The 57,671-nt window shown below is 51.8% G+C and carries 52 protein-coding genes (2 of these 52 only partly in view); 28 read left to right on the top strand and 24 right to left on the bottom strand.

Annotation, left to right across the window (positions count from 1 at the left end; genetic code table 11):
• The 4 genes from JI741_RS13800 to JI741_RS13785 form a co-directional block, all read right to left on the bottom strand.
• A protein-coding gene (locus JI741_RS13800; protein ID WP_202010393.1) for a tetratricopeptide repeat protein crosses the window boundary here: on the bottom strand, positions 1-738 show its start. 2,739 nt of this gene lie to the left of the window's left edge; only the first 738 of its 3,477 coding nucleotides appear in the window; its start codon is at positions 736-738; the stop codon falls past the left edge of the window.
• A gap of 348 nt (positions 739-1,086) precedes the next feature.
• Positions 1,087-1,896, bottom strand: coding sequence for an anti-sigma factor (locus JI741_RS13795; RefSeq protein ID WP_202010391.1), 810 nt, complete (start codon positions 1,894-1,896; stop codon positions 1,087-1,089).
• The gene (locus tag JI741_RS13790; protein WP_236676059.1) at positions 1,893-2,399 is read right to left on the bottom strand and encodes an RNA polymerase sigma factor; all 507 of its coding nucleotides are present in this window, start codon (positions 2,397-2,399) and stop codon (positions 1,893-1,895) included. The genes JI741_RS13795 and JI741_RS13790 overlap by 4 nt, the downstream gene beginning before the upstream one ends.
• A 127-nt stretch (positions 2,400-2,526) precedes the next feature.
• Complete coding sequence (locus tag JI741_RS13785; protein WP_202010389.1) at positions 2,527-3,303, bottom strand: class I SAM-dependent methyltransferase; 777 nt, start codon at positions 3,301-3,303, stop codon at positions 2,527-2,529.
• Positions 3,304-3,474: 171 nt separating this feature from the next.
• On the opposite strand from JI741_RS13785, the gene JI741_RS13780 reads away from it, so the two are divergent.
• The 7 genes from JI741_RS13780 to JI741_RS13750 all read left to right on the top strand — a co-directional run bounded on the left by JI741_RS13780 (position 3,475) and on the right by JI741_RS13750 (position 13,289).
• A complete protein-coding gene (locus JI741_RS13780) occupies positions 3,475-4,644 on the top strand; it encodes a GWxTD domain-containing protein (RefSeq protein WP_202010387.1) in 1,170 nt (389 codons plus the stop codon).
• Between the two features lie 8 nt (positions 4,645-4,652).
• The gene (gene rsmI / locus JI741_RS13775) at positions 4,653-5,336 is read left to right on the top strand and encodes a 16S rRNA (cytidine(1402)-2'-O)-methyltransferase (protein WP_202010385.1); all 684 of its coding nucleotides are present in this window, start codon (positions 4,653-4,655) and stop codon (positions 5,334-5,336) included.
• A 143-nt stretch (positions 5,337-5,479) separates the two neighbouring features.
• A complete protein-coding gene (locus JI741_RS13770; RefSeq protein WP_202010383.1) occupies positions 5,480-6,283 on the top strand; it encodes an inositol monophosphatase family protein in 804 nt (267 codons plus the stop codon).
• A 154-nt stretch (positions 6,284-6,437) separates the two neighbouring features.
• Complete coding sequence (locus tag JI741_RS13765; protein WP_202010381.1) at positions 6,438-9,281, top strand: M16 family metallopeptidase; 2,844 nt, start codon at positions 6,438-6,440, stop codon at positions 9,279-9,281.
• Between the two features lie 341 nt (positions 9,282-9,622).
• Positions 9,623-11,578, top strand: a complete 1,956-nt coding sequence (locus tag JI741_RS13760) for a sensor histidine kinase (protein ID WP_202010379.1) — start codon at positions 9,623-9,625, stop codon at positions 11,576-11,578.
• A complete protein-coding gene (locus JI741_RS13755; protein ID WP_202010377.1) occupies positions 11,562-12,203 on the top strand; it encodes a response regulator in 642 nt (213 codons plus the stop codon). Before JI741_RS13760 ends, JI741_RS13755 begins: the two co-directional genes overlap by 17 nt.
• 108 nt (positions 12,204-12,311) lie before the next feature.
• A complete protein-coding gene (locus JI741_RS13750; protein ID WP_202010375.1) occupies positions 12,312-13,289 on the top strand; it encodes a c-type cytochrome in 978 nt (325 codons plus the stop codon).
• 11 nt (positions 13,290-13,300) lie between these two features.
• Here JI741_RS13750 and JI741_RS13745 read toward each other — a convergent pair whose 3' ends face one another.
• Both JI741_RS13745 and JI741_RS32520 read right to left on the bottom strand, forming a co-directional pair.
• The gene (locus JI741_RS13745; protein WP_202010373.1) at positions 13,301-13,756 is read right to left on the bottom strand and encodes a hypothetical protein; all 456 of its coding nucleotides are present in this window, start codon (positions 13,754-13,756) and stop codon (positions 13,301-13,303) included.
• Positions 13,708-13,944 carry a hypothetical protein gene (locus tag JI741_RS32520; RefSeq protein WP_236676058.1) on the bottom strand — a complete coding sequence of 79 codons (237 nt, stop codon included), beginning with the start codon at positions 13,942-13,944 and terminating at the stop codon, positions 13,708-13,710. The genes JI741_RS13745 and JI741_RS32520 overlap by 49 nt, the downstream gene beginning before the upstream one ends.
• 529 nt (positions 13,945-14,473) lie before the next feature.
• Here JI741_RS32520 and JI741_RS13740 point away from each other — a divergent pair.
• Complete coding sequence (locus JI741_RS13740; RefSeq protein ID WP_202010371.1) at positions 14,474-15,271, top strand: hypothetical protein; 798 nt, start codon at positions 14,474-14,476, stop codon at positions 15,269-15,271.
• Between the two features lie 193 nt (positions 15,272-15,464).
• The gene (locus JI741_RS13735; protein WP_202010369.1) at positions 15,465-16,787 is read left to right on the top strand and encodes an aspartate kinase; all 1,323 of its coding nucleotides are present in this window, start codon (positions 15,465-15,467) and stop codon (positions 16,785-16,787) included.
• A 79-nt stretch (positions 16,788-16,866) separates the two neighbouring features.
• On the opposite strand, the gene JI741_RS13730 is transcribed toward JI741_RS13735, so the two are convergent.
• On the bottom strand, positions 16,867-17,943 hold the full coding sequence (locus tag JI741_RS13730; protein WP_202010367.1) for an anhydro-N-acetylmuramic acid kinase: 1,077 nt from the start codon (positions 17,941-17,943) through the stop codon (positions 16,867-16,869).
• Positions 17,944-17,977: 34 nt separating this feature from the next.
• Between JI741_RS13730 and JI741_RS13725 the strand changes: the two genes are divergently transcribed.
• The 9 genes from JI741_RS13725 to rlmB all read left to right on the top strand — a co-directional run bounded on the left by JI741_RS13725 (position 17,978) and on the right by rlmB (position 25,739).
• On the top strand, positions 17,978-18,718 hold the full coding sequence (locus JI741_RS13725) for a type III pantothenate kinase (protein ID WP_202010365.1): 741 nt from the start codon (positions 17,978-17,980) through the stop codon (positions 18,716-18,718).
• Positions 18,705-19,979, top strand: coding sequence for a BamG family beta-barrel-assembly machinery protein (gene bamG, locus JI741_RS13720; protein WP_202010363.1), 1,275 nt, complete (start codon positions 18,705-18,707; stop codon positions 19,977-19,979). Before JI741_RS13725 ends, bamG begins: the two co-directional genes overlap by 14 nt.
• Before the next feature lie 40 nt (positions 19,980-20,019).
• Entirely contained in the window at positions 20,020-20,538 is a 519-nt protein-coding gene (lptC, locus tag JI741_RS13715; protein WP_202010361.1) for an LPS export ABC transporter periplasmic protein LptC, read from the top strand.
• Between the two features lie 79 nt (positions 20,539-20,617).
• A complete protein-coding gene (locus tag JI741_RS13710) occupies positions 20,618-20,779 on the top strand; it encodes a hypothetical protein (protein ID WP_202010359.1) in 162 nt (53 codons plus the stop codon).
• Positions 20,776-22,050: a hemolysin family protein gene (locus JI741_RS13705; protein ID WP_202010357.1), complete on the top strand. Its 1,275-nt coding sequence runs from the start codon at positions 20,776-20,778 to the stop codon at positions 22,048-22,050. Before JI741_RS13710 ends, JI741_RS13705 begins: the two co-directional genes overlap by 4 nt.
• A 141-nt stretch (positions 22,051-22,191) precedes the next feature.
• Positions 22,192-24,300, top strand: a complete 2,109-nt coding sequence (locus tag JI741_RS13700) for a peptidylprolyl isomerase (protein WP_202010355.1) — start codon at positions 22,192-22,194, stop codon at positions 24,298-24,300.
• A 60-nt stretch (positions 24,301-24,360) separates the two neighbouring features.
• Complete coding sequence (locus JI741_RS13695) at positions 24,361-24,624, top strand: DUF493 family protein (protein WP_202010353.1); 264 nt, start codon at positions 24,361-24,363, stop codon at positions 24,622-24,624.
• Between the two features lie 122 nt (positions 24,625-24,746).
• Positions 24,747-24,989: a 4a-hydroxytetrahydrobiopterin dehydratase gene (locus JI741_RS13690; RefSeq protein WP_202010351.1), complete on the top strand. Its 243-nt coding sequence runs from the start codon at positions 24,747-24,749 to the stop codon at positions 24,987-24,989.
• A gap of 12 nt (positions 24,990-25,001) precedes the next feature.
• Positions 25,002-25,739 (top strand): 23S rRNA (guanosine(2251)-2'-O)-methyltransferase RlmB, encoded by a 738-nt coding sequence (gene rlmB / locus JI741_RS13685; protein ID WP_202010349.1) that lies wholly within the window; start codon positions 25,002-25,004, stop codon positions 25,737-25,739.
• On the opposite strand, the gene JI741_RS13680 is transcribed toward rlmB, so the two are convergent.
• From JI741_RS13680 to JI741_RS13665, 4 genes are all read right to left on the bottom strand, one after another.
• The gene (locus tag JI741_RS13680; RefSeq protein WP_202010347.1) at positions 25,740-27,632 is read right to left on the bottom strand and encodes a DUF4139 domain-containing protein; all 1,893 of its coding nucleotides are present in this window, start codon (positions 27,630-27,632) and stop codon (positions 25,740-25,742) included.
• Between the two features lie 192 nt (positions 27,633-27,824).
• The gene (locus JI741_RS13675; protein ID WP_202010345.1) at positions 27,825-29,888 is read right to left on the bottom strand and encodes an OmpA family protein; all 2,064 of its coding nucleotides are present in this window, start codon (positions 29,886-29,888) and stop codon (positions 27,825-27,827) included.
• Positions 29,889-29,893: 5 nt separating this feature from the next.
• On the bottom strand, positions 29,894-31,297 hold the full coding sequence (locus JI741_RS13670) for a DUF5723 family protein (RefSeq protein ID WP_202010343.1): 1,404 nt from the start codon (positions 31,295-31,297) through the stop codon (positions 29,894-29,896).
• Complete coding sequence (locus tag JI741_RS13665) at positions 31,294-32,874, bottom strand: hypothetical protein (protein ID WP_202010341.1); 1,581 nt, start codon at positions 32,872-32,874, stop codon at positions 31,294-31,296. The genes JI741_RS13670 and JI741_RS13665 overlap by 4 nt, the downstream gene beginning before the upstream one ends.
• 389 nt (positions 32,875-33,263) lie before the next feature.
• On the opposite strand from JI741_RS13665, the gene JI741_RS13660 reads away from it, so the two are divergent.
• Positions 33,264-34,259: a 2-hydroxyacid dehydrogenase gene (locus JI741_RS13660; RefSeq protein WP_202010339.1), complete on the top strand. Its 996-nt coding sequence runs from the start codon at positions 33,264-33,266 to the stop codon at positions 34,257-34,259.
• Between the two features lie 3 nt (positions 34,260-34,262).
• On the opposite strand, the gene acs is transcribed toward JI741_RS13660, so the two are convergent.
• Entirely contained in the window at positions 34,263-36,158 is a 1,896-nt protein-coding gene (gene acs / locus JI741_RS13655; RefSeq protein ID WP_202010337.1) for an acetate--CoA ligase, read from the bottom strand.
• A 263-nt stretch (positions 36,159-36,421) separates the two neighbouring features.
• Here acs and JI741_RS13650 point away from each other — a divergent pair, with 263 nt between their 5' ends.
• The 4 genes from JI741_RS13650 to JI741_RS13635 are packed head-to-tail and all read left to right on the top strand — an operon-like array spanning position 36,422 to position 41,104.
• Positions 36,422-37,375: a hypothetical protein gene (locus JI741_RS13650; protein WP_202010335.1), complete on the top strand. Its 954-nt coding sequence runs from the start codon at positions 36,422-36,424 to the stop codon at positions 37,373-37,375.
• Positions 37,375-38,847, top strand: a complete 1,473-nt coding sequence (locus JI741_RS13645; RefSeq protein ID WP_202010333.1) for a B12-binding domain-containing radical SAM protein — start codon at positions 37,375-37,377, stop codon at positions 38,845-38,847. The genes JI741_RS13650 and JI741_RS13645 overlap by 1 nt, the downstream gene beginning before the upstream one ends.
• Positions 38,848-38,868: 21 nt before the next feature.
• The gene (locus JI741_RS13640) at positions 38,869-39,666 is read left to right on the top strand and encodes a class I SAM-dependent DNA methyltransferase (RefSeq protein WP_202010332.1); all 798 of its coding nucleotides are present in this window, start codon (positions 38,869-38,871) and stop codon (positions 39,664-39,666) included.
• A gap of 22 nt (positions 39,667-39,688) precedes the next feature.
• The gene (locus JI741_RS13635) at positions 39,689-41,104 is read left to right on the top strand and encodes a B12-binding domain-containing radical SAM protein (RefSeq protein WP_202010330.1); all 1,416 of its coding nucleotides are present in this window, start codon (positions 39,689-39,691) and stop codon (positions 41,102-41,104) included.
• Here the strand turns inward: JI741_RS13635 and JI741_RS13630 are convergent.
• From JI741_RS13630 to JI741_RS13600, 7 genes are read right to left on the bottom strand one after another with little or no spacing between them, the layout of a single operon-like run.
• Positions 41,099-42,124: a glycosyltransferase family 2 protein gene (locus tag JI741_RS13630; protein WP_202010328.1), complete on the bottom strand. Its 1,026-nt coding sequence runs from the start codon at positions 42,122-42,124 to the stop codon at positions 41,099-41,101. The two genes, JI741_RS13635 and JI741_RS13630, sit on opposite strands and share 6 nt — an antisense overlap.
• Positions 42,121-43,245 carry a glycosyltransferase family 4 protein gene (locus JI741_RS13625; RefSeq protein WP_202010326.1) on the bottom strand — a complete coding sequence of 375 codons (1,125 nt, stop codon included), beginning with the start codon at positions 43,243-43,245 and terminating at the stop codon, positions 42,121-42,123. The genes JI741_RS13630 and JI741_RS13625 overlap by 4 nt, the downstream gene beginning before the upstream one ends.
• Positions 43,242-44,342 carry a glycosyltransferase family 4 protein gene (locus JI741_RS13620; protein WP_202010324.1) on the bottom strand — a complete coding sequence of 367 codons (1,101 nt, stop codon included), beginning with the start codon at positions 44,340-44,342 and terminating at the stop codon, positions 43,242-43,244. The genes JI741_RS13625 and JI741_RS13620 overlap by 4 nt, the downstream gene beginning before the upstream one ends.
• A gap of 20 nt (positions 44,343-44,362) precedes the next feature.
• A complete protein-coding gene (locus tag JI741_RS13615) occupies positions 44,363-45,286 on the bottom strand; it encodes an FkbM family methyltransferase (RefSeq protein WP_202010322.1) in 924 nt (307 codons plus the stop codon).
• Positions 45,273-46,319 (bottom strand): glycosyltransferase family 9 protein, encoded by a 1,047-nt coding sequence (locus JI741_RS13610; protein WP_202010320.1) that lies wholly within the window; start codon positions 46,317-46,319, stop codon positions 45,273-45,275. The genes JI741_RS13615 and JI741_RS13610 overlap by 14 nt, the downstream gene beginning before the upstream one ends.
• A 25-nt stretch (positions 46,320-46,344) precedes the next feature.
• Positions 46,345-47,109 carry a ZIP family metal transporter gene (locus JI741_RS13605; protein ID WP_202010318.1) on the bottom strand — a complete coding sequence of 255 codons (765 nt, stop codon included), beginning with the start codon at positions 47,107-47,109 and terminating at the stop codon, positions 46,345-46,347.
• A 9-nt stretch (positions 47,110-47,118) separates the two neighbouring features.
• Positions 47,119-48,141 carry an FAD:protein FMN transferase gene (locus JI741_RS13600; RefSeq protein WP_202010315.1) on the bottom strand — a complete coding sequence of 341 codons (1,023 nt, stop codon included), beginning with the start codon at positions 48,139-48,141 and terminating at the stop codon, positions 47,119-47,121.
• Positions 48,142-48,293: 152 nt separating this feature from the next.
• Between JI741_RS13600 and ruvB the strand changes: the two genes are divergently transcribed.
• Positions 48,294-49,325, top strand: coding sequence for a Holliday junction branch migration DNA helicase RuvB (gene ruvB, locus JI741_RS13595; protein ID WP_202010313.1), 1,032 nt, complete (start codon positions 48,294-48,296; stop codon positions 49,323-49,325).
• A gap of 73 nt (positions 49,326-49,398) precedes the next feature.
• Here the strand turns inward: ruvB and JI741_RS13590 are convergent, their stop codons facing one another.
• Positions 49,399-51,393, bottom strand: coding sequence for a sensor histidine kinase (locus tag JI741_RS13590; protein WP_236676057.1), 1,995 nt, complete (start codon positions 51,391-51,393; stop codon positions 49,399-49,401).
• Position 51,394: 1 nt separating this feature from the next.
• Entirely contained in the window at positions 51,395-52,384 is a 990-nt protein-coding gene (gene hemB / locus JI741_RS13585) for a porphobilinogen synthase (protein ID WP_202010309.1), read from the bottom strand.
• Positions 52,385-52,486: 102 nt separating this feature from the next.
• On the opposite strand from hemB, the gene JI741_RS13580 reads away from it, so the two are divergent.
• Complete coding sequence (locus JI741_RS13580) at positions 52,487-53,599, top strand: serine hydrolase domain-containing protein (protein ID WP_202010307.1); 1,113 nt, start codon at positions 52,487-52,489, stop codon at positions 53,597-53,599.
• Positions 53,600-53,667: 68 nt separating this feature from the next.
• On the opposite strand, the gene JI741_RS13575 is transcribed toward JI741_RS13580, so the two are convergent.
• Complete coding sequence (locus tag JI741_RS13575) at positions 53,668-54,456, bottom strand: Rossmann-like and DUF2520 domain-containing protein (protein WP_202010305.1); 789 nt, start codon at positions 54,454-54,456, stop codon at positions 53,668-53,670.
• A gap of 13 nt (positions 54,457-54,469) precedes the next feature.
• Positions 54,470-55,330 (bottom strand): peptide chain release factor N(5)-glutamine methyltransferase, encoded by an 861-nt coding sequence (prmC, locus tag JI741_RS13570; RefSeq protein ID WP_202010303.1) that lies wholly within the window; start codon positions 55,328-55,330, stop codon positions 54,470-54,472.
• A gap of 29 nt (positions 55,331-55,359) precedes the next feature.
• Between prmC and ribD the strand changes: the two genes are divergently transcribed.
• The gene (ribD, locus tag JI741_RS13565; RefSeq protein ID WP_202010301.1) at positions 55,360-56,427 is read left to right on the top strand and encodes a bifunctional diaminohydroxyphosphoribosylaminopyrimidine deaminase/5-amino-6-(5-phosphoribosylamino)uracil reductase RibD; all 1,068 of its coding nucleotides are present in this window, start codon (positions 55,360-55,362) and stop codon (positions 56,425-56,427) included.
• On the opposite strand, the gene JI741_RS13560 is transcribed toward ribD, so the two are convergent.
• Positions 56,395-57,090, bottom strand: coding sequence for a glutamine amidotransferase-related protein (locus JI741_RS13560; protein ID WP_202010299.1), 696 nt, complete (start codon positions 57,088-57,090; stop codon positions 56,395-56,397). The genes ribD and JI741_RS13560 overlap by 33 nt on opposite strands.
• A gap of 41 nt (positions 57,091-57,131) precedes the next feature.
• Here JI741_RS13560 and JI741_RS13555 point away from each other — a divergent pair, with 41 nt between their 5' ends.
• Both JI741_RS13555 and JI741_RS13550 read left to right on the top strand, forming a co-directional pair.
• The gene (locus JI741_RS13555) at positions 57,132-57,491 is read left to right on the top strand and encodes a cupin domain-containing protein (protein ID WP_202010297.1); all 360 of its coding nucleotides are present in this window, start codon (positions 57,132-57,134) and stop codon (positions 57,489-57,491) included.
• Positions 57,492-57,505: 14 nt separating this feature from the next.
• On the top strand, positions 57,506-57,671 hold the beginning of the coding sequence (locus tag JI741_RS13550; RefSeq protein ID WP_202010295.1) for a free L-methionine (R)-S-oxide reductase MsrC. Its footprint extends 317 nt past the window's final position; 166 of the gene's 483 nt are visible here — the first part of the coding sequence; its start codon is at positions 57,506-57,508; its stop codon lies beyond the right edge, outside the window.

The raw sequence follows: 57,671 nt of genomic DNA, 5'->3' as shown, positions 1-57,671 counted from the left end.
CTCGTCCTTCAGCATATACTTGGCCGTGCCCACTTTCTGATAGAACTCTACGTCCGAGCGACCGCTGGCCATCAGCTTTTCGAAGTCGGCCACACTGCCTTTCCAGTCCTGAAGTTTGTAGCGGGCTTCTCCCCTGTTTTCGATGGCCTTGTCGTTGCCGGGTTTCAGTTCGAGGGCTTTATCAAAATCAGGAAGCGATCCTTTGAAATCGTTGAGGTTGAATTTGGCTTTGCCGCGGTTGTTGTAGAGAACGGCGTCGGCCTTTCCGGTGGCAATGGCTTTGTCGTAGAAGGTGATGGCCTCGCGGTAATTGTCCATCCTGAACTTGGCGTTGCCGAGGTTGGCAAACGTGTCAAAACTGTTGGCGCCCATGGTCACCGCTTTGTCCAGGTCGGTGGCGGCACCCTGGTAGTCGTCGAGCAGGTATTTGGTGTTGCCGCGATATTCGAAAAGCTCGGCCGTGTTGATGCGGGCCTTCAGGGCTTCGTCGAGGTCGGCTTTGGCTTTGTCATATTCTTTCAGGTGGTAGTAGGCTACACCGCGTTTCACATAGACTTGTTTGTCGGCAAAACCGGAGTTGATGAGTTGGGTGAGTTGCAACGACGCATCGTTGTAGCTGCCGGCTTTCAATTTTTTCTGGGCGGCGTCCCACTGCACCTGCATGAGGGAGTCGGTTTTTTGTGCCCACGCGGTTGATATCAGGAATAGAAAGCCAACGACTAAAAGTTTTTCTCTCATGGTATTTTCAGAATGACGCAAAGCAAAGTTATTAAATCTGCCGGTCATTTAAGCCATGCCAAAAACACGGTGGAGCGTAAGGTATTGTCGCCAAAAACAGAAAAATCCTGTCCCTGTGGGGAGGATTTTTGCCGGATTAGGATGCTCGCGAACCCTCAGCCCATAAAAAATGAAATCGCACTACTCATGATGATCAGCAACATGAGGATGAAGGCCCGTTCGCAGTAGGAATGCAGGGGTAGCAAGGTTTTCATAGACACAGGTTGGTTAAGATAAAACCCATGTACGAAGGGCTAGCCACGCCCGGATTTCAGGTATGGAATTTTTTGAGGATTTTTTAGCGATGGGCTACCCCTTCACCACGTTGCCAACCACCTGCATGGTTTCGAGTGTGGGACTTGCTTTGCCACCGCGGGGTTCGACGGTGACGGCAAAGGCGGCGGCGCCCGAACCGATGTCTTTCATTTTCAGCAGACCGGCGAAGTCACCATCAAACACACCGGCATCCACCGGCTTGCCATCGATGATGGCCCACAGCTGATACTGATTTTCTTTCGAGAGCTGCTTCAGGCTTTGCAGGCTGAGGTATACTTCCTTCGACGACTCTTTCCAATACACCGACGCCATGGCCTGAGGTGCGTTGGGTGTGCCGTTCAGGATGACGCGCTTGAACGACGGATCGTCTGTGATTTTCAAGTCGTCTTCCAACTTGTCAAGGCGTTGGTTCACGCGGTTATAGTCCTGGGCCACCTGCTGGTTCTGGGCAATCAATTCGGCCAGGTTGTTTTCGGTGCGTTTCCACTTGCTCCAATAGTCATAGGCTAGGTATGAAGATATGAGCGCGAGGGTGATGGAGGCCGCAGCGGCAAATTTCCAGACGCTGGCGGCGGGCTGGGTTGGGGTGAGGGGTACGACCTTCGCTTCGGCTTTTGGGGCGGCTTCGATTTTTGCGAAGAGGGCTGCTTTCACAGACGCCTTCGGGGCAATCGATGCTTCCATCAAAAGTCTTTCCTGTGTTTCTTCCAGGAGGGCGAGTTCCTCTCTCAGCTCGGGATACTGTGCAAGGTTTTTTTCAACCTCAGCACGCTCCTGCTCAGAAAGTTCTCCCAGCATGTAGGCTTCCAGGATTCCGGACGATATGTATTCGTGTATGTTCACGTTACTCCCAATGTTGTTCTCAGTTGTTGCATGGCCAGGCGCAGGCGTGTCTTCACGGTGCCCAACGGAATGTTGTGTTCTTCCGCCAATTCTGATTGCGTATAGCCTTTGAAATAAAGATGCTCCACCACGAACCGTTGCTCTTCCGGCAGGTTCTTCAATATATCTTTCACGCCGATGTCTTCTATGCCCTGCTCGCTGAATCCCGAGCGGTCGATTCTACTTACGACATTATCGATGGCCGTGGTTTTCTTTTCTTTACTTATTTCTCGCGAACGCGTTTTGTCGATGGCCTGGTTGCGTGCCACGTTCAGAATCCACGTGAAAAGCTTTCCCTTTGTGGCGTCGTAGCTGGCGATCTTATCCCAGATCTTCAAAAACACGTCCTGCAAAACTTCGTCGGCTATTTCCTCTTTCTTCACAATACGAAAGATGGCACCGTAGAGCGCGCCTGAATAATGGTCGTAGAGATATTCCAGCGCAAGACTGTCCTTGCCCTTCAAACGGGCAATCAGTTCGGATTCTTCAATATGGGGACGCGCTGGGCTTATGACGTGAAGGTATTTTCAGAAAGTAAACCAATAACAATCGAATTGAAAAGACCCGCCCGAAGAAATTTCGATTGGCTGGCTACTTCCGCACGATCAATAAAAGATCTAACGCGTTGGTTGCTTCGTCTACAACGATATAGTCTTCGTGGTGAATGTTTGTTACCAGCGTGTTGTCAGTGGCCTGAAGTTTATTCCGGTTCCAGCGGTTCAGAATTTCGTAGGGGATGCGCAGGATGGCAGCCGGAAGTTTGTACTGCAGGTTGAAGATGTCGAAGCGGGTTACACGCTCAACCGACTTCTTGTTTTCGGCATAGTAGGTCATCACTTTTTCGTTGCCGGTGATGCCTTTCATTTCGGCCGAAGAAAATATTTTGGCAGCGAGGGTCTTCAGTTCGTTTGGCAGGTATTCGCGGATGTGCCAGGGGTTGCGCGACAGCGACATCTTCCGGTTTGGGGTGGTCAGCACGGCGATGCCACCGGGTTTGAGCACACGGTGAATTTCCTTCAGGAACAATGCGTCGTCTTGTATATGTTCGATTACCTGGAAGCTAAAGATCCGGTCATAGGCATTGTCGGCCAGCCCGTTGAGGGGCGGGATGTTCATGCTGATGAATTTGCCGGAAGGATGTTTTTGCTGAAGGTCGTCGATGAGTGGCTTAATTTTGTCAACGGCGGTGAACGTGGCGGCGTCTTTGATGAGCACGCCCACACCGCGACCTTCGCCACAACCCACTTCCAGCACGTCGCCGGTCACATACTGCTCAGCCACAACATATGCCTTGAACAACCGTTGATGGATTGGGTTATCGGAAGCGATCGCATCGCTTGTGATTTCCGTTGTATATACTTTAGCCATATTGCCGCAAAAATAAGGATTTGAGTTGTTGGATCGCCGGTTTGGCAGAATTTTAAAGCATGACCTTTATATATGTCCCTGATTTTATCGTTTAAGGCTCAAAAAGTCTTCCATCATCCCCTTCACTTCTTGTACTTTTACAAAAAAGCTTCCTTAAATTTTCTCGTGACTATGCGATACCTATTGTGGCTTCTTTTATTCCTGAATTTCTCCGCCGGGGCCCAGGCCCTGCGCGACCTGAATCATTTCTATCTCTATAATCCCGCCGAGCCGTTCACCTACACCATGAAGGTAACCCGCACGCCTGCCGGGTGGACAGCCTTCTACACACTGACCGTGCGCGACACCTCACAGCAAGCAAATCAGTTTGTGGTGCAATGGGACACGCGCACGACGCTGGGCGAAAAAGAAGGCACGGCGGTGACCTCCGACCATTTCACCCGGAAGATTGAAAAGTTTTCCATCGCGGGCGAAATCAGAATTCCTTCGTCGGCCACACCGGTGATCCTGGCCACCAAGGTGCTGAACAACAACCTGAAACATGCTTGGCTATACTTCAGCATACTCGAATCAAACTACCCGGTGAATGGCTATCTGACCACCGGCGGCAATCCCTTGGTGCAGCCGTATGTAAAGATCAATACACCCCTCACGTTGCAAGGCGATGAAGGCACCAAGGTTGTGTCCTTCTATCGCGATGATTTTCCGGCAGCCGTACCGGCATTTTCAGAAGGCATGGCCAAAGTGTCGCGCGGCCTCAGCGTTGACAGCACATTGTCGATTGCAACGGGACAGGAATTTTCATTTTCCGAAAAAGGACTATACCTCATTCAGAAAGACACCAACAGCACGGAAGGTGTTGCCTTTCGGGTGGTCGACGACTATCCACGCCTGGCGAAAGTTCAAAGCCTCGCCGACCCTTTGATTTATGTGTGCACGCGCCAGGAGTTTGACCGTGTGAAAGCGGCACGCGGCGACAAGAAAGCATTCGACCGTGTCATCCTGGGTATCACCGGCGATGCAGACCGGGCCAAACATTTTATGCGCGCCTATTTTCGAAGGGTTGAGCTGGCCAATCAATATTTCACGTCCTACAAAGAAGGCTGGAAAACCGATCGCGGCATGATCTACATCATTTTCGGATTGCCCGAGGTGGTCTATAGATTCAGCGACCGCGAAGTGTGGAAGTATAAAAATGCAAGCTATAACAACGTTGAATTCACCTTTGTGAAATCCAGCACGTTGTTCGATCCCGACAATTTTGTGTTGATCCGCGACAAAAAATACCAGGACACGTGGTATGACGTGATCGACCTTTGGCGCAATGCGCGCATAAACTAACGGAGCGCATGGAGCAAAAAACTTCGCTATTCATTGTGCCCACACCCATCGGCAACCTCGCCGACATCACCTTGCGCGCGCTCGACATTCTGAAATCGTCGGATCTGATTCTGGCGGAAGACACGCGCACATCAGGGTTTTTACTGAAGCACTACAGCATCAGCAAGCCGCTGCAAAGCTTTCACAACTTCAACGAGCACAAGGTGGTGAATCACTACATCGAGCGCATGGAGAAAGGAGAAGTGATGGCCCTGGTGTCGGACGCGGGCACGCCGGGCATTTCTGATCCGGGCTTTCTCATTATTCGTGCCTGCCTGCAAGCGGGTCTTAAAGTGGAATGTCTCCCCGGTCCCACGGCCTTTGTGCCCGCCCTGGTGAAATCGGGATTGCCGTGCGACCGGTTTGTGTTCGAAGGATTTTTGCCTGTGAAAAAAGGAAGACAAACATTGCTCACGGCGCTGGCGCAAGAAGAGCGTACCATGATTTTTTATGAGTCGCCCTATCGTCTGGTGAAAACACTGGAGCAATTCAAAACCTATTTTGGCGCGGAGCGAAAAGCATCGGTGTCTCGCGAGCTCACCAAGATGTTTGAAGAAACGTTTACCGGCACCCTCGAAGAAGTGCTGACTCATTTTCAGGCCAAAGAAGTGAAGGGCGAAATTGTGATGGTGGTGGCAGGCCGCGAAGATTGACACATCACCTTTTTTGATTTCAAGATTCCCGAAGAATTAATATACCAGCGGCACGTGAGTTTGCGTCACGTTCGCTATCTTCACTTGTTCAAAAGCCGGGAGCACGGCGCAAAACACGAAGAATTTTTAAAAGCTTAACTGACATGACCGTAAATCTGAAGGACCTTCAAAAAAACGTTAACGCCTTGTGTGCCGAAGTAGGCGAATTTATCTATACAGAAGGTTCCAATTTTGACCGCGCCCGCATTGAACAAAAAACAGGCTTCAACAACCTGGTGTCGTATGTTGACAAAGAAGCAGAAAAGCGAATTGTGAAGGTGCTTCACAACATTTTGCCACAAGCCGGCTTCATCACCGAAGAAGGCACGGTAGAACAATCGAAGCATAACGAATACAACTGGATCATCGATCCGCTCGACGGCACCACCAATTTTCTTCATGGTTTGCCCATCTATGCCATCAGCATCGGACTTTCGCGCGCCGACAAGGTGGTGCTGGGCGCCGTCTACCATGTGGTGCGCAAAGAATGTTTTCATGCCATTGAAGGCGACGATGCCTATTGCAACGACTCGATCATTCGCGTGTCGGCCGTTCCCACACTGAACGAGAGCCTGCTGGCAACGGGGTTCCCATACTACCATTTCGACAAGGGCGAAGTATACCTCGACATCATCAAACAATTCCTGGAACACACGCACGGCATCCGCCGTTTGGGCAGCGCCGCCATCGACCTGGCCTATGTGGCCTGTGGACGACTGGAGGGTTTCTTCGAATATAGCCTCAACCCCTGGGACGTGGCCGCCGGCACCCTCATTGTTCAACAAGCAGGCGGAAAAGTGTCCGACTTCAAGGGCGGCGACAATTTTGTTTTTGGTGGCGAGCTATGCGCTGCCAACGGCACCATGCACGGCGAAATGCTGCAGGTGATCAAAAGCAATTGGTACTGATCTGATCACATCACGCCAGACGGGGTAAAAGACGCGGCGTCATTTTTAACGCGTTCCGGAAAACCATTGTCCCCTCCTGCCGTTTCTAAAAAATCAAGCAACTTTCATTACTTTCACTTTCCCAAAAAACAAAAAACAACTAACCTTTCGTTGTATGAGGATGACATTCAATAAACACACGATAAGCGCATGGAAATGGGTCGGGACACTGTTCACGTTTCTCATTCTGCTAACACAGGCGCAAGCGCAACCCAAGCTCACCGACAAACTTCCCGTGGACCCGCGTCTGAAGGTGGGCAAACTGAGCAACGGCCTCACCTACTACATTCAAAAAAACGTGCGTCCCGAAAAGAAAGTGGAGCTTCGACTGGTGGTGAATGCCGGCTCCATTCTGGAAGACGACGACCAGCAAGGTCTGGCGCACTTCACAGAACACATGGCCTTTAACGGCTCCAAAAATTTCAAGAAGAACGATCTCGTGTCGTTCCTGCAATCGATCGGTGTAGAATTCGGTGCCGACCTGAACGCCTACACGGGCTTCGACGAAACAGTCTATATACTTCCCATTCCCACCGAGAAAAAAGAAAACATCGAAAAAGGTTTTCAGATACTCGAAGACTGGGCCAGCACGGTAGCCTTCGAAAATGCTGAAGTAGACAAAGAGCGCGGCGTGGTGCTGGAAGAATCGCGTTTGGGAAAAGGCGCAGAGGATCGCATGTTCAGAGTGGTCTATCCAAAAATGTTTGACGGCTCGAAGTATGCACAGCGCTTGCCAATCGGCAAAGACGACATTCTTAAAAATTTCAAGTACGATGCCATCAAACGTTTCTATAAAGACTGGTATCGCCCCGACCTGATGGCAGTGATTGTGGTGGGCGACATTGAACCCGTCGAAGCAGAACGCCTGGTGAAACTTCATTTCGAAAAACTGAAAGCACCCGCCACTTCAAAACCACGCGCCTATGCCGATGTGCCTGCGCGCAAATCTTCGGAAGGCATTGTGGTGACCGATCCGGAAGCTACAAACCCCGTGATCGAAATTTTTTATTCTTATAAGAAAACAAAAGAAGAAACTACGGTGGGCGACTACCGCGAATTCCTGATCCGGAATTTGTTCACCGCCATGCTGAGCCAGCGCCTGCAAGAACTCACACAAAAGCCCGAGCCTCCCTTTATTTTTGGTGCCAGCAACATTGGCGGCTTTGCACGCGGCTATGAAACATACCAGATGTTTGCCTATGTTGGCAAGAGTGGCGTGGACGTTGCTGTGAATGCGTTGATCCAGGAAAACGAACGCGCACGCAAGTTTGGCTTCACCGCTGCCGAAGTGGACCGCCTCAAGAAAATTCTCATGAAGGGCATTGAGCGCAGCTATAACGAACGCGACAAAACCGAATCGTCGAACCTGGTATCGGAATATGTGCGCAACTTCCTGGAGCAGGAGCCCATTCCTGGTATCGAAAATGAATACACCTATTTCAAAACCTATCTCGACGGCATCACACTGGAAGAAGTGAATGCCTATGCCGCCAAGACCATCCCAACCCCTACCGACAACAAGCTGGTGGTGTTGACCAGCCCGGAGAAAGTGGATTTCAAAATTCCGACCAACGCAGAACTTCTTGCCATTGCCGACAATGCCGCCAAAACAGAGCTTGGTGCATACGAAGAGAAAGCAGTAGCCGCCTCGTTGCTGGAGAAAGCCCCTGTGGCCGGCAAGATCACCGCCGAAAAAGAAATCAAAGAAATTGGCGTGACCGAACTCACGTTGAGCAACGGCGTGAAGGTGATCCTGAAGCCAACAGAATTCAAGAACGACCAGATTGTGATGAACGCCTCACGCTTCGGCGGACAATATCTGTATGACCCCGCGAAGGACCGCTTCAACGCCGAGTTTGCGTCAACGGTGGTGGCCCAGATGGGCGTTGCCCAGTTTTCGCCGGTTGACTTGCGAAAGGTACTGGCCGGAAAAACAGCCAGCGTAGCACCGCGCATATCGGCGCTATCGGAAACACTGAACGGACAATGTTCGGCGGTGGATGTGGAAACCATGCTGCAGCTCACGTATCTGTACTTCACACAACCGCGCAAAGACGACGACCTGTTCAAGTCGTTCGTTTCGAAGCAGCAGGCGTTATATCAGAATGCGGCATCCGATCCACAGTTCACATTTCAGGACTCTACCATTTCTATACTTTACAAAAATCATCCCTGGGCACCGAAGTTGCCAAAGCCTGAAAATTTCTCGCTCATCAACGAACAACGCGCGCTCGACATTTATAAAGAGCGTTTCGGCAACGCCAATGGATTCACGTTTGTGCTGGTTGGCAAGTTCGACCTGGCCAAGTTGAAACCACTGTTGGCGACCTACCTGGGAAGTCTTCCTTCGACGGCCCAAAAATCCACATTCAAAGACGTTGGTCTTCGCCCTGTGAAAGGCGTTGTGAAGAAAGAAATTCACAAAGGCACAGAGCAAAAAAGTTTCATCCGTCTGTTCTGGAATGGCGAAGCTCCCTACTCTGACTCCGAGCAGTTGAAAATCCAGGCACTCACCGAAGCCCTCAACATCAAGATCATCGAAACCCTTCGCGAAGAGTTGAGCGGCATCTATGGTGGTGGCATGAACGGCAACCTCAACAAGTATCCTTACAACAACTATTCAATCGGCATCTCTTTCCCCTGCGGTCCCGAAAATGTGGACAAGCTTATCAAGGCGGCACTGGCCGAAATTGAAAAAGTGAAAGCAAACGGCCCCAGCGTCGACGACCTCAACAAGGTGAAAGAAACGTGGCGTCAGCAATATGAAGTAAACATAAAGGAGAACACCTTTTGGGCGCGTCAACTGTTGCAAAGTGCCGAAACAGGTTCGAATGCCGGCGAGGTGTTGAGCTACGAAAAACGCATCGCGGCCCTCACGCCAAAAGATCTGAAAGACGCCGCCAACAAATATCTCGACATGAAAAACTACGTTCAGATTGTATTGTATCCTGAAAAGTAGTCGAGCGTTAATTTTTACAACAGGGAGCCTTCCACAAAAATGGAAGGCTCTTTTGTTTTATGCCGGTGATACATATTCAAAATTCAAGCAGCAAAAGTCGCAGCCACTTCGTTTCGCCGCGCACATTTTGTTACAGAATTGCTAGGCCGGTATGGTGAAATCAAAAACGATTGAAGCGTAACTGTCTTTCTGTTTTCGGTAGTTGTTTAAACTCCTTAACAACGGCAACCATCACGTGCTTTGTGATTAATGGATAGAAATTGTAGCAGTTACCGCAATACTTTGATATCTTAGTAAAAGCAGGCCGGCCCGGGCTCGCAGCTCCAAACAAAATAAAGACTATGAACCCTCTCTTTTGTAGTTTCTTATTGTTGCTGGCGTGTAATCTGTATGGTCAATCGAACACGATCCATATCGATGACGCCTTCACCAAAACATCCATCAAGCCATACACCACGTACTGTGTGGAGCCGCTCGCCGGAAAAGCTTTTTTTGAAAAAGGTGCGTGGAATCTCAAACACGTACTGCCCGGCCAAGACCAACCGGTGTTCGATCAATTTGATGGCGAGCGAAAGTCGTGGTACTTCAGCAACATGGTGGCCGTGTATTGGCTGAAGTTCACGGTGACGAACGACACCGACAAACCACAGGAGCTGTTGCTTCAGCTTTCGCACACTACCATCATTCGCAGTCAGCTCTACACCGTGGGCGCATCGGGCATCGACTCCACCATGGAAGCGGGAAACATCTATCCGTTTTCGCATCGTCCCGTGATGCGCGCCGACTTCGATTTCCCGTTGATTCTGAAACCTGGCGAAAGCCGTGTTTGCTACTTCCCTTTCATCAACTGCCTTTATACCCACTTCGACGGTTTGCTTTATCTGTGGAAACGCAATGCCTATGAAGTGGCAGCCACGCGCTACGACCACATGGTGGGTTTCGGGGTGGGCATGATTGCGCTCTATGCCATCGTTACGCTGGTTGTGACATTGCTGATCCCGTCGCGTATTCATCTGTTGTTTTTGCTTTACATCGCGAACCTGCTGGTGTATTTCGCCACTGTGCACCATTTGTCGTTCGTCTACCTCTGGCCCAACAATCCGTTCATGAATGTGATCGTCATCATTCTGTCGTTTGTGTTGAACATCGTGCTCATCACACTGATGATGAAAACGTTTTTGAAAACAAAAATCCATTTCCCCGTCATCGACAAAATTCTTAGCGTTCTCATTGTTGTGATGTGCTGTTGCTGTATGCTTCCCTGGACGGAGCTTCTGATAAACATGCCCATCCACTTTCTGGCCGAACGCATCATCAACGTGATGTTTATTCCCCTGGTGCTGATGCTTTGCTACATCAGCATCCGGTCGGTGAAACGCACACGCGCCGAGAGTCTTTTCTTTATGGCCTTTCTGCTCATCACACTATCAGTTTTCTTGTTGCCACAGCTCAACTTCTATGGCATCACCAACGTGCCGCCGGAATGGATCACGCTCATGGCGTTGCCCATGTTTTGTTTGGAGGCGGTGGTGTTCATGTGTTTCTTCTCGTACCGGCTGTATACGATCTATAAAGAGAACCATCACATCAAAGTCACCATTCAGCAACAGGAAGCACACGCCCGGTTGCGCGAGCGCGAAGTAGAAGTAAAAACCATGATCAGCACGCAGGAGGCGGAACGAAGACGAATATCGCGCGACCTGCACGACGACATCGGCACGCGGCTCACGGCCCTGAAAATGAACCTGGCGTCGCTGGAAGAACGCCTCACCCTCCACACAACGCCCGACCCGCTCCTGCTCGACTCCATGAACATTATCGACGACACGCTACTGGATGTGCGGAAGATGATTGTGAACCTGAGCCCCACTGTGCTGGAAGAATGCGGCCTTGTGGCGGCCGTGAAAGGCCTGGTGACACGCCTCAACATGTCGGGCAAAATGGACGTGGACTTTGTGACGTTTGGTCTCCCGGATTTTTTCCCCGACGAGCTAGCCACCACACTCTACCGCATCATCCAGGAACTACTGAGCAACGCGCTGAAACATTCGCGCGCCACCAAGGTGACCGTGCAACTCGGCTGCCGCGACAACACGTTGTTTGTGATGGTGGAAGACGATGGTCACGGCTTTCTTCAGGAACAAACATCAAAAGGCTATGGTCTTAGCAACCTGCGGTCGCGGGTAAACATTTTGCATGGACACTGGCAAATGGAGTCGCAGCCCGGCCACGGCACAAGCGTGTTGATTGAAATTCCGTATGCCGTAAAAACAGAAACACATGCTGTGGAAGCCTGACAACATCAACATCATTCTATGCGACGATCATCAGCTGATTGTGGATGGACTGAAACGCATTCTCCAGGAAGCCGCTCCAGACTCCATACTTCGCGAAGCCAACGACGGCGCCACATTGCTGAACCTGGTGCGCGACCAGACACCCCACTGCATCGTGATGGATGTTGACATGCCGGTGATGAACGGATTGGAAGCGGCACGACAGCTGAGTAAAAATTATCCCGATGTCCGCATCGTCATCATCAGCATGCATTCCGAACCCGAGCTCAGCGGCCAGGCGTTGCGCGCAGGGGCACATGCCTTCATCATCAAGAATGCCGGGAAAGACGAACTATTGAAGGCCATTCAAAAAGTGATGCAGGGCGAGCGCTACATCAGCGAAAGCATTGCCGCCGATTTCCTGCAACATCACCACGCCGGCCCGGTGGATGAACCCCGGCTCACGGTGCGCGAAAAAGAAATTGTGAATTCAATCTCGCGCGGCCTCACCAACAACGAAATTGCCGAAGCCCTGTTCATCAGCCCGGCCACCGTGGAAACTCATCGCAAAAATATTCTCAGCAAACTCAAGGTGAAGAACACGGCTGCACTGGTGCGCTATGCCTTCGAGCACAAGATCATCTAAGGGCGGCATACACCTTTCGGTGTATATAAAAATACCATTTGAACGGGATTGATTCGCGGCTACGCAAGCACAATCTTTATCGCCTGATGTAACCCTCTGCTTGTGTATATGAAAACTGTTGCAAAAAAAATCCTCCGCATCCTCGCCTGGACATTCGGCATCTTGGTGGTGGTGGTGCTGGCCGTTGGTGGCTATGTGAAAATATTTCTGCCTTCTGTTGGTCCCGCGCCCGACCTGAAAGTGGAAGCAACGCCAGCCCGCATTGAGCGCGGCCGCTACCTTGCCACCAACGTGATGGGATGTGTGGGATGCCATACGCTGAACGATCCTTCCAAAAAATATGCAAGGCAAACCGGCGCCGGTGGCGAACGTTGGGAGTTGCCCATGGGTGTTTTCTATTCGGCAAACATCACGCCCACCGGTGTCGGCGACTATACCGACGGTGAACTTTACCGCGCGCTCACCTGCGGCGTCACCAAAGACGGCCGGGCGTTGTTTCCGATCATGCCCTATGACCTGATCGGGCAGTGCGATCCAGAAGATGTGAAGTCGCTCATTGCCTATATGCGCACCCTGGCGCCCGCCGGCGAAAAGTGGCCCGAACCGGATCTGAAGTTTCCGTTCAACCTCGTCGTAAACACCATTCCGGCACGCGCCCAACCAAAACCAAAGCCATCGCCAGAACAAGAGATTGCCTATGGCGAATACCTGGTCAACGCCGGGGTGTGCACACATTGTCACACGCCGCGCGAAACCGACCTGCCCCACGATTCGGTTTTTCTTGCGGGTGGAAATGACTTTGACCTCCACAACGGAAAGATTGTCCGCTCGGCCAACATCACACCCCACCCCACATCGGGCATCGGCAAATGGACAAAGGAATATTTCATAAGCCGCTTCAAGGCCTGCGACTCGCTGTCGTACGAACAGATAAAAGCGATGAACACCGTAATGCCCTGGAGCATTTTCAGCGGAATGACCGACCAGGACCTCGGCGCCATCTATGCCTATCTGCGCACGTTGCCCCCGGTGAACAAGCCCATTCAGAAATATCCGGAGGTGAACGCGATTGCGGGAGGGAATTGAGATATAGAAAACTAGGGCTCGGGATTTTGTTTTTTCTTGTAGAGGCTTTTCACCTCTTCAATAGATTTATTCGTGATATCCTCCTGCACTTGCTTTGCTCCAATGACAGACTGAGCCCATGCTTGACAAGGATTTGCTTGATATCGAATAACCCCCTTCCGCAGTTCAGCTTCAAGATTCAGTCCGCCTTTACTTGTATCCAGTAGCATGAGTACATCAGGGAAATCCTTATAGTGTTTCAGCAAAGCCAATCCTGTAGTGTACCGCTGTCTGATGATATCCGAATTAACATTATGCCCACCTTGCAACACCCGAAGTCTTACACGATCAATACAAAGTGTAACATCGTCTAATGCCAGAAAGTATACAAATATGCTATATCCAAGAGCTTGCAATCCCTGAAATGATTTGTAGGTATCTACATCATAAAGATTGGTTTCGATAGCAAATGACTCCCGACGTGCCACTTTTTCGTAGAAGATTTAGCTGCCTCTTGATTCGCGATATCTTGAGTATTCAGACCGCCTGCCTTTTCCCGAATAGTTTTAGCAATCATGTCTGCATTAACATACTCTAAACCTTGGGGAACGATCGTCGCGAAAGCGGTTGTTTTTCCAACACCATTTGGTCCAGCGACAACATGCAGTTCAGGCATCAGATTGATGGCGTCTAGGTGTTCGGAATTGTTTTTACAACATCCTTGCTTATTACCGGAAGGGCTCCAACCTCGGCGGCCCGCTCTGTTACGTGCTTAAAAATCTTCAAGCTGATCTCTCGCCTTTCCTCTTCGTTCAGTTCAAAAAATGGCCGGGGAGCTTCTCCCTTTGGAAGCACAATGTGATATTTCTTAGTGGTCTCCATATTGAGATGCTAATTTACGCTATTTAGCCGCCTATTTCAACTTAGGTTCCGAGCCAGTACACCTTGGTTATCATCTCAGGGAAAAACTAATCTACCTAACTGTGCAACCTCAGTCTCCATCATTACGTTGCTAGAATCCTGCCGGAGTTTCCGATATCTCTTCAAAAAAGATTTTCTTTGCGGCATTCCAACGCCCGGCGATGTTCAGGTGTCTTAAGAAAAACCAAAAGCCTGCGCATGCGACCTCTCGCATGACTATGAGAATTGATTGTCCTGCCCGACATCTTTGAACACACTTAACTTTTAAAAAAAAATCCTCTGTTATGAAATTCCATTTCTTTAGTGCCCTGTTGGTATCTGTGGCCATGATTGGCTGCGACAATGAAAACGACTCCCCGAGTACTCCCGATGTTATTCCCGGCCCCAAGCTCCGGTCGGTATCAACATTCTTTCAAAACGCCAGCGGCTTTCGTCCCGCCGAGAAAACCATTTTTACGTATGATGCATTTGGCCGCGTGAGCGCAAAAGAATACCTGACGTATGACCTGATGGACAAAGGTTTCCACCATTTCTCCACTACGCAATTCAACTATGACGGGAACCTGCTCTCCACCACCGACGAATTGAATGTAGTTAACCATCGCACCATTACACGCTACCAATATTTCAACAACCGGGTATCGAAGATGCTGCGCGACGATGTGGATGTCGACACCGAAGTTTCGGTATCCTATCTGGCCGGCGACACCGTGAAGGCATTCTATAAGCAGAGCAGCGGCCGCTCGTTCACCTATATGGTGCACGCACCGCTGGGCAACGTGACGTTTGAAAAAACCATCAACGACGGCAACGAGCTTTCCAGTATTGTGACCAATGAGTTCGACGGTCACACCAACCCCTACAGCCTGCTCCACTTCACCGACCTGTTTTTCTCCAATCTTTCGAAGAGCAACAAAACAAAAACCGAGAGTGCCTACTTCACTCACCAACCCAACTCGGTGCCCGTGAGCTATAGCTATACCTACAACAGCGACGGCCTTCCCACAGAACAAATGATCACCTACAAGTCATGGCCCAACGGCGAGGTGACCAGCCTGTTGAAAGTGGTCTTTGAGTACTGACCCGAATATCTTTTTGCGACTTTGAGTTTGCCCGTTAGTAGGATGAAGGCCTTTGCCTGCTTTCATCCTTGCTAACACACTTTAGTTTGCATTTGACTGATCTGACAGAACAATTCATAAAAGCTTACGCAGAAATGTTTATTTATTTTTTGCGATACTTATATTTGCCCGTTTTAAAAAAATATAAGAAGCTATGGTCGTACTAAAATTTGGAGGAACATCAGTCGGCAAACCGGAACGTATGAAGAAGATTGCCGAACTCGTGTTAGGCACTCCCGGAAAAAAGATTGTGGTTCTGTCGGCGTTGTCGGGCACTACCAACACGCTGGTGGCTATTGGAGATCATCTGTTGCTGGGCCAGAAGGCGAAGGCAGAAGAAGAAATTGCCAACCTTGAAAAACACTACCAGGCTTTCACAAAGGAACTCTACGCAAGCGATTCCTTCCAGGCCATTGGCCAGGAGCTGGTGAGCCGCTTCTTTATCTTTATCCGCCTGCTGGCCGCCGGCCAGTTCGACAACAAGAGCTACCGCGAACTGTTGGCCCAGGGCGAACTCATATCGACCGAGCTTTTCTATCAGCATTTGCAGGAGCGCAAGATCAGCGCCCGGCTGCTACCCGCGCTCTATTTTATGTCCATTGACGAGAACGACGAGCCCGAGCTGGAAAAAATTTCCGAACGCCTCAAGCCGCTGGTGAACTCGCTCAACAACATCGACATCATCATCACGCAAGGCTACATTTGCCGCAACAACCGGAACGAGATCGACAACCTGAAGCGTGGCGGAAGCGACTACACCGCCTCGCTGGTGGGCGCCGCCATTCGCGCCGAAGAAATCCAAATCTGGACCGACATCGACGGGATGCACAACAACGATCCGCGCATCGTGAAAAAGACTGTGCCTATCTCGGAACTCACGTTCGATGAAGCCTCGGAGCTGGCCTACTTTGGCGCAAAAATTCTCCACCCTTCCACCATCGTTCCCGCACAGAAATACAACGTGCCCGTGCGTCTGAAAAATACGATGGACGAAAAAGCGGCAGGCACCATCATCACCAGCAAAGGCACCGAAGGTTCGTTCAAAGCCGTGGCCGCCAAAGATGGCATCACCGTCATCAACATCCGCTCGTCGCGCATGCTCATGGCCTATGGCTTTCTCCGTCGTGTATTCGAAGTATTCGAAAACCACAAGACTTCCATCGACATGATCACCACGTCGGAAGTGGCTGTGTCGCTCACCATCGACAACAACACACAGCTCGCCTCGATTGAAAATGAGCTGAGAAAATTCGGCACCATTGAAGTAGACAAGGATCAAACCATCATCTGCATTGTGGGCCAGAAGATCACCGAACAAAAGGGTGTGCTCAATAAAATATTCGAAGCCCTCGCCGATGTGCCCGTGCGCATGGTGTCGTGTGGTGGAAGCACCAACAACGTGACGGTGCTCATGGACAAACAATACAAAAACAAAGCGCTGAACGATTTGAACGAAGGTCTCTTCGGACTGAAATAATCACACGCAGGTTTTAGAATAAAAAAGACCCCGACATTATCGGGGTCTTTTTTTATGTGCATCTATTATTATAGACTGATCAGAATCCGATTTTCACTCCCGAAGAAGAATCGCGCGTTGCGTGCGTAACACTTTTCAGGCAGTTGACCTCGTTGGTTGCGCGCAGCACGCCGAGAAACGCGAACACAAGGGCTTCCTTAAACTTGATGATGTCGTCGTCTGGAAGAACGAGCATGGCCTGGTCGGCGCAGGCGTCGAGAAGTTGGGAGATGAAGAATGCGTTGAATGCGCCGCCACCGGTGCATAGCACGCGGGGTGTGTTGGGTGCCATGCGGAGTGCTTCGGCTATTTCCATGGCGGCCGACAAACTGAACGTGTGCAGTTTGTCTTTTAGCGGAATACCTTTTTGATCCAGGATGGGCAGTATGCGCTGCTCGAACCGCTCGCGTCCCAACGACGGACGTTTTGTTTTGAGTGGGGCATATACTTTTGCCAACGCCTTCAGCAGGGTGGTGTTTACTTTGCCGTCGGATGCCATGGCACCTTCCTTATCGAACGACTGGCCGGCTTTTGACGCCAGGTAGTTCAATCCCATATTGGTAAAGCATACATCAAAGGCGATGCGCTCGTTTTTCAATTCCATCGACAGGTTGGCGATGCCGCCCAGGTTGAGGCAAACGTCGTAGGCCTGAAAAAGAAATTTGTCGCCGGCGGGCACCAGTGGAGCCCCTTCGCCCCCCAACATCACATCGAGGCTGCGGAAGTCGCAGATAACGGGAACGCCACACGCCGCATGCAGGGCGTTGCCGTTGCCCAGCTGGAAGGTGAAGCCCTTGCCCGGTTGATGAAAAATGGTGTGCCCGTGCGACGCGATAAAGTCAACGCGCAGCCGGTTTTTCTTTATAAAATCAGCGCAAGCTTTGCCCAGAAACTGTCCATAGGCCGCGTCGAGTGCCAGCAGATCTTCGCCCGACAGGGTTTGGGCGGTCGATAATTTCTGGATCCAGGCCGACGAATACTTTACGGTGGTCGCTTTTTTGATGGAATATGACCAGCCCTTCTCACTTTTCGAAAAGTGGCAGCAGGCGATGTCAAGTCCATCCAGGGAAGTGCCCGACATGAGGCCAAGTACTTTAAAGTTGTTTGGTGAATCCATACTTTTGGTCAATAAGCAATAAGAACAAAGGGCGATGAGCAATGAACAGCGGAATGTCAATGTCGTGGTCGACTACGGAAACTCCGCGGCCAAGGTAGGTATTTTTAATGGTCATGCGCTGGTGGAGCGAAAGGTGTTTGCCCACGACGAAGAATTGAAATTGTTTCTTCAAAACTATTCGGCAGCGCACTTCATCATCAGTTCGGTGAACCGCGACGCCGCGGCCGTGGCTGCATGGGCACAGCACATTGGACAGAAATTTATTTTAAGTCCGGCGTTGCCCTTGCCCATACGCAACGGCTACGCCACACCGGCCACGCTTGGGGTTGACCGCATTGCAGGCGTTTGTGGAGCATGGCAAATGCATCCGAACACACCCAGTCTGGTGATCGACGCCGGCACGTGCATCACCTACGACTTCCTCGACCGCGAGGGAGTGTATCGTGGGGGTGGCATATCGCCGGGGTTGAAGATGCGCTTTCAGGCGGTTCATACGTTCACGGCGAAATTGCCGTTAATCCAGCCGGTGGCCGATCCGCCGCTGGTGGGCGACAGCACGGAGACGTGCATTCAAAGCGGGGTGGTGAATGGTGTGGTGGCGGAACTCGAAGGAATTATTGGCCAGTACAGGGCCAAATTTGAAGGTTTGAGGGTGATTTTGTGTGGGGGCGACAGCCTATTTTTTGAAAACCAGTTGAAAGGGTCCATATTTGCGGTCCCTGAATTGGTACTCAGCGGATTAAACAGCATTTTGATTTATAATGTCAGTGGTTAAAAAGTGTTTTTTGGTGTTTGCTGTTGTGCTTTCCGCAGCAAAAGCGTGGGGTCAGGCGGCTCCTTCGCCGTTCACAACCTATGGAATCGGCGATCCCTATGGCAACCAGCTCATCCAAAATCAGGGTGCCGGCGGTATTGGCGTGAGCCAGCCACAGTTCTGGAATCTTAATAATCAAAACCCGGCACTGCTGGTCTATAACACCTTCACGGTGTTTCAAGTGGGCATTATCGGCGAGTCGCGCACCATCAAGGGCGACACCTCCAGCGAGAAAAGCACAGGCGGAAACCTGAACTATCTCGTGATGGCTTTCCCTGTGAAAATCAACAAGTGGACAACCTCTGCCGGGCTGATGCCCTACACCAATGTGAATTATAATTTCCAGTACCTGGCCGACATTCACGATCAGAACGGCGGCGTGGTAGGCAAATATCAGGCATACGAAACCGGCACCGGTGGTCTCACCCAACTCTACTGGTCGAACGGCGTGCGCATCAACAAACAAATGGCGTTGGGCCTCAAGGCAACCTATTTGTTTGGTCCCATCTCGAATGTGAGCTCCAACCTTGATCCCAACCAGGGATCGTATGTGGTGAACTTGGAAGAAAAAACCAATGTGAACGGGTTCAACTTTTCACTGGGCTATTCTTTTTCCCAGGACTCGCTGGGTCCCAAACACGATCATCGTTTCAGTGCGGGCGCTGTGGTGGATCTTCCGGCAAACCTGGGAGCCAAAATTCAAACCTCCATATATAGAACAACCCTGGCCAACGATACCATTGAACGTTATCCCATCACCGACGCGAGTGGCAAAGTTCGCACACCGCCGTCTTACACGATCGGGGTTTCGTATGGCCGCGACCTGCATTGGTATGTGGGCACCGAGTTCGCCTTTCAGAACTGGTCGTCATTCCGCAGTGTGAACCCCGACGACGAAGGGTTGAAGAACTCCTGGCGTGCATCGTTGGGTGGCGAATTCACACCTGACCCCATGGCATTGGAAAGCTATCTGAAGCGCATCACCTTCCGCGCGGGGGTGAGTTATGAACAATATCCGTATGTGGCCGTGAATAGCCAGGTGAAAGACATTGGCATCAATTTTGGCTTCTCGTTGCCGGCCGGACGATCGAGCATTGACCTCGGTGGCAAGATCGGTAAGCGGGGGAACAAGGCCGACAATGTTTTGGAGGAAAACTACTTCAAGATATACTTCGGCATCACCTTCAACGACCAGTGGTTCATCAAGAGGAAGTTCGATTGATAAGGCACTCTGCTGCGGCCCTTAACTTTTTAGTGAACGAATGCGATACCTGTGCTTCATAGCGTTTGCCTTTTTTATCTGCGGTTGCAACCGAACGGAAGTGAAGCCGCCGGTAGAATACAAGGGGCCAATCAGCGAAGCCGAAAAGGTGGAGTTGTTCTACACCGAGAACGACAAGGTTAAAATCAAAATGCTGGCCGACATGCTCTATGAGTTTCAGAACGGCGACCGCGAATTTCCCAAGGGCATTTATATGGAGTTCTATAAAGAGGACGGCAGCCTGGAGTCGACGCTGAAAGCCAACCACGCCTATTTTTTCAAACAGGAAAACCAATGGCGCGGACGTGGCAACGTGGAAGTGAAAAACCTGCAGAAAACCGAGCAGCTCAACACCGAGGAGCTTTTCTGGAAACCGGCCGATAAAAAAATCTTTACCGAGAAATTTGTCACCATCCGCCAGCAAGGCGACGTGCTTTACGGGGAAGGGCTCGACGCCAAACAGGACCTTTCCGACTATGTGATCCGCAAGCCTACGGGCGAAATTGAAGTGAAAGAGTGAGCGCGAACAGCGTTTAGTGTCCAGCCCAATCCGGGCATCCCTCAGCATACACGTAAATAATCGCTATTTTTACGCCGACATGAAATTGTTCGACGCAATTGTTCTTTCGCTGGCCGTAGGGTTTCTCATCATCGGCATTCATCAAATCATGACGTTGGGCCTGGCCAGTGGCTATTGGGCGGTCATGCTTTCCCTCATTTTATATTTTGTATATAAATTGAAGAAGAGGAAAACGTCATGAATTCGCTTTTGCTTCCGGGCAGCATCGTAGCACTATCATTCTCATTCTTTTTCACCGGCATGGAAACGGCCTATCGCCATGTGCATGCCGCGCCGTCGGCCGGGGGCAAATATCCGGACATCGCGCACAAAATCGTGTCGTTTTTCACACAGCGCCCCATGTGGTTCGTAGGCACCACACGGGTGGGCAACACGCTGGCGCTGGCGTCTTTCAGTTTTTGCCTGGCCTTGTGGATGGCGCCATTTTTTGGTGCACAGTTTGGCCCCCAATACATGGCCCTGCAGGTGGTGCTGCAAACCATCATCACCACAGCCTTGCTGGCTTTCACGGCCGATATTCTTTCGCATCGCATTTTCAGACTCAGTCCCGAGCGCATTCTGTATGCACTCGCGCCGTTGTTCGGCATATGCTTTTTGTTGCTGAGCTGGCTAACGTTCCCGCTGGTGGCCTTGTCGCGCTGGGTCACCACGCGTGTGCTACGCCTTCCGTTCGACGACCTGAACCCGGTGTTTGGCTCTACCGACCTGCACCAATACGTGAAAAACATCTACCACGTGAACCCCGAGGCGGAGGCCATTCGTGTGGACCGCAAAATATTCTACAACGCGCTTGAATTTAAAAGCGTGAAGATTCGCGAGTGCATGATACCGCGCACGGAAATCACCGCCACCGAAATCAACGAAAGCATCGAAACCCTTCGCGAGGCCTTTGTGGAAAGCGGCCATTCCAAAGTGATCATCTACAACCAGCGCATCGACGATGTGGTGGGCTATTGCCATTCGTCGTCGCTTTTCAAAAAGCCAAAAAACATCCGCGACATTCTCACGCCCATCATCATTGTGGCCGAGACCTCGCTGGCCAACGAGCTGATGATACGTTTCATCAACGAGCGCAAAAGCCTGGCCGTGGTGGTAGACGAGTTTGGCGGCACGTCGGGCATTGTGAGCATGGAAGATGTGATTGAAGAAATTTTTGGCGACATCGAAGACGAACACGACGAAGACACGCTGGTGGAACAACAGCTCGACGACCACACCTTTCTGGTGAGCGCGCGCCTCGAGATCGACTACCTGAATGAAACCTACGGCTGGAAACTGCCCGTGGGTGAATATGAAACGCTGGGCGGCTTCATTCTGGCGCTCACGGAAGACTTCCCGCAAAGCGGCCAGACCATAGCCCACCCCCCCTACACCTTCACCATTCAGTCGACCCTGAACAACCGCATCGGCACGGTGAAGGTAGCCCTCGAAAAAGACGACGAAAACGACTGAGCAGACCCCGGCCAATGACTTAAATTATTGCTGTTCAGGCCGATTCTGGAACTTTTTAACCCTTCACGTCTGTCTTTTTTCGGCCTTAATTTTTCTCTTAAAGATTACGGGTTAAATTTGCGGCTCTTTAAAATTTACATTATGGCATTGATTGGAACGTTGCGCAACAAGATGGGCACCTGGGTGGTCATTTTCGTCTTTGTTGCGATAGCTGCATTTATCCTGAACGACATTTTTAGCGGAAAATCCTCTATCATGAACTGGGGCCGGAACTCGGTAGGCGAGATCGGCGGAAAAGAAATTACCTACGAAGACTATCAGTCTGTGATCCGCGAACGCGAGGCGAACTACTACCTCAACTTCGGCCGCGAACCTGGCGAGCGCGAGATGCCCAGCATCCGTCAGCAAGCCTGGGACCTGCTGATTGCCCGCAACGCCATTGAAGCACAATACGCCAAAGTGGGCGTGGAAGTGACACAGGATGAAGTATGGGATATGGTGCAAGGCAAAAACGTGGACCAAAACGTGAAGATGGCTTTCACGGATCCTGCCACCGGCCAGTTCGATCCCAACAAGGTAGTGAGCTACCTGAACCAACTCAAATCGATGCCCGAAGGCTCTGAGCCGCGCGTGCGCTGGGAATTGTTTCAACGCGACCTGAAGCCCGGACGTGAGCGTATCAAATATGAAAACCTGCTCATCAAAAGCGCATACGTGACTTCGGCCGAAGCCGAACGCGAATACCATCAGCAAAACGATGTGGCCGAAGTGAAATACCTGTATGTTCCCTTCTTCGCCGTGAGCGACTCGGCTGTGACCGTGACCGACGATGCCCTAAAAGCTTACTACAACAAGAATGTTGAAAAATTCAAAACGGAAGAAAGCCGCGACATGAAATACGTGTCGATCCCGGTGGTGGCTTCCGGCAGCGACAGCCTTTCTGTGAAAGAAGACCTCGCCCGCGACGTGAACGAATTCAGAACATCGTCTGACGACTCTGTATATGCTGCCAAGGCATCCGATAGCAAAGCTGCTTTCGCGACCTACAACGCCAGCAACCTTCCTGCTTTCATTTCTGTAGACAGCCTGGTGCAAGGCAAGGTGATCGGCCCCTTCCTGGACGGTCAGGTATATAAAGTGGTGAAAGTTTCGAAAGTATTTAACGACACTACCTATAGCGCCCGCGCCAAGCACATCCTCATTAAGTGGGCTGACGAAAGCGACGCTTCTAAGAAAGAAGCCAAAGCAAAAGCACAAGGCATTCTGAAAGACATCAAAGGCGGTGCAAACTTTGGTGCGAAAGCTGCCGAGTTTGGAACCGATGGAACAAAGAACGCCGGTGGTGACCTGGGTTGGTTCAGCAGCGGACAAATGGTGAAACCTTTCCAGGACGCCGTGTTTGCCGCTTCCAAAACCGGTCTGCTCAACGACATAGTGGAAACACAATTCGGCTATCACATCATTTCGGTGACCGACACAAAAACAAACCGTGCCTATAAGCTGGCCATCATCGAACGCGAAATTGTGCCGAGCGATGCCACACTGAACGAAGCATTCCGCAAAGCTGAAGCCTTCACGTCTGATCTTTCGGGCATTGCCGATTTCGAGCAACGCGCCAAAGCACAAGGCCTGATTGTTCAGGATGCGAAAAACGTAGGTGCCGGCGATCGCCGCATCGGCACACTGGGCGAAGCCCGCCAGGTGGTGCAGTGGCTCTTCAGAGAAGGTGAGATCGGCAAAATCTCGCAAGTGTTCGACCTCCAGGAACAAAACGTGGTGGCTGTGATGACCGGCGAAATCAAGAAAGGTTACAAGCCTCTTGAGTTTGTGAAAGCCGAAATCACACCGGCCGTTCGCAACGAACTGAAAGGAAAAGTGATTGTCGACAAACTGAATGCAGCCAAAGGCACACTGGAAGAAATGGCCACCGCCTTCGGAACCGACGCCAATGTATACACCAGCAGCGACCTGAAACTGAACAGCAACTCGCTGCCTACTGTAGGATTCGATCCTCAGGCCGTGGGTGTGGCCTTTAGTCTTGAGAATGGCAAACGCTCGAAACCTCTCGCTGGCGAAAACGGCGTAGTGATCATCGAACTCCAAAACAAAACTACGGCTCCTGCGATCACCGACTTCAGCATGTACAAATCGCAACTGGAACAAGGTGTGTTGAACCGCAACAGCGCAGGCATTGCCGACGCCATCAAAGAAAGCTCGAACATTGTAGACAAGCGCTACAAGTTCTTTTAGAGAATAACAAACCTTAATGCCACGCCTCCCGAGTCATTTGGGGGGCGTTGCCGTTTTAACATGGATCAAAATTGGATTGATTCGTTTCGCGAAAAGCTCGACCAGCACTATGCGTGGCCTTCGCTCTACGTCTTCAAGTTCATTGTGCCCACCGGAAAGGAAGAACAAGTGAAAACATTATTCCCAAACAACACGGCCACTGAAAAAAAATCCAAACAAGGAAACTACACCAGTGTTACTGTTCAAGCGATGATGCACTCCAGCGACGCCGTCATCGACATGTACATTCAGGCCTCGCAGATCGAAGGCATTGTGGCGCTCTGACCCGAAACGATCCCGCGCCGTGATCTGATTTTTAGTGACGCAACGGATCATCCGGACAGCACCGGAGCAAACAAGAAAAGTAGTAACGAGTAGTAACGATCAAACTAAAACCCTCAGGCATTATGGAATGGATCACAGAAAAGAACCGGCTGAAGAAAACATTCACCTTCGCTGATTTCACAGAAGCTTTTGGCTTCATGACCAAAGTGGCCATCACGGCCGAAAAAATGAATCATCATCCCACCTGGACAAATACCTACAACACCGTGAGCTTCGAACTCTCGACGCATGATGCCGGAAACATCGTGACGGAAAGAGATCGCAAGCTGGCGAAGGAAATTGACCAGCTGGCCCTTAAACCCTGAGCAAACTCCGCGATGGAAAAAACAGACATGATCTATGGCACCCGGGCCGTTATTGAAGCGATTCACGCCGGGAAAGATATCGACAAAGTGATGATCCAATCCGGGTTGACCAACGACCTGGTGAAAGAGCTTATTGCCGTGGCCCGCAACAACAACGTGCCGGTGGTTTTTGTGCCTGCCGAAAAACTGAAACGGGTGTCGACCAAAAATCACCAGGGTGTTATCTGCATCCTGTCGGCCGTCACCTATTCTTCGGCCGACAATTTGATTTACAAAGCCTACCAGGAAGGACGCGAACCGTTCTTTCTCATTCTTGATCGCATCACCGACGTGCGAAACTTCGGGGCTATTGTACGCACGGCCGAATGTGCCGGCCTCGATGGCATCATCATCGCCGAAAAAGGCAACGCGCCCATCACCAGCGACGCCATGAAAACATCGGCAGGGGCGTTGAACCACCTGCCGATCTGCCGCGAAAAAGACATGAAGAAGACCCTGCAACTTCTTCACGAAAACGGCATCCGCATCGTGGCCTGCACCGAAAAAACAGAGAAGAGCATCTATTCACTCACGCTCACCGGCCCGATTGCCCTCATCATGGGATCGGAAGAAGACGGCATCAGCGATGCGTTTCTCAAGGAAGCCGACGAGCTGGCCCGCATTCCTCTGAAAGGAAAAATCGGATCGCTTAACGTGTCGGTGGCTGCCGGTGTTGCCATCTATGAAGTGCTGCGGCAACACGGCAACTAATCACTCCAGCAACATGCGATTGCCCTTGGGGTAACGCACCGAATAGCGCAGGGTGATGACTTCGTTTTTGCCCGGCGCAATTTCTTTCTTCCACGTCATCACACCACTCGGCGCGTCAAGGTCGGCGTGCGAGTCTTCAAGGATGTCGACAGAAATTTCCTTTTCGTTCGATACGGGAATCTGATCCTGCAACACAATGGTGATGGGCAACGCCTTCTTGTTGCGTATGGAAAGTTCATAGGCCATCACCACCTTTTGGTTAGCGCCGATGAATTGACGCGACGAATATTCTTTTTTCTTCTCCCGTTTCACCAACACATTGTTGTCGCGTCCCAACGACACCGTGAGTGTGTCGGACGTGTTGCGTGTGTCGAGAATGCTCTTGCCGATGTATTTGCCTTCGAAGAAAAGACTGGCTTCGCCGTCGAGAAAATTGTATTGATCCCAATCAAGAATTTTTGCCGTTAAGAAAGCATCCGGGTCGAGTTTGGGTGCACAGTAGTATTCATACAACGCTTTCAGTTCATACTCCACCATGTCGGTGGCACGCGATTCGCCATCCGATTTTATAGAGAAGGGTTCCGTCAAGGCAAACTCCACATTGGTTTGACGGATCACTTCGGTGGCGGTGATGGGCATTTTTTTAACACGCGACTTTGTTATTTCAACACCGGCCACCATTCCCTCTAACCCCGACATATCGGATGTGCCATAGCCGGTAACCACAACCTCGCTTAACTGCGTCATGTCAGGCCTGAGTTGGATGTCGTTCAGCCCTCCGCCATTCAGTTGCCTTTCCATAGGCTTGTAGCCGATAAACGAAAGCACCATGGTGGTGGCATCGCTTGTGAGAGGAAGAGAATAGTTTCCGTTCATGTCGGTGACGGTGCCCACGGTGGTGCCCTTTATCATGACGTTCACACCGGGCAGGGGCTCGCCCGCATCGTCAGTCACTTTTCCAAAGGCAATGTTGTTGGCCGGAATGGTGGCGGTGCCGCGTATCCGTATCATGTCGCGTTGTGCAAGACCGTTGTTGTAGCCAACAATCCAGGGTTTAATGATGGGTCGTGTGCCACTTTCGGATGGATCGGCCGATGAGATGGTGAGGTTCACATTCTCCCAGTCTTCGCCCGACTGCTGGCTCACGTTTGCTTTGTAGGTGATGCTGACGGGCGACGTGATGTTCTTTGCACGAATGTCGTAGGAGGGGAACCACCGTGCTTCACGCACAAGATACTTCACGAGAAACTCGGCAGTCGTAGCGGTCTTTGTCGACACCTTCACCACGATCTGGCCGGTAGGTTGTGCCTTCACATGGCGAAGTTCTATGAGTTGTGCTTCCACTTTGGCCAGGTCGTCCTGGTAGGTATGCAGCGCTGTTGCTGTTTGCATGAGCTGCTGGCGGATGTCGAGCAACCGAAGCCGGAAATATTCCACGGCAGCTTTCAATTCCTGCACCTCCACTCCTTTCTCGGCCCCGCCAATCGACTTGTTGGTCTTGAGCATATTCTCCTCTTCGCGATACACTTCTTCCAACGACTTCTCCTGCGCGATGAGTCCTGTCAGTCTTTTCTTCTCTCCTTCAAGGGTCTTTATTCGATCGGGCTTCTGAAGTGTTTCCAGATAGTCCACACCAAAGGAGACCGCCAGAATTTTTACAGTCAACGGCCCTTGCACCTGGATGCTTTGCTGTTGAATATCGGGGGCTATCCCTGTCAGGGTTAGGATGGACACTCCGGGCTTTAACGGCACCGTGGCTTGCCGCGACACCTCTGCCCCCTGCAGAAACACGGTGACCTGGCTGATTTTGGATGTTACTTTCTGTTCATTTTCCTGCGCATGCATGGGCAGAACAAAGGCCACAAGGAGAATAATTATGGATAGACGTTTCATACGTGGTAGGTGTTTGTACCACGCTAGGATGCCTGCAGGCTGTTGATTCCATAAAAGAAAATGAAAATAAATTGAAGCATGCTGCCCTGGCCTTCTACCATGTTATGTCACAAACAACTTGAATCCATCAAAAAAAGAAAAGGCCTTACTTGCCGGAAGCAAATAAGGCCCTTTAAATAAATTTTTGTAGTATTATTTTTTCAGGATGGTAAACTCCACGCGACGGTTCTGCGCTTTTCCTTCGGGTGTTTTGTTGGTGGTCACGGGTTTTGCCATGCCATAGCCTTTGGCTACGATACGCTCTTTCGCGATGCCTTTCTTCACCACATATTCGGTCACGGCTTTCGCACGGGCGGCCGACAATTTCTGATTGGTCGCGGCTTTGCCCACGTTGTCGGTGTGGCCCGAGATTTCGACTTTGATGTCGGGGTTGCCTTCGAGGAACAACGCCACACGATCAAGCTCGGGGAACGACTCGGGTTTCAATACAGACTTGCCCGCGTCGAAGAAAATGTTGTTGAGGCGAATGGACTGGCCCACTTCAATAGGCACCAGCACCAGGTCGCGTGTAAGGGTCACTTCGCCCGTCTCGGCAGACACGTCGATGTTTTCAGAGATGGGATAATAATCCGGAGCAGAAGCGCCCAGCACGTATGCGCGTTTAAGAGGCAGACGCAGATCGTAAGTGCCTTGCAACGAATCGATGGCCGCTGCCGCGTTGTCAATGCCTTCCACCATAATCTTGAGGCCTGTTTTGCCAATGAGGGGCTTGCCTGTTTTCTTGTCAATTACTTTACCCGACACAATGGCCATCTTCTCGGCATCGGCCAACAGGTCGAGCGTGATCTCGCGATACTCGTCCACGGTGTTCAGGTCGAGCGGTTCGGGGAATGACTCGAAGCGGCGTGCGCTTACCTGCATGTAGTAGAGTGTGCCATGGTTCAGCTTCACCTCATAGGTGCCTTCGGTTTTGTTCACAAAGGCCGAGTCAACCTCTTCGCCATCGGCTACAATCTTTGCATTGGCAGCGGCGGGAATGGTGTTGTTTGTGTTTTTGATAAACAGTTTTCCTTTCACCAGTACGTAAGGCAAAGGCTCGGCCTTTAGTGGTTTGGGAAGGTTTGTGAATTCGCGTACTGTCGAAACATCAATCACGTCATTGATCACTTTATAGTCGGGCACTACCAGCGACACGTTGTATTTTTTCTTCAGCGGAAGCTTCAGGCGATAGGTCCCGGAATCAGCATTCAACCAAACGCTGTCGGCGGGTTTACCGTCTACCAGGATTTTCACTTCTTTTCCTTTGAGGGCGCGAAGGCTCTTCGAGTTTTGAACCTCGCCATGCGCAATCACGAACGGATGATCTTCGTATACTTTCACTTTAAAAATGTCGGCACCGCCCAGCGAATTGTGATCGGTCGAAAAATAGCCGGTGCTTCCATTCTTGCTGGTCTTGAAATACGACTCCCAACCCGCAGAGTTGATCGTGTCGTTCAAAGGTTTTGGTGTTGACCACGATTTCCAGTCGGCGCCGGTGCGGGTGGTGGTGTACACATCGTAGTCACCTTTTGCACCGCGGTTGCTGGAGAAGTATAATGTTTTGTTGTCGGCCAACAGGAACGGTGCATCGTCGCTGGCGGGCGATGCAAGTGCCGCGATCTTCTTGGGTTTTGTCCACTTGCCATTTTCTTTTAGCTCGCTCAGATAAAGCGCCGAGCGTTTGCTGTTGCTTCCTTTCGCGAAGCTGAACACGATCGTTTTTCCATCGGCGCTCATCGATGCGCTGCTTTTCATGCCACGGTTGCCCGACGAAAAACCCTTCACTTTCAAACGCGCGGGTGTTGACCAGGCGTCGCCCATCTTGAAGGCGGTGGAGAGTCCGCGCTTTTTCCAGGTCGATCCGTTGTTGTTGTAGACGCCGTTCAACAAAAGTGTGTTACCATCGGCCGACACCGAGTAGACCGCGCTGTAGCGACCGATGTTCAGGCCCGAAACGCGTTCGGCTGCCGACCATGTGCCATCGGCTTGCAACTTCGAAAACCAGATGTCCTGGCTATCGGCCGGGCCATAGGTATTCGAGGGGTGATTCAGGCGTGAAAAGTACAGTGTCTTTCCGTCCGGCGAAAGCACCGGGTTGATTTCATCGTAGGTAGTGTTGATACCCGCACCGAGATTTTTCGGTATGAATGCAGATTGTGCTACGGCCACATGCGTTAGCCAAAGAAGGAAGAGGGATGTGTATATATTCTTTTTCATAATCATTAAAGCGAAGGTGAGGGCAATCGTTCCTGTTTCTTGATGCGGCCAAAAACAAAGTTTAGACCGGCACGCACATTCACAAACTTGGCGTTGTTCACATACGAGTTCACATTTCCATCGGTCAGCAACGAAATGGGTGCGCGCAAAATATTGTCGCTCACCACATAAAGTTGAATGGGCGCGAGGTTCAGCGAGATGCCTGCGCCGATATTATTGAAAGACGCGTTGGTGAGTGTGTAGCTGAGCGACGTGCTGATGATGCGGCCAAAATCTTTTTGCATCGACACCGAGAAGCCCGGCGAAAAACGTCCGCGGAATTTTTCAGCAAACAACAGCGCGTTGAACGACACCGTTTCGCGCCAGGCATAGCTGGCACTGAGATACATTTTTCCGGGAAGCGGCAAGCGATATTTTTGAATGGGCGTTTTCACAAATTTGAAGTTTGCCTCAATCGAATCGCCGATAGACTCCAGGTAATCTTCCTGGCCATTCAATACCTTTTCGAGATCCACACCTTTGAAGGTGATGTTGGCCGTGGCCGGATCGAGGGTGTAGCTATAGGTATCGTTTTTCCACGTTATGCTTCCGATGTCGATGAGGCTGAGGCCTAGAGTGAGTTTGTCGTCCATCAGTTTATAGGTGGCACCGAGGTCGAAGGCAAAGCCCGTGTTGCTTTTGTAGACCTCCCAATCGTCTTTCATTTCAAAGTTGTCATCTTCGTCGAGTTGATGCACACCCGAGGTGCGAAGTTCGGCGTCAGCTATGGCGGTGATGTGATAGTTATCGTCCATGCTCAGATCCATGTTGGAGCGAATGGTGGTGGCGTTCACCATGCCCTTCAGCAATTTGAAGCGCGCGCCCACGGTCAGCTTCCGGTTCACGGTGTAGGATGCACCCCAGGCCGACTCGATATACGACACCGACTCCACCTGTGGCGAACCACTCACGGGGTTGTTCTCCAACACCGACGTGCCATCGATGAACACCGCCGACAATTCTTTTGGCACCATGACGCGGTTATACGATTTCGCCGTGATGTTCCACGACACAAAAAGACGTGCGTTCACTTTCAGGTTCACCCGAAAAAGATCGGCTTGCGCCGACGTGCCCACATAATTCTTTTTCTTCATAGCGCGCTGCAACTTGTTGAGGTCGCCAATCACACTGTCGCCTTGCTTCACTGCAAAGTCGTTATAGGTGAAACCATTGTTGTTATACTGGGCAAACACCGACGAGCCGGGCAGGCCAATCGAAAAGCTATACTTTGGTTGCGTGGCCGGGTTGAGATAGCCGGCTTGCGGAATGCTGTTCATGAAATAGAGCGTGGCCTCGTGTTGCGCGAAAGCTTGTTCGCAGAGGCATGCGCCGGTGAGAATGATGAAGCCGACAAAAACGAGATGCTTCATAGGTCGGCTTTCACGTTGAGGGTGGCACGTACTCCCAGCTTCACATCCATTTTATAGGACGCTTTGAACTTCACATCGGGTTGTGTTCCATTGGGCGCCTTCACGGTGTTCATGCGCGACAGGATGATGAGCCGGCTGGCCTGAAATAGTTTATCGACTTTGCTCTTCTCGATGGGGAACTCCTGATCAAACACGCCAGCCGAAACCAACTCGCCGGCGGCGTTCACCGTGCTGCCCTTCACCAGGGCCGATTGCGCCGTGGTGAATATGGAATCGATCACGTGGTTGTTCCGGTCAACCAGATAGAACTGTAGCGTACCTTCCAGCGGAAGATCGTTTTTTATTTTGGCGCGTATAAAAAAGTCTTCGATGTTCGATTGCTCCACATCTTCCAGGTCCAGGTCTACGGTGTCGCCCAAAACAATTTTGGAAGCGTGGCCATACAACGGGAGGTCGGCTTTGAAACGTATCTTCAACTCGCTCACGTCTTCACAAAAATTGTCGCCGGTGGTAAGTCCCTCGTTGATGCGGGCATTGATGCGATAATAAAACTGATCGGGGTCAAAGTCTAACAGGGCTTTTGCATTGAGCACATTCACGACGGTTGTCGACGAATCGCCGGGTTGGGTTGGAAAGCCTATTTCTATGGGACTGGTTTTGTCGAGTTGCAATAGCAGCGGCGCGTGGCCTTTCTTGCGGGCTTCCAGTTGCAGGAAGTTTACGTTCACGGGAATGCCATAGCGATTCAACACTTCGAAGGCAAGACGCGGCTCCACAAACGAGGCGTCTGCGCCGGGAAGCGGATCGAACGCTTCGATGTTGATGCTTTGCTCGGGAATGCTGGCCACCTGGTCGCCCATAAAACCTCTCGCGATGGAATAGTCCATGGCGGTGAAGGCCAACTCTACTTTCAATTCCGCTCCGACAGGCACAACAACGGAGTTGGAATGTGCCTTTTGAATGACGGTGAGTTTCAGGGTGGTGATGTTGTCGTTGAACAGCATGCGGTAGTTTTGCAACCCGACATTCAACGGTTTGCCCGACGCCGTGATGGCAAACGGATCATTGCCGCGCGTCACGTCCGGCAACTCCACACGAACTTCGTAGTTGAAGCCTGCGAGATCGAAAGGCACCAGTGTGGTACTTATCCGCAGGTTCCCGCCTTTCAAAATCATCTCAGTCAACTTCTCGGGATCGAGACCGAAATCCAGTGTGGTCGAAAGGGTAGCGTAAGGTTGATCGGTTGCCGACGGTGGAACAACCGCCGGTGGCAAAGGCACTGTTTTCAAAAAGCTCTTATCCGGAAACGCCAGCAGGTCGCTGATGTCCTGAGAATGCAGGGTTTGGCCGTAAGACAGATACACCAGGCCATTGGCATCCACGTGCACAAGGGCGGTGTCGGCATCGGGCAAAAAGTCTTCCACACCCAGAACACCCGAAGCCAGCGGCAACAGCAGGTTGGGCGATGCTTCAAGGCCATCCACGCTATAGTCGTCCGAATCCAGACACGCACCCAGCAAGAGGCAGACCGATGTCGCCCAAGCAATGCGATGACCAAACCTCCCGGATATCTTCATGGTAGTGAACGTGATGTTATGGATTTCAAAAGTAAGCCGTAGGGCCTTTTTACTGAAATTGCTTTTATTTAGAATCACGGAAAATCATACATCGTCCAGAATTTCTCTCAATCGCCTCAAACCCTTTTCCGTGCACCTGAAATTACTGCAAAAACGCCTATCTTATCTGATAATTCTTCGACCCCTACAGGGTTGAGCCCCGCGACGGTCACAAAACTGCAGGATTACCTCCGTCTGCTGTGGATGCTTTTCCCCATAGGATAGGTGTTGACGACTGTTCTACTTGTTCTGGCCGCCAAGAACACTGGTCCATCACTGCCGATAAAACCTGAAGACGTTGCCCTCCGCCAACGTATGGGGTATACTAAAATTCTAACCATCATCCGCTCATGAAAGTTATTTTCTTCAGCACACAGTCCTACGACAAGACGTTCTTCGAATTGCATAACAAAGATTATGGCTTCACACTGGAGTTTCTGGATGTTCCTCTCAACGAAAAGACCGCGGCGCTTGCAACGGGCGCCGAGGCCGTTTGTGTTTTTGTGAACGACAAAGTGAACGCTGCCGTGCTGGAGAAGCTGGCCACGCAAGATGTTCGTTTGGTAGCCCTGCGTTGCGCGGGGTTCAACCAGGTCGATCTCGCGGCGGCGGCAAGGCTGCACATGCCGGTGGTTCGGGTACCGGCCTATTCGCCTCACGCCGTGGCCGAACATGCCGTGGCCATGCTCATGACCCTGAACCGAAAAATTCACAAAGCATACAACCGCATTCGCGAACAGAATTTTTCGCTGGCAGGATTGCTGGGCTTCGATCTTTATGGAAAAACGGTGGCCGTGATCGGCACCGGAAACATCGGCCAGGTGTTCTGCAAAATCATGCTGGGCTTTGGCTGCCGCGTGCTGGCCTTCGACGTGGTGGAGCAGGAAGCCATGAAGCAAGCCGGCGTCACCTATGCGCCGTTACACGACATTCTTCCGCAAGCCGACATCCTCTCACTTCACTGTCCCCTCAACGAACACACCCGCTACCTCATCAACCACGACACGCTCGACCGCATGAAAAAAGGCGCCATGCTCATCAACACAAGCCGGGGTGGCCTCATCGACACGCGCAGTGTGATTCGCGCGCTGAAGTCGGAGCAGCTTGGTGCACTGGCAATCGATGTGTATGAACAAGAGGAGTCGTTGTTTTTTCGCGACCTCTCCGATCACATCATCACCGACGATGTGTTGATGCGGCTCATGAGTTTTCCCAACGTGCTGGTCACGGCTCACCAGGGATTTTTTACACAAGAGGCCTTAACGCAAATTGCCCAGGTCACCCTGGGCAATTTGAAAGCTTTTGTGGAGAAGACTCCGCTGCTCAATGAAGTGAAGCAGGTGTGACGCTTAAAGCGCGCCGGCCTTGATCTCTTCTACTACCGCAGGGTCAAGCAAGGTTGTGATGTCGCCAAGATTTGTAGTGTCGCCTTCTGCCACCTTGCGCAAAATGCGGCGCATGATTTTTCCGGAGCGTGTTTTGGGAAGGCCGCTCACAAACTGAATTTTGTCGGGCTTGGCGATGGGGCCAATGATTTTCGAAACCGTGTCGCGAATTTCGGCGCGGAGCTTCTCTTCGTTTTCGGGTTTGTTATAGGTGATCACAAAGGCGTAGATACCTTGGCCTTTGATGTCGTGCGGATAGCCTACCACGGCCGTTTCGCACACGTCGTGATGTTCGTCGATGGCGCTCTCCACTTCGGCCGTGCCCATGTTGTGGCCCGACACGATGATGATGTCATCTACCCTTCCCGTGATGCGGTAGTAACCTTCTTCGTCGCGTTTGCATCCGTCGCCCGTGAAATATTTTCCGGGAAAGGTCGAGAAGTAGGTGTCTCTGAAACGCTGGTGGTCGCCATAGATGGTACGGGCCATGGAGGGCCAGGGAAATTTCACGGTGAGTCTTCCTTCCACGCCGTTCTCCGAAAGTTCTTTGCCATTCTCGTCCATCACCGCAGGCTGCACCCCGGGCAACGGCAACGTGGCGTGCGCGGGTTTCAACTTCGTGACATTGGCAATGGGCGATATCATGAAACCACCCGTTTCGGTTTGCCACCACGTGTCGATGATGGGACAGTTTTCTTTGCCAATATTTTTATTGTACCAATGCCAGGCCTCTTCGTTGATGGGCTCGCCCACCGTGCCCAATACCTTGAGCGACGAAAGATCATATTTTTCCACAAAGCTGAGCGGTGCTTTTTCGAGCGAGCGGATGGCGGTCGGTGCCGTGTAGAAGATGTTCACCTTGTGCCGCTCGATGGCCTGCCAGAACCGACCCATGTCGGGCCACGACGGAATGCCTTCAAAAATAACGGTGGTGCCACCCGCCGACAAGGGTCCGTAGAGTATATAGGAATGGCCGGTGATCCACCCAAGGTCGGCTGTGCACCAGTACACTTGTCCGTCTTTATATTGGAAGGCTGTTTTGAATGTGTAGTTGATGTACACCATATAGCCACCGCATGTGTGCACCATGCCTTTGGGTTTGCCCGTGGAGCCGGAGGTGTATAATATAAACAACATGTCTTCGGCATCCATTTCTTCGACGGGGCAATCGGCCGATACTTTGGCTATTTCGTCGTGCCACCAAAGATCGCGACCCGGTTTCATGTTGACACTGATCTTCAGCTTTTCAAATACTATTGTTTTTTTGATGGTCGGGCATTTTTCAACTGCCTCGTCCACAATGTGCTTGAGGTCTATTTTTTTGTCGCCGCGATACGAACCGTCAGACGTGAGCACCACCGAGCAACCGGCATCCTGAATTCTATCTACCAGCGAGCCCGACGAGAATCCGGCAAACACCACGGAGTGCACGGCGCCAATGCGTGCACACGCCAACACGGCATAGGCAAGTTCGGGAATCATGGGCATGTAGATGCAAACCCGATCGCCCTTCTTCACGCCGTTTGCCTTCAGCATGTTGCCCACTTTGCAAACCTGCTCGTGCAACACGCGGTAGGTGATGTGTTTGGCTTCGTCCTTCGGGTCGTTAGGTTCCCAGATGATGGCCGTTTGGTCGGCCCGTTGCGCGAGATGACGGTCGATACAATTTTCGGTGATGTTCAGCTTGCCACCAACAAACCACTTCACTTCGGGTTTATTGAAATCCCACTCCAAAACCTTGTCCCATTTTTTACGCCACACAAAATCACTGGCCACGGTGTTCCAGAATTCTTCCGGGTTATCTACACTGTTTTTGTACTGCTGCGCATAGGCTTCAAAAGAAGAAAGGGTTGTATTCATACGTAAAAGGGCGTCTCGGTTTATGTTACAAACGCGGGTGATAAAATTCTACTCTTTTTCTGGAAATTCAAATAATGTTTTCAAATGTGTGAGAAACACATGATAGAATTTTGTAAATTTCTTATCGGCCTTTTCGTGCTTCGCTTCTTTCTCCGGCAAACACCATTCTCAACCGCTAGCCCTCCCAAAACCCGGGGACTGTTTGATACGCACACGGTCCGCTATAAAATGATGGTAAGCATCACCTAAAATAACAGATACGTATGAACGTAGCCGTATCGGATCGCCTGGCGTTATCTGCGGTGGATGAACACATCCTTCGCACACTCTTGTATTTCGACATCTTTCAGTATCCACTCAACGCGCACGAAGTCTGCCACTTCCTGGGTGTTGCGGTGAATCAGGAAAACGTTGTGCACTCGCGCCTGCTCACCCTCACCGAACACAACTATATCTATCGTTTCGAAGAATTTTTTGGCGTGCGCAGCGACCCGGCCTATGTGCACCGTCGTGTGAAGGGCAATGCCGAAGCCGAACGCTGCATGAGCCTGGCCCAAAAACAAGCCCGACGCATTGCCCGGTTTCCCTTTGTGCGTGGTGTGTTGGGTTCAGGCTCGTTGTCGAAAGGCTATATGGACGAATATGCCGATCTCGACTTTTTTATTATCACCGCACCCGGCCGCCTGTGGATAGCCCGGACTTTGCTCGTGCTCTACAAACGCATCTTCCTGGGCAACTCGCATAAATATTTTTGTGTGAATTATTTTGTAGACGAACGTCACCTGGAAATAGAAGAACAAAATTTATTCACTGCCACCGAACTGGCCACAGCGTTGCCGCTGCAAGGGGCGAACGAATACAGACGGCTGCAGGAAAGTAATCCCTGGTTGTTGCAATTCTTTCCCAACTTCACCCCACGTTCGGTGCGCGATGTGCCCGATGTGCGCGTGGATGGATTAAAAAAATGGATGGAGGCATTTTTGAACCTCCCGGTGGTGTCGCGGCTTGAGCGCCATTTTCAAAAGATCACGCTGAACCGGTGGAAGACCTTGTATGAAAAAGATTATCCCGACGCCGACTTTGCCGTGGCGTTCAAAACAAAAACATATGCATCCAAAAATCATCCGCGCAACTATCAGCGTAAGGTGATGGAAAGCTATGCCGACAAACTGAAAGACTTTGGGTTGTCGCCCTTGCGTTGCAACAAGGCACAGTGATGAAAGAACAGGAGGAAGCGCGCATGATTTTATTTACGCATTCATATTTCTATAAGCTCGACGCCAAACAATGGCGATTCAAACAGCCATACCCACCGTTGGCCACCTTGCTGGCCGCCGCCGTCATGCGTGGTGAAGGCCACGCGGTGGCACTCGTCGACACCAACCTGCAAGACGATCCACGTGTTATTGTGCCGGCGTTGAAAACACACGCCCCGCGCTATGTTGTTATTTATGACGACGGCTTTAACTACCTCACCAAAATGTGTCTCACCGTGATGCGCGATGCCGCCTTTGTGATGGCTGCCGCCAGCAAAGCACAGGGCTGCACCGTCATTGTGTCGAGCTCGGACGCTACCGATCATTATGAAAAATATTTTGAACATGGGGTGGACTATGTGGTGCGGGGCGAAGGCGAAGAAACCCTGAAAGAACTTATCGCCACCCTGGAAGCAAACGGCAACACGGCGTTGGTGCAGGGCATCGCGTTCCGGGCCAACCAACAAACCGTGGTAACGCCGCCACGGCCCGTGCTTCGCGACCTCGATGCGCTTCCCCTGCCGGCGTGGGACCTGGTGGACATGGAAGCCTATCGCGCCATTTGGGTGAAACATCACGGCTATTTTTCGCTGAATGTGGCCACCACGCGGGGCTGCCCTTTCAAATGCAACTGGTGCGCCAAGCCCATCTATGGCAATCGCTACACCTCGCGCTCGCCCGCCCATGTGGTGCAGGAAATCGAGTTTTTGCTGACCCACTACCGGCCCGACCGCTTCTGGATGTGCGACGACATTTTTGGACTTAAACCGGGCTGGATTGCCGAATTTAACACCCAGGTGAAGGTGAAGAAACTTGTTTTCACCTACAAGATTCAGTCGCGCGTAGATTTGCTCGACCACGAAGTGGTGAATGCCCTGGCCGAATCGGGTGCTACGTCGGTTTGGGTTGGGGCCGAGTCGGGCTCGCAAAAAATATTGGACGCGATGGACAAAGGCACCACCGTGGCCCAGATTTATGAAGCCACGCAACGGCTCAAAACAAAAGGCATTGGTGTGGGGTTTTTCCTTCAGTTTGGCTACCTCGGCGAAACGGAACACGACATCGACGCCACGTTGCAAATGGTGCTCGAATTGATGCCCGATGAAGTGGGCATTTCCGTGTCATATCCGTTGCCCGGCACCAAATTTTACGAAAACGTGAAAGATCAGCTGCGCGAAAAACAAAACTGGTCCGATTCTGACGATCTGGCCATGATGTTTAACAGCACGTTCAACCACGCGTATTACAAGGCGTTGCACCGCTATGTGCACTATGTGTATCGAAAACAAAAGGGATATGCCAGTTTGAAGAAACTTATGCAGAGCCCTTTGCGTCTTACACGTAAGGACCTGAAGCAAAGTCTGGGCACATTTTATTTCGGCGCCCGCGCCACGCTTTTGAACAAAAGACTTCGTACCTTAATAAAGACTTGACCACCCCAACTCAGCGGTTTTATGGCTGCCCCTTTTGATCATATTGCCACGTCCTATGATTCGCAATTTACGCGAAGCGCCATCGGTCAATTGCAGCGCAAGCGTGTTTGGGCCTATCTCGAAAAAATAACACCGGAGCTGAAGGGGCTCGACATCCTGGAGTTGAATTGCGGCACCGGCGAAGATGCGTTATTGTTTAGTGAGAAGGGGTTCAACATTGTGGCCACCGATGTGTCGGAAGAAATGCTGAAGGTGACGCGCCAAAAGGCACAGCAGTTTTCCATGCAAAACAAAATCAGCTCGCAATACCTCGACCTTGACAACTTTGAGGAAACGTTGTTTGATAAGAAATTCGACCTTGTGTTTTCCAATTTTGGCGGCCTCAACTGCATCAACCCCGAAGCGGTGCAAAAATTGTTGACAAAAATTCCAACCATTCTGTCGCCGGGCGGCAGGTTTGTGGGCGTCATCATGCCCAAGTTTTGTTTGTGGGAAACAAACTATTTTTTGATGAAGCTCCGGTTTCTGAAAGCCTTTCGGCGCATGACCAGCAAAGAGGTGATGGCCGATCTGGAAGGGGTGCGCATGAAAACGTGGTATTATAGTCCATCCCAAATCAAGCAATGGTCGCGCAAAGCGTTTCACCATGCCGTGGTGAAACCGGTGGGCTTCGCACTGCCTCCATCGTATCTCGAAAATTTCTTCTCCAGCAAAAAAAGGCTGCTCCTGCAACTCAACCGCCTCGACGAAAAGCTTGACGATTTCTCTGTTTTGTCGGGCATGGCCGATCATTTCCTCATAGACCTCACGTTGGCATGACACGCCACGCCGCCCGCTGACCATGGAGGTGCTTCTTTCACACGGCTATTTTCTGGAGGATGATGAAAAAGAACAACGCATCCTTCGTCCCTATCCCCCACTGGGCATCCTCTGCATCGCTGCCTATCTAGACGAACACGGCATCGCCAACAGTGTGTATGACACCACGTTTTCCAGCAAGCCGCACTTCAACCAATACCTGCTTCAACACCAGCCGCCCGTGCTGGCGTTGTATGTGAACCTGATGACCAAGATCAACATCCTGGAGACCATCCGGTTTGTAAAACAAAACAAACCGGCCACACGCGTTGTGCTCGGTGGCCCGGAAGTGAAACACAGCGCCGAAAATTTTCTTCGTGCAGGCGCAGATGTTATCGTGATTGGTGAAGGCGAGGAAACAACCGCCGAGTTGGTCGCCGCCTTCAAAGCACATGGCTATGCAGACGGCGCCTATCGCCATACCATTCGCGGCATCGCTTTCCTGGATGAAGATCGCTTCGTGGAGACACCCGAGCGCGACAAGATCAAAGACATCAACACACTGCCGGTTCCCGCGCGTCACAAAATTGACCTCGATCTTTATTTGAACGCGTGGAAGCAACGCCATGGCACGAGCGCGCTTTCGGTGAGCACCATGCGTGGTTGTCCCTACACGTGCAAGTGGTGCAGCCGCGCCGTGTATGGCCTGAGCTATCGCCGTCGCTCGCCCGAGAAAGTAGCCGACGAGCTTGACACCATCCGGCAACGCTACCAGCCCGACAGCGTGTGGTTTGTAGACGATGTGTTCACCATCAGTCACAAATGGCTGACGGGGTTTCGCGATGCGCTGAAAGAACGAAACTTTGTGATGCCCTACGAATGCATCACACGGGCCGACCGCATGAACGAAGAGGTGATCGGCTTGTTGAAAGACACCGGATGTTTCCGGGTGTGGATTGGCGCGGAGAGTGGGTCTCAACACGTGATCGATCTCATGGACCGTCGTGTGCAGGTGACACAGGTACGCGACATGATCAAGCTCACCAAAACCTATGGCATTGAGACGGGCACGTTCATCATGCTGGGTTACCCCGGCGAAACGGAAGCCGATATCGAACAAACTATTACTCACCTCAAAGAATCAGACCCCGACCACTTCACCATCACTATAGCCTATCCCATCCGTGGCACTGAGCTGTTTGAAGAAGTGGAAGCGCTGCAAACCACCGCGCTCGACTGGAACACCAGCACCGACCGCGACATTGACTTCAAACGTTCTTATCCCCGAAAGTTCTATGACTTCGCCGTACGCCGTGTGGTGAACGAAGTGTTGTATAGCAAGCGAAAGCACACGGCTCTTTCGCCACGTGCCATCGCGTTCAAACTGAAATCTGTCGCAGCCAAAGTGGGCATGTGGTGGACCAAAGGAATGGCATCGCCTGAGGCTAAAAGTTTATAGCGACGGCCGCACAACTTTTTTATTCTTCGCCGCGCCCTCTACATACGGATTTCTGTTGCGCGCAATCAGGATCAACGCTTTCAGATTGGCATAGGCCAAACGCAATTGCCCTTTCACGGCGAATGACATCAGTAGACCCACAAGGGACCATGCAAGCCAACGCCGGTTTGATTTTTTGAAACGTGCATTCGTGGTTAAAAAATAATGAAGGGCTAAAATCCTACGATAGTATGCCAATGCATATTCCAGCCGGTTTTCGGGAGCCTTGGCGTTGTAGGTTTGTGTGCGATGTGTAACCACAATGGCTGCATCGTTCGGAAACGCCAGGGCGACACCATAGTTGTCGCCGATGCCGCTGGGATCCAGCACTTCGTCGAACGGTGATGCTTGCAACATTTCTTTTTTGATCAGGCTCGATCCCAGCGAATAGGTTTTTGTAACAAAGAACGGTGTATCAAAATTTGTGATGACAGGCCAGCCTCCAACGCTCACGCTGTTGCCCAGGCATTCATAGAATTTGCAAAGACGGGCATATGCAGGCCGAACCAGTGCCGACACGTTCATGCCTTTCACTTCGCCCCACACAGAAAGTCGGAACACATACGCCCAAAGCAGTCCTCGAAAATTTTTGAACGGATAGCGATACACCCACGTGTCGTTTTCAAGCTGCATGAACAAACCTGATGCAGCCGCACATTCGGGATGTTGGCTTATGGTGTTCACCAACGTTTCCACATAGTCTTTCGGAAAACGCATATCATCGTCGCACAAAAAAATCCAGGGCGATGTGGCTTGGGCTATGCCAAGGTTTCTTTGTATGCACACCGAAGCTTCGGACGCGATCCAGCGAAGGGGTACGGCGGAGAATTTTTCTGCGATGTCATCCTTGTAGTGCAGGTCATCGCTCGCGTCCACGATAATGATCTCTGCGACCGGATAGGTTTGCAATGCAATGTTGTCCAGCAAGGGCTGGATGTAGGCCGGCCGGTTGCGGGTGGGTATGACGGCGCTGATCTTCATTTGCCTTCAGCCTTTTTTTCTGACATCAGCGCGTCATAAATAATTCGGTAACGTTCCGCTGTCCACTCCAAATTGTGATGCGTTGCCCACGCGCGTGCCTGTTCGCGTTGGGTGGTCATGCGTCGGGGATCGGCCATGAGGGCCAGCACGGCGGCGGCCAGGCTTTCGGCATCGCGCGGCTTCACGGTGACGCAGCCCTGCGACGAAAGATCGGCCATCAAGCCCACGTGTGTTCCGCACACCAACACGCCAAGGGCCATCGCCTCGTTCACAACCAATGCCTGGCTTTCATAGCGCGACGTATGCAACAACATATCGGCCTGCCTGAATTTGTCGGGGAGCTTTTCGTGGGGCACAAATCCTTCGAACGTCACAAAAGAATCCAGATTCATCGCCGTGGCTAACCGCTGAATTTCTCCGTTCGAATAGTCCTCTCCCACATGCATCAGGACACAATCTATTTTTTCACGAATCAGAGCGAACGTCTTCAGCAGCGTCTCCTGATCCTTCACCGGGTGAAGGTATGCTACGTTGAGAAAAATCACGGGCGACGACAATGTTCTCTCACGATATTGGAAGTGGGCGCCATTTACCCCGCGGGGAATAACATGGATGTCCCGATGGATATGCAGGTTTTGTTGCACCTCGCGCTTCAAAAATTCCGTCAGCGCCGTAACAGCCGTGGCGTTTCGGATAACCCAGGTGTTGATCTTCTTGCGTCGTGGTCCCAGCAAGTCGCCAAACGCAATGTCTGCCAATCCCGAGGCTTCGGCGGCATCGAGGCTCACCAACACCGGAATGCGAAACAATTTTCCTGCAAGCACGCCAAAAAATCCTGAAGGAAATGTTGAATGACAATGAATAAGATCATAGCGTCGAAAAAGCATATCCCAAAAAATCGTCCAGGCAAATAGCAGTTCGCGAAGTGTTTTGTAACGCAGCGCCAGACCGGGAATTCGGGTCTCATAGGGAGCTGCTTTTTGCAACCTCGTGTGAAACTCAAAATACACGGTGATATTGAACGTGGTGCTCAGTTTTTCAAGCAGCGCACGATATGTAGGAATGGTGTGAGCGCCGCCACCCAAAAATGCAATTCGTTTTTTCTTTTCCGGCGCCGTCATGATCGTGAGGTGGGATCAAATTCGTCTATGACTTTCGTAATCTGCGTCGCCGTGTAGTGATCGCCAATGCCTTCAACAACTTTACGGGCAGCTTTGCGCATGGCGTCAATGCGCGCCGGATCTTTCACGGCCACAATAATTTTCTCTGCCAGACCTGTCGCATCTCCCGGGGCCACTATCAATCCGCACGTGTCTCCCATGTCGGCAAGCATGCCCACATTTGTTCCGGCAATCAGGGCTCCACATGCCGCTGCTTCCACAAACACCAACCCTTGCGCTTCATATAAAGACGTGTGCAACATGATGTCGCACGCGTGATAATAGCGGGGCATGTCGGCATAGGCTTGAGGTTCCAGGAAATCAACACGATCCGTCACGCCCAACGATTCGCACCAGCGCTTCAGCTGGCCATCATAGAAGTCGGCGCCCACCACCAGCAAACGCGAGGGCAGTCGTGCCGCCACTGCGGCAAATGCACGCAGCATGGTGAACTGATCTTTGATGGGCGTGTGGTTGGCCACGTGTATGAAACGCAAGTCGTTTGTGTCGATGGGCTTGGGCCGATATGAGAACACGCGCAGGTCAACACCATAGTGAACAACACCGATGCTTCGGGCAACACCATTTTGTTTCACGACCTGGGCCTGATAAACACTTATCGTAAGCAACGTCGTGCATTTCAAATAGGCATGCCGACACCACGCGCCGACACGCGCGTTACAAAACACGCCGTAAGGAACCGACGCCAGCCCGACCGAATCGCCACCATGCAAATAAATAACCGAGGGCCTTCTGAAAAAAGCGGCTACACGATAGGCCAGCACACCCGAAGGATAGCCCCAAAAACTAAACACCACATCATACGATTTCCAAAGATGATGCCAGGCAAACATCAACACCAGATACACCCATCGCCACAGGCCGGGAGCAAATTTTCCCCGATAGGAAACGATCCTGAAATTCTCCGGAACAAAATCGGCGTTGGGTGGAAGGTGCGAGTACACGGTGATGTCGAACGTGGTAGCCAGTTGTCCCACCAAAAGCTGCAACGCAGGATAGCCTTGCGAGTAGAAGCCTCCACCTACACCACCGGTCATCCATATGGCTACATGCTTTTTCAGAATGTCAGGGGTTTGGTGTTGGGGAAACACAGGGCATCGACGTGCATGTTTTCTTCGGTGAGGTCTATCGCCTTTAGTGTGGCGGCATCGAGCACGGTATAGTCCAGGCTTTCGAGGTAACGAATCAAATCCAGGGCAGTATACTGTTGTTGTCGCAGGTTCACTTCGGCCACCTCCACAAAAAGCAACGGCTTCCACGCTTCCAAAACTTCGCGTGCGCCTTGCAGCACAAAAATCTCAAAACCTTCTACATCAATTTTCAACACATCGGCTTTTGAAATTGTGCCGTCGCGTTTGAACGCGTCGAGCGGTTTTATTTCAACACGTTCCGAACCCACCGATTGCACAGGAGCTTCGGCAAGGATGCGATTGGCGCCTGGATTAATGGAGTATAGTTTATACAACGCTCCCTCGGCCGCTGTTGCACCCAGTGCCACCTGAAATGTTTTCACGTTTGTGAATGGGTTCAGGGCGAGGTTTTGTTGCAGGGCGGCATAGTTTTCGGTGTCGGGCTCAAAGGCATACACCTTTCCTTGTTTGCACAGCTGCGCGCAGGTTAAGGCCACATAGCCAAGGTTGGTACCGATGTCAAGCACCGTGAAGTCGGGCTTGATGAAACGGAAAAGATTTTGAAGCGATTTGTTTTTCATCGAATGAAAATAAATCCAGTGATCGATGAGCCTGCTGATGTCGAGCCGGAACACAACGCCATCGCGCGTCGCCGTGCGCAGGCTGTTGTCGGGATAAAAATATAGCGGCGGGATTGACCGGCGCCAAAAACCGTCGGGGTTTTGCTCCAGTTGTTTCACGAGGAAACGTTCGAGTGGTGGTATTCTGAAAAAATTCCGGAACAGGTTGAAGAACTTCACCCTCGGTGGCACGGCATAGGGAAAGCGGCTGTAGGCTTTATGCAGAAACATGGCGGTGTGGCTTGGCGTGAGGAAGAATTTTTTCGGCGCAGGCCATCACAAACTCTGGTGTGTAGCGCGTGAGGCAACGGTTGTCGTCAAATTTGCAGACAGGCAACAAACACGGCCCACATTCAAGGTCTGACGAATCGAGACACATCGACCATGCGCCTTGTGGTGCCGACCAATCCTTACGGCTGGAGCTGAACAACGCCAGCGTAGGAATGCCCTGCACCCAGGCCATGTGCATAAGGCCCGAATCTTCGGTCAACATAAAATCACAGCGTTGCAAAATTTCGAAGGCTTCCACCGGGTCGGCTTTTCCTGTGAGGTTTAGGCAATGGTCTCCCAGGCGAGTCTCAAGATAGGTTGCCGCTTCCTGATGCGCCGGCAAAAGCAGTAACACAAATTGTGTCAACGGATAGGCAACCTGCCACCGCCGGGCAAACGCCTCATAGGCCGACAACGGCCAGTGTCGGGATGGACAGTAGCCTGCAGGATTGAGCACCACCAGTTTATGCTGCTCACGATAGCCGGCCTGTTGCAGCAACACATCCGCCCGCCCCGGCTGTCGCGATTGAAAAAATGTTTCGGGTTCGATCCGCCACGACCACAACGCTTCGATGGTGTTTTGCGTCCGCCTCCCCGCCGACAACGACGACGACCGGTCAAACTCAACCCACGCTTTTGCGCGCAGCACCTTGCGAATGATTTTGCTGATGCGATGATTCTGCAAATCCATGACGGCGTCGAACCGTTGCATCCAGAGTTTTGGCAGCAGCAGCAGCGCCAACAGGAATTGCACGCGGGCATTGCGGCCTCCGCCGATCGCGATCACCTCGTCGAACAACACCAGTGCTTCGGGAAGGGGCGCCACTTCGGCACGTGTGAGCAAGTGGAGACGCACGTTGGGATATTGTCGCTTCAGGTTTTGCAAATAGGGCAGCGTGATCACCACATCGCCCATGGCCTGAAAGCGCATGACGAGAATTTTTTGAGGCGGCTGATTTCCCTTCCAGGGGCGACTGCGCAAAGTTGATTCCACTTACTAAAGATAAGTGGTTGTGTCATCACATCACAAACTCCACAGCAATGGCCGCTAGCGCACCCACAATGACTACGGCCATTTTGCGCGCATTGAAATGATGTTCGGGGCTGCTCTCCACAACAATGGTGGTGGAGATGTGCAAAAAGTTTCCACTCACCAGGGCATAGAGGTAGACGAGGCCGGTGGCCGAAAGAACTTCGTGGCGCGCCAGGTAGGTGCTGAGCAACAAACCCGCCGGTGCTGCAAGCGAGAAACCGATGAGGTGCGGCAACGCTTTGTTGCGGGAGTGCAGTTGGTGTGTGAGCACCGTCATCAGCGCGAAGGCCGCCGGCACGCGGTGCAGAACAATGCCCAGCAACACGGCGTTCACATCATAGAACGGACCCATGTGTTCGGGTTGTGCCAGCATGCCACCTTCCAGAAAGGCATGCACGCATAGCGCAAACAAAAGCACCAGTGCCGATATCGCTTTTTCGTGACTGTGACTATGAGCGTGCGCATGATCATGATCGTGGGTATGAACATGACCATGCTCAATGCCCGACGTGAAATATTCCAGCAGGTGCTGCAGAAAAAAACCGGCCAGCACAAACAAACCGATCAGTTCCAGCGAACCACTTTTCTTGTAGAGCTCAGGCAAAATGTGAATGACCGTGATGGAGAACAGGTAAGAGCCTGCAAAGATCAGCAGCAATCTGAAATTCATGTTCTTGTTCTTGGGAACAAGATAGATCAGCAAACCGGATAGCAACGGTGTCAGAAAAAGGACCAGTAGTTTCAGTATCATGATCGGTGTTCAGGGTTCTAATGTAACAAACGCTTTGAGGCCGGGCGTGATAAACGTTTCCAGTGTATCGCCCGCCAGCGAATAGATCAATATGGCATCTAACTCCGGATGCTGCTTTAAAAGTTCAATTGCCTTTTCGTGACCCATCACCATGAAGGCCGTGGCCCAGGCGTCGGCCGAAGAACAATCGGCCGAAAACACGGAAGCGCTCAGCAGGGCGCGTTGTGCCGGGTAGCCCGTGGCGGGATCGATGGTGTGCGAATATTTACGTCCATCAATTTCATAATAGTTGAAATAGCTGCCCGACGTGGTAAACGATTTGTTGCTAAGGCTGATGTAGGCTTTGTAGAATTGATGATCGATGGTGGAGTGCGGATCGATGACACCCACTTGCCACGGTTTGCCACTATTCAGATTTTTGCCCACTGCCATGCCCTCACCGCCTATTTCCACCAACATGTTGGCAATGCCTTTTGCTTTCAGAAAGTCGGCCACCACATCGGCACCATAGCCCTGGCCAATGCCGCCGAAGTCGAGTTGCACACGCGGGTCGGTTTTCACCACGCTGTCGCGCGAAAGCTTCACCTTGTCGAAACCCACAAAGCGGAGCAACGAGTCGGTGCGGATCGAGTCGGGCGACACGGCTTTGCCCGGACCAAAACCCCAGGCACTCACCAGCGGCATTACCGTGGGATCGAAGGCCCCGTGCGAGCTTTGGAAAATTTCCTGTGCCTTCTTCAAGGGCGGATACAGGTAGGGCAACCCCCAGGCCACACCGCGAACACTTTTGTTGAAGCGCGACACCTCGGCCGTGGGGTCGTAGGTATTTATAGACTTGTTGACCAGCCGCAAAAGTGAATCGACCGCTGTTTTAAAGTTGCGTTTCTGTTTATCGAAGTAGGTGATGTGATAGGTGGTGCCCATGGTGGTGCCCTCCAGCCGGATGGGAATGGGCGCTTTCCGCGAAAACCCGGTTGCCAACATCAAAATCAGGGGCAGCAGGAAGAGCGTTGTTCGTTTTGGATGCCTCATTGTGAAATCTGTCGCAAGGTATAAAAAATGTCATAAATGCAACATTGTTGTATATAGGATATTCGGGTCGCGGGTGCTCTTTGTCAAAATAATATGAGAACTTTGGTGCGTGTTTGGCAGCACAGGCCGATTACTTTTTTAACTTTTCACCCATGCGCGAAGACTATCTTAAAGGCGACAACGAAGGGCAGGGCGCTGCCGAGAAAGACGTTGAAAAAGCATTGCGTCCGCTTTCCTTTCACGACTTTGCCGGACAGGCCAAGGTGGTAGAGAACATCAAGATTTTTGTGCAGGCCGCCAAGCAGCGCTCCGAGTCGCTCGACCACGTGTTGTTGCACGGCCCTCCGGGTCTGGGTAAAACCACGCTGTCGCACATCATTGCCAACGAATTGCAGTCGAGCATCAAGATCACTTCCGGCCCGGTGCTTGACAAGCCCAGCGACCTCGCGGGGTTGCTCACCAACCTCGAGCCAAACGATGTCCTCTTCATCGACGAGATCCATCGTCTCAATCCCATTGTGGAAGAGTATTTGTACTCGGCCATGGAAGATTTTCGCATCGACATCATGCTGGACTCGGGTCCGAATGCGCGCTCGGTGCAAATTGGTCTCAACCCGTTCACCCTCATCGGCGCCACCACGCGCGCCGGGTTGCTCACGTCACCCCTACGCGCACGCTTCGGCATCAACGCGCGGTTGGAATACTACGATGCCGCGTTGCTCACGTCTATCGTGAAACGATCGGCCACCATTTTGCAAACGCCCATTGCCGACGATGCTGCTTTTGAAATTGCCCGTCGCAGCCGGGGCACCCCACGCATCGCCAACAACCTGCTACGCCGCACACGCGACTTCGCCCAGATCAAGGGCGACGGCGTCATCACCATGGCCATTGCACAGCTTGCGCTGAAAGCATTGGATGTTGACGAAAACGGACTTGACGAAATGGACAATCGCATCCTGCTCACCATCATCGAAAAATTCAAGGGCGGTCCCGTGGGCCTCACCACCATTGCCACGGCTGTGGGCGAAGAAGCAGAAACGATTGAAGAAGTGTATGAGCCCTTTCTTATCCAGGAAGGCTACATCAAACGCACGTCACGCGGCCGCGAAGCGGCCGACAGAGCCTACAAGCATTTGAAAATTGCCCGGCCCGCATCGAGACCTGCGGGTTTGTTTGATTAAGATTTGATTTGGTGATTAAAGTTTTCGCGGCAGGATCTTGTTGCCTAAAGCGCCGCTGTGCAAAACAGACCCCTTATGGATTTGCTTTGGCCACTTCAAAGTTTTCCACGTATTGTGGAAGCGAAAAATAGAACGTCGTTCCCTTTCCGTCTTCCGATTCAAACCAGATGCGGCCGCCGTGCTTCTCCACAAATTCTTTGCAGAGCAACAACCCCAGACCTGTTCCTTTTTCCTGGCGTGTTCCCTGTGTGGTGATGCTGCCGATGGTGAACAGCCGATCGCGGTTTTGCGCGGGAATGCCCACACCGGTGTCGGCCACGGATAGAATTATTTTAGTGTCAACACGATAAGCACTGAGGGTGACGCTGCCATCGGCGCGCGTGAACTTGATGGCGTTGGTGAGCAGGTTTCGGAACACGGAGCGGATCATGTTCAGGTCGGCAAAAGCATTGAGCTCGCCTTGCACGTTGTTGTTTAACGTAATTTTTTTGTCACGACACTCCGCTTCCAATAGCCGCACGGTTTCTTTGGCAATGTCGCTCAGATTCTGTTTGTCCGGCTCAAACGTTTCGCCTTTCATTTGCAGTTTGGCCCACTGCAAAAGGTTGTCGATGAACTCGGTGGTTTGCACCAGCCGCACTTCAAGGCCTGCGGAAATTTTTTGAAACTCTTCCGAATTCAACACACCCGACTTGGCCAGTGTGAGCGCGAGGTGAAGAGAGTTGAGCGGGCCGCGAATGTCGTGCGACACCACGGAAAAGAGTTTGTCTTTCACGTTGTTCACTTCTTCCAGCTGCAGGTTTTGCTGGTGAATTTCGTCGGTGCGCAGGCGCACTTCGTGTTCGAGTCGTTCCTTCTCTTCCTGTTCGCGTTTCAGCTCCTGTTCTTTGGCTTCGTGATTTTGCTTTTCGAGCGTGGTCCAGCGATCGCCCAGGGCATAGGCAATGAACAAGGTTTGCAACACACAGCCCAACATGAGGCCACCATAGTTTGTGCTGAGGTAGCCCGGCACATAGCCCAGGTTGCTCATGGTGAAAAATGCAGCAGCCAGCAAAGGCGACATCCACGCCAGCAAATAGTAGCGCGCGGGGCGGTAGCCTTTCGAAAAGCAATAGCCGGCCGACGACAAGGCCAGCAAACAGTGGAGCAGTATGAAGTAGTGGTGAAACTTATACGAAATCTGACGGAAGAAAATGATCATGCACAAACCCACCAACACGTCGAGGGTGGCATTCACCACCATGATGTTGTCAAGCCAACGATTGAAATTCCGGAGCTTCAAAAAAGCACGCGTCAACAATGTGGACAACACGATGAACAACGGCCCTGTGATAATGGCAAAGTAGTCGTTGAACACCGGGCGGTTCGGGTGCAGGTATAGAAAATTATAGCCTTGAAAGAATGCCACCACGTTGGTCATGGCCACCAGTGTGAGAATATAGTAGAGCGTTACGCGATCTCGTATGGAGAAAAAAAGGAACAACTGGTAGAGCGTCATGATAAACATGGCGCCATAAAAAAGTCCGTTCACCAACTGGATGGTGCTCGACGCTTCGGTAAACGCTTCCTGTTGCCACAACATGGCAGGCAATTGCACCGACGACGTGGTCTCTACACGCAGGTAGAACGTTCGCTTGTGCTGCTGCGGAATGTTGATGGCAAAAACCGGATGACGGTGAAAGGTGATGGGAAACTGGTCGCCGGCGGTTTCCTGCGTCCACACGCCTGTGGAATCGTCCTGCGCAAAGAAGTCGACCTGGTCCAACGGCGAATAATCTATTTCGAGGAGCCACGATTCTTCCGAAGACTCATTTTCAACATCCATCCTAAACCAATACGCGGCGCGGTCAAATCCGAAGTTGGGCGATTCGGTTCCAGGCACGGGCAGCATGCGCAGGGCCTGCACGTTGGCCAGCGTGAGTGTTTGGGTCTGGTCGCGCCAATAGTGCAAATGGTTTTTCACAGGCACGCGGCCTTCGTTGGTCAGCACCAGGGTTTGTGAAAAAACACCCGTGCTACTCCCCAGAAGACCGACCACCAGCAAAAACCGTTGCAGCATGCGCATCATGTCAATGTTTCAAAGATTGGGCAAACTCTTTTGCAAAGTAGGTGAGAATGACATCGGCCCCGGCGCGTTTGATGCTCAGCAACGTTTCTTTCATCACGCGTTCGCCGTCCAGCCATCCCCGTTGTGCGGCGGCTTTCACCATGGAATATTCGCCGCTCACGTTATAGGCCGTGATGGGTAATGTGGCGTTGTCGCGCAGCAAACGTATCACGTCGAGATAGGCCAGCGCAGGTTTCACCATCAGAAAGTCGGCGCCTTCGGCTTCGTCGAGCTGGGCTTCGATGAGCGCTTCGCGACGGTTGGCGGGATTCATCTGATATGTTTTTTTGTCGCCGAATTTTGGTGCTGAGTCCAGCGCGTCGCGAAACGGGTTGTAGAATCCGCTGGCATATTTTGCGCAGTAGCTCATGATAGAAACATCGGTGAATCCATTTTCGTCGAGCACCTTGCGGATGTAGCCCACGCGGCCGTCCATCATGTCGGAAGGGCCCAGAATGTCGATGCCGGTTTCGGCTTGCGCGAGGGCCATCTTGCCCAGGATGTCGAGGGTTTCGTCGTTCAGAATTTTTCCGTCGCGCACCAGGCCATCGTGACCGTCGGAGCTATAGGGGTCCATGGCCACATCGGTCATGATGCAGGCCTCGGGGAATTGTTTTTTTATTTCGCGAAGGGCTTTCAGATAAAAGAAGTTGGGGTCGTAGCTTCGGGTGGCCTCTTTGTCTTTCCACTGATCTTCCACAGCGGGAAAAACGTCGAAGGCGCGTATACCAAGCTTCATACACTCTTCAATTTCTTTCAACATTAAATCGGCAGAGCGTCTGAAAATGCCGGGCATGGAGGCCACTTCGGTTTGTTGATTTTTTCCATCGAGCAGAAACAAGGGAAAAATCAGATCGTCGGTAGTGACGCGGGTTTCTTCCACCATGCTGCGGATCACTTCACTTTTCCGGTTTCGACGCGGCCGACGGACGAACGTGTGTTGTTGGGACATAGAAACAAAGGTTATCTCAAGAGAGTCGAAAGTTAATGCTTCCGGCAGTGCAAAAAAATATGGATCTTCACTGTCTGCCACTCCTTTTAACGGAATTGACTCATGAAATCGTTTCTCCGCCCCTTCACCTTTTTTCTGGTAATCGCCGCCTGCACACCCAAAGAAAAAGCCACGCCCGCGCTGGCCGACGAATTGGACGCCCACTTCAGCGGGCAGTATCCCAAAAACGAACCGGGCGCCGCCGTGCTCATCCTGAAAGGTGACAGCGTTGTTTTTTCAAAAGGCTATGGCGTGGCCGACCTGAAAACACAAGAAGCCATCACGCCAAAAACATTATTCAACCTGGGCTCCATCTCCAAAACCTTCGTGGCAAGCGCCATCCTGATCCTGCAGGAACAGGGCAAACTTTCGGTAGAAGACAGTCTTTTTAAATATTTTCCGGCGTTCAAAAACAAATCCATCGCACAACGGGTCAAGATCAAACATCTGCTCACACACACGTCAGGGCTGGGCGACAATCGCCGGGTTGGGTCGGACACTGTGTTTTACCTGACGGCCAGGGACGTTGAGAATTGGTATCCGGAAACGCAACTCGACTCGCTGTCGTTCGAACCCGGCGCGCAGTTCGAATATTCCAATCCCGCCTTCAACGGGCTGGCCCTCATTGTGGAACAGGTGAGCGGCATGCCGTGGCAAACGTTCGTGAAAGAAAACATTTTTAATCCGGCGGGCATGACCACCAGCACCATCACCAACGGTGCTCATCCCGAACAAGGCGTGTCGCATGCCTATGTGCTGAATCATGGCCAGTGGACCGAAGACGATTATGGCGAAGAGCCCACATTTCCGGCGGCGGGCAATGGCGGCGTGTGGAGTTCTGTTGAAGAAATGGCGTTGTATGAGCAAGCATTCCGGGCTGCTAAATTTCTGAAACCGGAAACCATTCGCGAAGCCCGCACCATCAAAACCTATCCCCACTGGAAGAGCGCCGAAAAACCTTTTATCGGCTGGCCCTGGTTCATTGCCAACAATGACAGCATCACGTTGGTGGGCCACCCGGGAAGTCAGGGAGGTTTTCTTACCAACTATGTGAGCATCCCCGAAAAGAAAATTCTGTTTGTCATACTATGCAACGCGCCACGCGAAGACTACGAAATGAAAGAGACCACAGCCTATGTGCTGCGCCAACTCAAAGCACGGAATTGGCTGGATTGATCTTTCGGTTTTATGCAGGGTTGGGATGAGAGTAATTCGCCCTCACCGTTTGTGACGTGCTCCTTTTTTTATTTCTGATAACGATCGATGATGTGTTGACTGATCACCTTGTAAAGCTCCGCCACTTCTTCGTCGGTCGATAAAAATTCCATGTGGCGATCGAGGGTTTCAAAATCGCCGCGGCGTGCAGGGCCGGTCTGCGCGTTCTCCGGGCCAATGGTGAGACTCTTGGTGATGGTTTCCTGAATGAGCGGCTTGAGCCAATCGAAACTAAGGCTGTTGTCTTTCATGATTTCCTGCGACAGCAGCAGCATGTGATTGGAAAAATTTGACGCAAACACAGCGGCCACATGCAACGCCTTGCGTTCGTCGGACGTGATTTTGAAAACATTTTTAGAGATACTCTTGCCCATGGCCGCCAGCACTTTTTCAGTGTCGCTGGTTTCGGCTTCCACAAAAAGAGGAATGGTGTTGAAGTCTACCTTCCGGTTTTTGCTGAAGGTTTGCAGCGGATAAAACACGCCCACGTTTTTTGTCGCGGCAAATTCCAATAAACTCAGCGGCTGTCCACCCGATGTGTGCACCAGAATGGCATCTTCGGGAAGCACAATTTCACGCGACACATCCTGAATGGCGTCGTCGCTGATGGCCATGATGAAGATGCGCGAGGGGCTTGTCGAAAAATCGAGCGATGCTTTCACTTCGGCATCATACAAACGCTCCACCACTTCGCCGGCATGCACCGGGTTGCGGCTGTATACTTCTTTCACGGCATAGCCCGCATTGTCGAGTGCGGGCGCCAGATGCCAGGCCAGGTTGCCAGCACCGATAAACGATACAGAAGCGGGTTTACTCATCTCATCAAAAATATCAACCTAAAATTCCTTTTACAATCCTTTCCTTGCCGAAGATGTCTTTCACCACCTCCACGTTCACAAAGCCATGCTTTCGAAACACGTGGGCCACATCGCTGCCAAAGCGTTCGTTTATTTCCACCGCCAACATTCCAGAAGGCTTCAGCGCAACGGCGGCCTTTTCGGCAATCGCCTTGTAGAACTTCAGGGGATCGTTGTCAGGAACAAACAGGGCGAGGTGTGGTTCAAATTCCAGCACGTTGTTTTTCATGGAAGGGCTTTCGCTCAACGGAATGTAGGGCGGGTTGCTCACCACCGCGTCGAGGTTTTGAACCGGCAATTTTTCCACCAGCACGTCTGTCAACACAAACGATACGTGGGCATGCAACGCCGCTGCGTTCTCTTTTGCCACCGCGAGGGCCGGTGCGCTCACGTCGAGGGCATACACTTCGCTTCGTGGAATTTCGAGGGCCAGCGTGATAGGGATGCAGCCACTGCCCGTACCGATGTCGAGCAATTTCAAAGCAGTGGATGAACCCCGTGTGGATGTGTGGTTGATGATCAAACGCACCAGCTCTTCGGTTTCGGGGCGGGGAATGAGAACGTCGGGAGTTATTTTGAAAATTCTGCCGTAGAATTCCGTTTCGCCCAACACATATTGCAGGGGTTCGCCTGCGCTGATGCGGGTGGCCAGTGTGTCGAGTTTCTGTTCGTCAAGCGCCGTGAACGGAATTTCTTTTTCGGCCAGGATGTCGGTGCGCGAGAGCGAAAAGAGGTGTTGCAGCACGATGTGCGCCATGGTGTGCACTTCGTCCGCGTCGTCCGGCAGGGTGATGCGGCTCACTAAATACCGGAACAACGCTTTGGAATTCCTCATAGCTTGGCAATCTTTGCAAGTATAAGCCAATGACCAAACACGATCATCATCTGGACGAAGTTTTTATGCAACGTGCGCTCGAGCTGGCCACGCTGGGTCGCGGACACGTGAGTCCCAATCCGCTAGTGGGCAGTGTCATTGTGCACGAGGGCAAAATCATTGGCGAAGGCTGGCACCGGAAATACGGCGAAGCACACGCCGAGGTGAACGCCGTGAACAGCGTTGACAACAAAAGTCTTCTTCCCGAAAGCACGGTGTATGTGAACCTCGAACCATGCTCGCACTTTGGCAAAACACCGCCGTGTGCCGACATGCTCATCCACCACCGGGTGAAAAAAGTGGTGGTGGCCAACCTCGACTCCAACCCGCTGGTTTCGGGTGAGGGCGTGAAAAAACTGCGGGCCGCCGGCATCGAAGTCATCACCGGCATTCTCGACAAACAGGGCCACGCCCTGAATCGCGCATTCTTCACCGTCATGAATCACCAGCGCCCGTTCATCGTGCTGAAGTGGGCCGAAACCGCCGACGGGTTCATTGCCCGCGAGAACTACGATTCGAAATGGATAAGCCACGCCCTGTCGCGACAACTCGTGCACAAATGGCGCACCGAACTCGACGCCATTCTGGTCGGATCAAAAACAGCCGCCCACGACAATCCCCAACTGAACGTGCGCGACTGGACCGGGCGAAATCCGGTGCGTGTTGTGATCGACCGTTTTCTGAAACTGAGCAGTAGCCTCCACGTGTTCGACGGCTCACAAAAAACCATTCGCTACAATGTGCTGAAGCACGAAGAGCATCCCAACCTTTCGCTGGTGCGGTTGGATGAAGAGAATTTCCTAGCAGAGATCGTCAAAGATCTGCACCGACAAAAAATTCAGTCGGTGTTGGTGGAAGGCGGCGCGCATTTGCTCCAGCTTTTCATCGACGCGGGTCTGTGGGATGAGGCGCGGATTTTTCAATCGCCGCGCAGTTTCGGCAAGGGCATCGCCGCCCCGGTGCTTCATGGTGTGCAAACCGGGCAGTATGTTCTGGAGCCCGACACCTTGCGCGTGGTGACGCCGCTAGCGACAGCGCCAAAAAAAATCAACCAATAAAGGATTAGGATGGCCGGGTGCCGACGCCAGGGAAGGCTGGAACAGGGTGCCGTTAAAAAAGCGATGGCCTTTCAACTCCACGGCCCGGGCTTCGCCATCGGGCGAAAACGCTGTGAACGTGAAGGGCGGTTTGTTCAGTTTGTTCTGGAAGGCGGGGTTCACACCATAGCTGCAATAGAAGTGGCCCGTGAAGGTGTCGGCTTTCAGCACGTGATAGAGCCACGAGTCGCGATCGCGAATGAGCACTTGTTCCTGTTGCCCTTTGAGCGAGCAACTCATTTTTGACACCACAAGCTTGCTGCTTTCGGGATGCGTTTCGCCATGATCGGCATCTTTTATTTTCAGTACGTTGCGTGCATATTCAATGACCATGTATTGAAAGCCGCCACAGAATCCCAACAGCGGGAAATTGTTTTCGCGCGCGTGGCGGATGGTTTCGTAAACACCGGCATCGTTGGCATAGGGTGAGCCGGGCGCGATGATAAGTCCATGAAATTTATTTTCTTCGAAAATGGTTTCGTCAAGCGTGGCGGTGTTCACCCAGTGTGCATCAAGCATGAAGTCGAGAAAGGGGCGGCAATGGTCTATTGCCTCATTGAGGGCCAGGTGCGTGTGTATCTTTTCGTTAAAGTCGCCAACCAAGCCCACGCGAATGCGTTTCATAAACTATAATTTTGAGAAAAATATCAATCCCTATAATATACATGGAAAAAGTTAACATCGCAGAAAAATTCGGAACCTTTTCCGACCCGTGGCACCCGCGGATCGTGGGCGAACTGAACGGCCAACATGTGAAAGCCGTGCGCGTGAAAGGTGAATTTGTGTGGCACCACCACGACCATGAAGACGAATTGTTTCTGGTAGTGAAGGGGAAATTAAAGATGGAATTCCGCGACAAAACCGTGGAAGTGAACCCCGGGGAGTTTATCATTGTACCCCGCGGCGTAGAACACAAGCCGGTGGCCGACGACGAGGCAGAAGTGATTCTGTTCGAACCCGCCACCACCCTCAACACCGGCAACGTGGAAAACGAACGCACAAAAAAAGTATTGGATAAAATATAAATGTCTTTACAAGCATGGCCGAAGAACTGATTATCGCATCCACCTCCAGCAAAGCCGAACGCTACGCCACACTGATTCCCCAACTTGAATCGCTGGTGACTGGCGAGCCCGATCTTGTAGCAAACCTTTCCAACATTGCCGCTGCGCTGAAACAAACCCTCAATTTCTTTTGGGTTGGAT

Source organism: Chryseolinea lacunae (genome assembly GCF_016735595.1).
GTDB lineage: Bacteria > Bacteroidota > Bacteroidia > Cytophagales > Cyclobacteriaceae > Chryseolinea > Chryseolinea lacunae.
The sequence above is the reverse complement of the archived record's forward strand: the minus strand, read 5'-3'. Positions and strand labels throughout refer to the sequence as shown.

Excerpts from the sequence above, each read along its gene's own strand:
- JI741_RS13785 (WP_202010389.1), bottom strand. The coding sequence starts at position 3,303 with ATGGCTAAAGTATATACAACGGAAATCACAAGCGATGCGATCGCTTCC.
- JI741_RS13710 (WP_202010359.1), top strand. The coding sequence starts at position 20,618 with ATGAAATTGTTCGACGCAATTGTTCTTTCGCTGGCCGTAGGGTTTCTC.
- JI741_RS13670 (WP_202010343.1), bottom strand. The coding sequence starts at position 31,297 with ATGAAGCATCTCGTTTTTGTCGGCTTCATCATTCTCACCGGCGCATGC.
- JI741_RS13575 (WP_202010305.1), bottom strand. The coding sequence starts at position 54,456 with ATGAGTAAACCCGCTTCTGTATCGTTTATCGGTGCTGGCAACCTGGCC.
- rsmI (WP_202010385.1), top strand. The coding sequence starts at position 4,653 with ATGGAGCAAAAAACTTCGCTATTCATTGTGCCCACACCCATCGGCAAC.
- JI741_RS13640 (WP_202010332.1), top strand. The coding sequence starts at position 38,869 with ATGGCTGCCCCTTTTGATCATATTGCCACGTCCTATGATTCGCAATTT.
- JI741_RS13650 (WP_202010335.1), top strand. The coding sequence starts at position 36,422 with ATGAACGTAGCCGTATCGGATCGCCTGGCGTTATCTGCGGTGGATGAA.
- JI741_RS13760 (WP_202010379.1), top strand. The coding sequence starts at position 9,623 with ATGAACCCTCTCTTTTGTAGTTTCTTATTGTTGCTGGCGTGTAATCTG.
- bamG (WP_202010363.1), top strand. The coding sequence starts at position 18,705 with ATGTCAGTGGTTAAAAAGTGTTTTTTGGTGTTTGCTGTTGTGCTTTCC.
- JI741_RS13635 (WP_202010330.1), top strand. The coding sequence starts at position 39,689 with ATGGAGGTGCTTCTTTCACACGGCTATTTTCTGGAGGATGATGAAAAA.
- JI741_RS13735 (WP_202010369.1), top strand. The coding sequence starts at position 15,465 with ATGGTCGTACTAAAATTTGGAGGAACATCAGTCGGCAAACCGGAACGT.
- JI741_RS13615 (WP_202010322.1), bottom strand. The coding sequence starts at position 45,286 with ATGTTTCTGCATAAAGCCTACAGCCGCTTTCCCTATGCCGTGCCACCG.
- lptC (WP_202010361.1), top strand. The coding sequence starts at position 20,020 with ATGCGATACCTGTGCTTCATAGCGTTTGCCTTTTTTATCTGCGGTTGC.
- ruvB (WP_202010313.1), top strand. The coding sequence starts at position 48,294 with ATGCGCGAAGACTATCTTAAAGGCGACAACGAAGGGCAGGGCGCTGCC.
- JI741_RS13625 (WP_202010326.1), bottom strand. The coding sequence starts at position 43,245 with ATGACGGCGCCGGAAAAGAAAAAACGAATTGCATTTTTGGGTGGCGGC.
- JI741_RS13765 (WP_202010381.1), top strand. The coding sequence starts at position 6,438 with ATGAGGATGACATTCAATAAACACACGATAAGCGCATGGAAATGGGTC.
- JI741_RS13630 (WP_202010328.1), bottom strand. The coding sequence starts at position 42,124 with ATGAAGATCAGCGCCGTCATACCCACCCGCAACCGGCCGGCCTACATC.
- JI741_RS13675 (WP_202010345.1), bottom strand. The coding sequence starts at position 29,888 with ATGAAAAAGAATATATACACATCCCTCTTCCTTCTTTGGCTAACGCAT.
- hemB (WP_202010309.1), bottom strand. The coding sequence starts at position 52,384 with ATGTCCCAACAACACACGTTCGTCCGTCGGCCGCGTCGAAACCGGAAA.
- JI741_RS13590 (WP_236676057.1), bottom strand. The coding sequence starts at position 51,393 with ATGATGCGCATGCTGCAACGGTTTTTGCTGGTGGTCGGTCTTCTGGGG.
- JI741_RS13680 (WP_202010347.1), bottom strand. The coding sequence starts at position 27,632 with ATGAAACGTCTATCCATAATTATTCTCCTTGTGGCCTTTGTTCTGCCC.
- JI741_RS13725 (WP_202010365.1), top strand. The coding sequence starts at position 17,978 with ATGAGCAATGAACAGCGGAATGTCAATGTCGTGGTCGACTACGGAAAC.
- JI741_RS13695 (WP_202010353.1), top strand. The coding sequence starts at position 24,361 with ATGGATCAAAATTGGATTGATTCGTTTCGCGAAAAGCTCGACCAGCAC.
- JI741_RS13560 (WP_202010299.1), bottom strand. The coding sequence starts at position 57,090 with ATGAAACGCATTCGCGTGGGCTTGGTTGGCGACTTTAACGAAAAGATA.
- JI741_RS13660 (WP_202010339.1), top strand. The coding sequence starts at position 33,264 with ATGAAAGTTATTTTCTTCAGCACACAGTCCTACGACAAGACGTTCTTC.
- JI741_RS13690 (WP_202010351.1), top strand. The coding sequence starts at position 24,747 with ATGGAATGGATCACAGAAAAGAACCGGCTGAAGAAAACATTCACCTTC.
- rlmB (WP_202010349.1), top strand. The coding sequence starts at position 25,002 with ATGGAAAAAACAGACATGATCTATGGCACCCGGGCCGTTATTGAAGCG.
- prmC (WP_202010303.1), bottom strand. The coding sequence starts at position 55,330 with ATGAGGAATTCCAAAGCGTTGTTCCGGTATTTAGTGAGCCGCATCACC.
- JI741_RS13605 (WP_202010318.1), bottom strand. The coding sequence starts at position 47,109 with ATGATACTGAAACTACTGGTCCTTTTTCTGACACCGTTGCTATCCGGT.
- JI741_RS13700 (WP_202010355.1), top strand. The coding sequence starts at position 22,192 with ATGGCATTGATTGGAACGTTGCGCAACAAGATGGGCACCTGGGTGGTC.
- JI741_RS13730 (WP_202010367.1), bottom strand. The coding sequence starts at position 17,943 with ATGGATTCACCAAACAACTTTAAAGTACTTGGCCTCATGTCGGGCACT.
- JI741_RS13645 (WP_202010333.1), top strand. The coding sequence starts at position 37,375 with ATGAAAGAACAGGAGGAAGCGCGCATGATTTTATTTACGCATTCATAT.
- JI741_RS13740 (WP_202010371.1), top strand. The coding sequence starts at position 14,474 with ATGAAATTCCATTTCTTTAGTGCCCTGTTGGTATCTGTGGCCATGATT.
- JI741_RS13755 (WP_202010377.1), top strand. The coding sequence starts at position 11,562 with ATGCTGTGGAAGCCTGACAACATCAACATCATTCTATGCGACGATCAT.
- JI741_RS13620 (WP_202010324.1), bottom strand. The coding sequence starts at position 44,342 with ATGACCGGTGGTGTAGGTGGAGGCTTCTACTCGCAAGGCTATCCTGCG.
- JI741_RS13770 (WP_202010383.1), top strand. The coding sequence starts at position 5,480 with ATGACCGTAAATCTGAAGGACCTTCAAAAAAACGTTAACGCCTTGTGT.
- JI741_RS32520 (WP_236676058.1), bottom strand. The coding sequence starts at position 13,944 with ATGCCTGAACTGCATGTTGTCGCTGGACCAAATGGTGTTGGAAAAACA.
- acs (WP_202010337.1), bottom strand. The coding sequence starts at position 36,158 with ATGAATACAACCCTTTCTTCTTTTGAAGCCTATGCGCAGCAGTACAAA.
- JI741_RS13555 (WP_202010297.1), top strand. The coding sequence starts at position 57,132 with ATGGAAAAAGTTAACATCGCAGAAAAATTCGGAACCTTTTCCGACCCG.
- JI741_RS13780 (WP_202010387.1), top strand. The coding sequence starts at position 3,475 with ATGCGATACCTATTGTGGCTTCTTTTATTCCTGAATTTCTCCGCCGGG.
- JI741_RS13750 (WP_202010375.1), top strand. The coding sequence starts at position 12,312 with ATGAAAACTGTTGCAAAAAAAATCCTCCGCATCCTCGCCTGGACATTC.
- JI741_RS13580 (WP_202010307.1), top strand. The coding sequence starts at position 52,487 with ATGAAATCGTTTCTCCGCCCCTTCACCTTTTTTCTGGTAATCGCCGCC.
- ribD (WP_202010301.1), top strand. The coding sequence starts at position 55,360 with ATGACCAAACACGATCATCATCTGGACGAAGTTTTTATGCAACGTGCG.
- JI741_RS13705 (WP_202010357.1), top strand. The coding sequence starts at position 20,776 with ATGAATTCGCTTTTGCTTCCGGGCAGCATCGTAGCACTATCATTCTCA.
- JI741_RS13600 (WP_202010315.1), bottom strand. The coding sequence starts at position 48,141 with ATGAGGCATCCAAAACGAACAACGCTCTTCCTGCTGCCCCTGATTTTG.
- JI741_RS13665 (WP_202010341.1), bottom strand. The coding sequence starts at position 32,874 with ATGAAGATATCCGGGAGGTTTGGTCATCGCATTGCTTGGGCGACATCG.